This window comes from Azospirillum thermophilum (genome assembly GCF_003130795.1).
Lineage (GTDB): Bacteria > Pseudomonadota > Alphaproteobacteria > Azospirillales > Azospirillaceae > Azospirillum > Azospirillum thermophilum.
Window position 1 is genome coordinate 1 of sequence record NZ_CP029360.1, and the last position, 51975, is coordinate 51975.

The 51975-nt window shown below is 68.3% G+C and carries 69 protein-coding genes (1 of these 69 only partly in view); 24 read left to right on the forward strand and 45 right to left on the reverse strand.

Going from position 1 to position 51975, the window contains the following annotated elements:
* Positions 1-97: 97 nt before the first annotated feature.
* The 3 genes from DEW08_RS30250 to DEW08_RS33935 all read right to left on the reverse strand — a co-directional run bounded on the left by DEW08_RS30250 (position 98) and on the right by DEW08_RS33935 (position 3223).
* Positions 98-1807 carry a terminase large subunit gene (locus tag DEW08_RS30250; protein ID WP_109334476.1) on the reverse strand — a complete coding sequence of 570 codons (1710 nt, stop codon included), beginning with the start codon at positions 1805-1807 and terminating at the stop codon, positions 98-100.
* Positions 1807-2415: a terminase gene (locus DEW08_RS30255; RefSeq protein WP_109334478.1), complete on the reverse strand. Its 609-nt coding sequence runs from the start codon at positions 2413-2415 to the stop codon at positions 1807-1809. The genes DEW08_RS30250 and DEW08_RS30255 overlap by 1 nt, the downstream gene beginning before the upstream one ends.
* A 124-nt stretch (positions 2416-2539) precedes the next feature.
* Positions 2540-3223, reverse strand: coding sequence for an HNH endonuclease (locus DEW08_RS33935; RefSeq protein WP_109334480.1), 684 nt, complete (start codon positions 3221-3223; stop codon positions 2540-2542).
* Here DEW08_RS33935 and DEW08_RS30265 point away from each other — a divergent pair.
* Positions 3222-3446 carry a hypothetical protein gene (locus DEW08_RS30265; protein ID WP_109334482.1) on the forward strand — a complete coding sequence of 75 codons (225 nt, stop codon included), beginning with the start codon at positions 3222-3224 and terminating at the stop codon, positions 3444-3446. The two genes, DEW08_RS33935 and DEW08_RS30265, sit on opposite strands and share 2 nt — an antisense overlap.
* 116 nt (positions 3447-3562) lie before the next feature.
* Here the strand turns inward: DEW08_RS30265 and DEW08_RS31460 are convergent, their stop codons facing one another.
* On the reverse strand, positions 3563-3703 hold the full coding sequence (locus DEW08_RS31460) for a hypothetical protein (RefSeq protein WP_168220581.1): 141 nt from the start codon (positions 3701-3703) through the stop codon (positions 3563-3565).
* Between the two features lie 275 nt (positions 3704-3978).
* Between DEW08_RS31460 and DEW08_RS33030 the strand changes: the two genes are divergently transcribed.
* Entirely contained in the window at positions 3979-4221 is a 243-nt protein-coding gene (locus DEW08_RS33030) for a helix-turn-helix domain-containing protein (RefSeq protein ID WP_109334484.1), read from the forward strand.
* On the opposite strand, the gene DEW08_RS30275 is transcribed toward DEW08_RS33030, so the two are convergent.
* On the reverse strand, positions 4163-4537 hold the full coding sequence (locus tag DEW08_RS30275) for an HNH endonuclease (RefSeq protein WP_245987103.1): 375 nt from the start codon (positions 4535-4537) through the stop codon (positions 4163-4165). The genes DEW08_RS33030 and DEW08_RS30275 overlap by 59 nt on opposite strands.
* 168 nt (positions 4538-4705) lie before the next feature.
* Between DEW08_RS30275 and DEW08_RS30280 the strand changes: the two genes are divergently transcribed.
* Both DEW08_RS30280 and DEW08_RS30285 read left to right on the forward strand, forming a co-directional pair.
* Positions 4706-4975: a BrnT family toxin gene (locus tag DEW08_RS30280; protein ID WP_109334488.1), complete on the forward strand. Its 270-nt coding sequence runs from the start codon at positions 4706-4708 to the stop codon at positions 4973-4975.
* Between the two features lie 33 nt (positions 4976-5008).
* Positions 5009-5254 carry a helix-turn-helix domain-containing protein gene (locus DEW08_RS30285; RefSeq protein WP_109334490.1) on the forward strand — a complete coding sequence of 82 codons (246 nt, stop codon included), beginning with the start codon at positions 5009-5011 and terminating at the stop codon, positions 5252-5254.
* A gap of 16 nt (positions 5255-5270) precedes the next feature.
* Here DEW08_RS30285 and DEW08_RS31465 read toward each other — a convergent pair whose 3' ends face one another.
* Together DEW08_RS31465 and DEW08_RS30295 are read right to left on the reverse strand one after the other, a co-directional pair.
* A complete protein-coding gene (locus DEW08_RS31465) occupies positions 5271-5417 on the reverse strand; it encodes a hypothetical protein (RefSeq protein WP_168220582.1) in 147 nt (48 codons plus the stop codon).
* A 42-nt stretch (positions 5418-5459) separates the two neighbouring features.
* Entirely contained in the window at positions 5460-6110 is a 651-nt protein-coding gene (locus DEW08_RS30295) for a DUF3164 family protein (RefSeq protein ID WP_245987100.1), read from the reverse strand.
* A 121-nt stretch (positions 6111-6231) separates the two neighbouring features.
* Between DEW08_RS30295 and DEW08_RS30300 the strand changes: the two genes are divergently transcribed.
* Positions 6232-6537 carry an HNH endonuclease gene (locus DEW08_RS30300; protein ID WP_146214801.1) on the forward strand — a complete coding sequence of 102 codons (306 nt, stop codon included), beginning with the start codon at positions 6232-6234 and terminating at the stop codon, positions 6535-6537.
* Here the strand turns inward: DEW08_RS30300 and DEW08_RS30305 are convergent, their stop codons facing one another.
* The 7 genes from DEW08_RS30305 to DEW08_RS30330 form a co-directional block, all read right to left on the reverse strand.
* Entirely contained in the window at positions 6538-7095 is a 558-nt protein-coding gene (locus DEW08_RS30305) for a phosphoribosyltransferase (protein ID WP_109334496.1), read from the reverse strand.
* A gap of 81 nt (positions 7096-7176) precedes the next feature.
* Positions 7177-8133, reverse strand: a complete 957-nt coding sequence (locus tag DEW08_RS30310; RefSeq protein WP_109334498.1) for a tyrosine-type recombinase/integrase — start codon at positions 8131-8133, stop codon at positions 7177-7179.
* 28 nt (positions 8134-8161) lie between these two features.
* The gene (locus DEW08_RS30315) at positions 8162-8992 is read right to left on the reverse strand and encodes a DNA adenine methylase (protein WP_109334501.1); all 831 of its coding nucleotides are present in this window, start codon (positions 8990-8992) and stop codon (positions 8162-8164) included.
* A 233-nt stretch (positions 8993-9225) separates the two neighbouring features.
* On the reverse strand, positions 9226-10149 hold the full coding sequence (locus DEW08_RS30320; RefSeq protein WP_109334503.1) for a replication protein RepA: 924 nt from the start codon (positions 10147-10149) through the stop codon (positions 9226-9228).
* 305 nt (positions 10150-10454) lie between these two features.
* Positions 10455-11078 carry a nucleotide-binding protein gene (locus tag DEW08_RS30325; protein WP_168220583.1) on the reverse strand — a complete coding sequence of 208 codons (624 nt, stop codon included), beginning with the start codon at positions 11076-11078 and terminating at the stop codon, positions 10455-10457.
* On the reverse strand, positions 11075-11416 hold the full coding sequence (locus tag DEW08_RS31470) for a hypothetical protein (protein WP_168220584.1): 342 nt from the start codon (positions 11414-11416) through the stop codon (positions 11075-11077). The genes DEW08_RS30325 and DEW08_RS31470 overlap by 4 nt, the downstream gene beginning before the upstream one ends.
* A gap of 292 nt (positions 11417-11708) precedes the next feature.
* Positions 11709-12143 (reverse strand): hypothetical protein, encoded by a 435-nt coding sequence (locus DEW08_RS30330; protein ID WP_109334507.1) that lies wholly within the window; start codon positions 12141-12143, stop codon positions 11709-11711.
* A 290-nt stretch (positions 12144-12433) separates the two neighbouring features.
* On the opposite strand from DEW08_RS30330, the gene DEW08_RS31475 reads away from it, so the two are divergent.
* Entirely contained in the window at positions 12434-12601 is a 168-nt protein-coding gene (locus DEW08_RS31475; RefSeq protein ID WP_168220585.1) for a hypothetical protein, read from the forward strand.
* Positions 12602-12626: 25 nt separating this feature from the next.
* On the opposite strand, the gene DEW08_RS30335 is transcribed toward DEW08_RS31475, so the two are convergent.
* The 6 genes from DEW08_RS30335 to DEW08_RS30360 form a co-directional block, all read right to left on the reverse strand.
* Positions 12627-13346, reverse strand: a complete 720-nt coding sequence (locus DEW08_RS30335; RefSeq protein ID WP_109334509.1) for a DUF6362 family protein — start codon at positions 13344-13346, stop codon at positions 12627-12629.
* A 1-nt stretch (position 13347) separates the two neighbouring features.
* Positions 13348-13626: a hypothetical protein gene (locus DEW08_RS30340; RefSeq protein WP_109334511.1), complete on the reverse strand. Its 279-nt coding sequence runs from the start codon at positions 13624-13626 to the stop codon at positions 13348-13350.
* Positions 13627-13717: 91 nt separating this feature from the next.
* The gene (locus DEW08_RS30345) at positions 13718-14134 is read right to left on the reverse strand and encodes a host-nuclease inhibitor Gam family protein (RefSeq protein ID WP_109334513.1); all 417 of its coding nucleotides are present in this window, start codon (positions 14132-14134) and stop codon (positions 13718-13720) included.
* Between the two features lie 92 nt (positions 14135-14226).
* The gene (locus DEW08_RS30350) at positions 14227-15411 is read right to left on the reverse strand and encodes a hypothetical protein (RefSeq protein WP_109334515.1); all 1185 of its coding nucleotides are present in this window, start codon (positions 15409-15411) and stop codon (positions 14227-14229) included.
* Positions 15408-15641 (reverse strand): hypothetical protein, encoded by a 234-nt coding sequence (locus tag DEW08_RS30355; RefSeq protein ID WP_109334517.1) that lies wholly within the window; start codon positions 15639-15641, stop codon positions 15408-15410. Before DEW08_RS30355 ends, DEW08_RS30350 begins: the two co-directional genes overlap by 4 nt.
* Positions 15634-16467, reverse strand: coding sequence for a hypothetical protein (locus DEW08_RS30360; RefSeq protein ID WP_146214802.1), 834 nt, complete (start codon positions 16465-16467; stop codon positions 15634-15636). The genes DEW08_RS30355 and DEW08_RS30360 overlap by 8 nt, the downstream gene beginning before the upstream one ends.
* Positions 16468-16854: 387 nt before the next feature.
* Here DEW08_RS30360 and DEW08_RS30365 point away from each other — a divergent pair, with 387 nt between their 5' ends.
* Both DEW08_RS30365 and DEW08_RS30370 read left to right on the forward strand, forming a co-directional pair.
* On the forward strand, positions 16855-17421 hold the full coding sequence (locus tag DEW08_RS30365) for a hypothetical protein (protein WP_146214803.1): 567 nt from the start codon (positions 16855-16857) through the stop codon (positions 17419-17421).
* A 93-nt stretch (positions 17422-17514) separates the two neighbouring features.
* Positions 17515-17802 (forward strand): hypothetical protein, encoded by a 288-nt coding sequence (locus DEW08_RS30370; protein WP_146214804.1) that lies wholly within the window; start codon positions 17515-17517, stop codon positions 17800-17802.
* Between the two features lie 35 nt (positions 17803-17837).
* Here DEW08_RS30370 and DEW08_RS30375 read toward each other — a convergent pair whose 3' ends face one another.
* On the reverse strand, positions 17838-18221 hold the full coding sequence (locus DEW08_RS30375; protein ID WP_109334525.1) for a hypothetical protein: 384 nt from the start codon (positions 18219-18221) through the stop codon (positions 17838-17840).
* Positions 18222-18468: 247 nt separating this feature from the next.
* Positions 18469-18663, reverse strand: coding sequence for a hypothetical protein (locus DEW08_RS31480; protein ID WP_168220586.1), 195 nt, complete (start codon positions 18661-18663; stop codon positions 18469-18471).
* Between the two features lie 129 nt (positions 18664-18792).
* Here DEW08_RS31480 and DEW08_RS31485 point away from each other — a divergent pair, with 129 nt between their 5' ends.
* The 10 genes from DEW08_RS31485 (at position 18793) to DEW08_RS30900 (ending at position 25527) form a co-directional block, all read left to right on the forward strand.
* Positions 18793-19167: a helix-turn-helix domain-containing protein gene (locus tag DEW08_RS31485; RefSeq protein WP_281262087.1), complete on the forward strand. Its 375-nt coding sequence runs from the start codon at positions 18793-18795 to the stop codon at positions 19165-19167.
* A 13-nt stretch (positions 19168-19180) separates the two neighbouring features.
* On the forward strand, positions 19181-19567 hold the full coding sequence (locus DEW08_RS30385; protein WP_109334529.1) for a MarR family transcriptional regulator: 387 nt from the start codon (positions 19181-19183) through the stop codon (positions 19565-19567).
* Between the two features lie 102 nt (positions 19568-19669).
* Positions 19670-20011 carry a hypothetical protein gene (locus tag DEW08_RS30390; protein WP_109334531.1) on the forward strand — a complete coding sequence of 114 codons (342 nt, stop codon included), beginning with the start codon at positions 19670-19672 and terminating at the stop codon, positions 20009-20011.
* Between the two features lie 51 nt (positions 20012-20062).
* On the forward strand, positions 20063-20335 hold the full coding sequence (locus DEW08_RS30890; protein ID WP_146214805.1) for a hypothetical protein: 273 nt from the start codon (positions 20063-20065) through the stop codon (positions 20333-20335).
* Entirely contained in the window at positions 20328-22433 is a 2106-nt protein-coding gene (locus DEW08_RS30395; RefSeq protein ID WP_109334533.1) for a ParB/RepB/Spo0J family partition protein, read from the forward strand. The genes DEW08_RS30890 and DEW08_RS30395 overlap by 8 nt, the downstream gene beginning before the upstream one ends.
* A 101-nt stretch (positions 22434-22534) precedes the next feature.
* Positions 22535-22786, forward strand: a complete 252-nt coding sequence (locus DEW08_RS30400; protein WP_109334535.1) for a hypothetical protein — start codon at positions 22535-22537, stop codon at positions 22784-22786.
* Positions 22786-23178 (forward strand): hypothetical protein, encoded by a 393-nt coding sequence (locus tag DEW08_RS30895; protein ID WP_146214806.1) that lies wholly within the window; start codon positions 22786-22788, stop codon positions 23176-23178. The genes DEW08_RS30400 and DEW08_RS30895 overlap by 1 nt, the downstream gene beginning before the upstream one ends.
* Complete coding sequence (locus DEW08_RS30405) at positions 23175-24056, forward strand: tyrosine-type recombinase/integrase (protein ID WP_146214807.1); 882 nt, start codon at positions 23175-23177, stop codon at positions 24054-24056. The genes DEW08_RS30895 and DEW08_RS30405 overlap by 4 nt, the downstream gene beginning before the upstream one ends.
* Before the next feature lie 8 nt (positions 24057-24064).
* Positions 24065-24766 carry a hypothetical protein gene (locus DEW08_RS30410; protein WP_109334541.1) on the forward strand — a complete coding sequence of 234 codons (702 nt, stop codon included), beginning with the start codon at positions 24065-24067 and terminating at the stop codon, positions 24764-24766.
* Between the two features lie 98 nt (positions 24767-24864).
* Positions 24865-25527 (forward strand): hypothetical protein, encoded by a 663-nt coding sequence (locus tag DEW08_RS30900; protein ID WP_146214809.1) that lies wholly within the window; start codon positions 24865-24867, stop codon positions 25525-25527.
* 90 nt (positions 25528-25617) lie between these two features.
* Here the strand turns inward: DEW08_RS30900 and DEW08_RS30415 are convergent, their stop codons facing one another.
* On the reverse strand, positions 25618-25932 hold the full coding sequence (locus DEW08_RS30415) for a BrnA antitoxin family protein (protein ID WP_109334543.1): 315 nt from the start codon (positions 25930-25932) through the stop codon (positions 25618-25620).
* Positions 25874-26170, reverse strand: a complete 297-nt coding sequence (locus DEW08_RS30420) for a BrnT family toxin (RefSeq protein WP_109334545.1) — start codon at positions 26168-26170, stop codon at positions 25874-25876. Before DEW08_RS30420 ends, DEW08_RS30415 begins: the two co-directional genes overlap by 59 nt.
* 481 nt (positions 26171-26651) lie before the next feature.
* On the opposite strand from DEW08_RS30420, the gene DEW08_RS30425 reads away from it, so the two are divergent.
* From DEW08_RS30425 to DEW08_RS30445, 6 genes are all read left to right on the forward strand, one after another.
* Positions 26652-26861 carry a hypothetical protein gene (locus DEW08_RS30425; protein WP_109334547.1) on the forward strand — a complete coding sequence of 70 codons (210 nt, stop codon included), beginning with the start codon at positions 26652-26654 and terminating at the stop codon, positions 26859-26861.
* A 75-nt stretch (positions 26862-26936) separates the two neighbouring features.
* Positions 26937-27356 carry a type II toxin-antitoxin system HicB family antitoxin gene (locus tag DEW08_RS30430; RefSeq protein WP_109334549.1) on the forward strand — a complete coding sequence of 140 codons (420 nt, stop codon included), beginning with the start codon at positions 26937-26939 and terminating at the stop codon, positions 27354-27356.
* Between the two features lie 58 nt (positions 27357-27414).
* Positions 27415-27555, forward strand: a complete 141-nt coding sequence (locus DEW08_RS31490; protein WP_168220588.1) for a hypothetical protein — start codon at positions 27415-27417, stop codon at positions 27553-27555.
* A 2-nt stretch (positions 27556-27557) separates the two neighbouring features.
* Positions 27558-27851: a helix-turn-helix domain-containing protein gene (locus DEW08_RS30435; RefSeq protein ID WP_168220589.1), complete on the forward strand. Its 294-nt coding sequence runs from the start codon at positions 27558-27560 to the stop codon at positions 27849-27851.
* Between the two features lie 46 nt (positions 27852-27897).
* On the forward strand, positions 27898-28272 hold the full coding sequence (locus DEW08_RS30440) for a hypothetical protein (RefSeq protein WP_109334553.1): 375 nt from the start codon (positions 27898-27900) through the stop codon (positions 28270-28272).
* A 2-nt stretch (positions 28273-28274) separates the two neighbouring features.
* Positions 28275-28610, forward strand: coding sequence for a hypothetical protein (locus DEW08_RS30445; RefSeq protein ID WP_146214810.1), 336 nt, complete (start codon positions 28275-28277; stop codon positions 28608-28610).
* A 32-nt stretch (positions 28611-28642) separates the two neighbouring features.
* Here the strand turns inward: DEW08_RS30445 and DEW08_RS33640 are convergent, their stop codons facing one another.
* From DEW08_RS33640 to DEW08_RS30550, 21 genes are all read right to left on the reverse strand, one after another.
* Positions 28643-29572, reverse strand: coding sequence for a lysozyme (locus DEW08_RS33640; RefSeq protein ID WP_342760823.1), 930 nt, complete (start codon positions 29570-29572; stop codon positions 28643-28645).
* The gene (locus tag DEW08_RS30455) at positions 29533-29721 is read right to left on the reverse strand and encodes a hypothetical protein (RefSeq protein WP_109334559.1); all 189 of its coding nucleotides are present in this window, start codon (positions 29719-29721) and stop codon (positions 29533-29535) included. Before DEW08_RS30455 ends, DEW08_RS33640 begins: the two co-directional genes overlap by 40 nt.
* 66 nt (positions 29722-29787) lie before the next feature.
* Positions 29788-30138 carry a hypothetical protein gene (locus DEW08_RS30460; RefSeq protein ID WP_109334561.1) on the reverse strand — a complete coding sequence of 117 codons (351 nt, stop codon included), beginning with the start codon at positions 30136-30138 and terminating at the stop codon, positions 29788-29790.
* Positions 30125-30361 (reverse strand): phage tail assembly chaperone, encoded by a 237-nt coding sequence (locus DEW08_RS30465; RefSeq protein WP_109334563.1) that lies wholly within the window; start codon positions 30359-30361, stop codon positions 30125-30127. Before DEW08_RS30465 ends, DEW08_RS30460 begins: the two co-directional genes overlap by 14 nt.
* Complete coding sequence (locus DEW08_RS30470; protein WP_109334565.1) at positions 30351-30752, reverse strand: hypothetical protein; 402 nt, start codon at positions 30750-30752, stop codon at positions 30351-30353. Before DEW08_RS30470 ends, DEW08_RS30465 begins: the two co-directional genes overlap by 11 nt.
* Positions 30749-35218 (reverse strand): phage tail protein, encoded by a 4470-nt coding sequence (locus tag DEW08_RS31610; protein ID WP_181449500.1) that lies wholly within the window; start codon positions 35216-35218, stop codon positions 30749-30751. Before DEW08_RS31610 ends, DEW08_RS30470 begins: the two co-directional genes overlap by 4 nt.
* On the reverse strand, positions 35218-36000 hold the full coding sequence (locus DEW08_RS30480) for a hypothetical protein (RefSeq protein ID WP_109334567.1): 783 nt from the start codon (positions 35998-36000) through the stop codon (positions 35218-35220). Before DEW08_RS30480 ends, DEW08_RS31610 begins: the two co-directional genes overlap by 1 nt.
* 11 nt (positions 36001-36011) lie before the next feature.
* Positions 36012-37736 (reverse strand): hypothetical protein, encoded by a 1725-nt coding sequence (locus DEW08_RS30485; RefSeq protein ID WP_109334569.1) that lies wholly within the window; start codon positions 37734-37736, stop codon positions 36012-36014.
* Positions 37736-44503 carry a phage tail length tape measure family protein gene (locus tag DEW08_RS30490; RefSeq protein WP_109334571.1) on the reverse strand — a complete coding sequence of 2256 codons (6768 nt, stop codon included), beginning with the start codon at positions 44501-44503 and terminating at the stop codon, positions 37736-37738. The genes DEW08_RS30485 and DEW08_RS30490 overlap by 1 nt, the downstream gene beginning before the upstream one ends.
* Positions 44504-44510: 7 nt before the next feature.
* Positions 44511-45212 carry a hypothetical protein gene (locus DEW08_RS30495; protein WP_109334573.1) on the reverse strand — a complete coding sequence of 234 codons (702 nt, stop codon included), beginning with the start codon at positions 45210-45212 and terminating at the stop codon, positions 44511-44513.
* Between the two features lie 8 nt (positions 45213-45220).
* Positions 45221-45475: a hypothetical protein gene (locus DEW08_RS30500; protein ID WP_245987101.1), complete on the reverse strand. Its 255-nt coding sequence runs from the start codon at positions 45473-45475 to the stop codon at positions 45221-45223.
* 125 nt (positions 45476-45600) lie between these two features.
* Positions 45601-46092, reverse strand: a complete 492-nt coding sequence (locus DEW08_RS30505; RefSeq protein ID WP_245987102.1) for a hypothetical protein — start codon at positions 46090-46092, stop codon at positions 45601-45603.
* Positions 46093-46227: 135 nt separating this feature from the next.
* On the reverse strand, positions 46228-47709 hold the full coding sequence (locus DEW08_RS30510) for a phage tail tube protein (RefSeq protein WP_109334575.1): 1482 nt from the start codon (positions 47707-47709) through the stop codon (positions 46228-46230).
* 62 nt (positions 47710-47771) lie between these two features.
* Positions 47772-47951, reverse strand: a complete 180-nt coding sequence (locus DEW08_RS30515; RefSeq protein WP_109334577.1) for a hypothetical protein — start codon at positions 47949-47951, stop codon at positions 47772-47774.
* Positions 47952-47954: 3 nt separating this feature from the next.
* Positions 47955-48389 (reverse strand): hypothetical protein, encoded by a 435-nt coding sequence (locus DEW08_RS30520; RefSeq protein ID WP_109334579.1) that lies wholly within the window; start codon positions 48387-48389, stop codon positions 47955-47957.
* Position 48390: 1 nt separating this feature from the next.
* A complete protein-coding gene (locus DEW08_RS30525; protein WP_109334581.1) occupies positions 48391-48741 on the reverse strand; it encodes a hypothetical protein in 351 nt (116 codons plus the stop codon).
* Between the two features lie 4 nt (positions 48742-48745).
* Positions 48746-49390: a hypothetical protein gene (locus DEW08_RS30530; RefSeq protein ID WP_109334583.1), complete on the reverse strand. Its 645-nt coding sequence runs from the start codon at positions 49388-49390 to the stop codon at positions 48746-48748.
* Position 49391: 1 nt separating this feature from the next.
* Positions 49392-49604, reverse strand: coding sequence for a hypothetical protein (locus tag DEW08_RS30535; protein WP_109334585.1), 213 nt, complete (start codon positions 49602-49604; stop codon positions 49392-49394).
* A 49-nt stretch (positions 49605-49653) separates the two neighbouring features.
* The gene (locus DEW08_RS30540; protein WP_109334587.1) at positions 49654-50109 is read right to left on the reverse strand and encodes a hypothetical protein; all 456 of its coding nucleotides are present in this window, start codon (positions 50107-50109) and stop codon (positions 49654-49656) included.
* Positions 50110-50174: 65 nt separating this feature from the next.
* On the reverse strand, positions 50175-51431 hold the full coding sequence (locus tag DEW08_RS30545) for a phage major capsid protein (RefSeq protein WP_109334589.1): 1257 nt from the start codon (positions 51429-51431) through the stop codon (positions 50175-50177).
* Between the two features lie 72 nt (positions 51432-51503).
* Positions 51504-51975, reverse strand: the 3' end of a protein-coding gene (locus DEW08_RS30550; RefSeq protein ID WP_109334591.1) for an HK97 family phage prohead protease. 683 nt of this gene lie beyond the right edge of the window; the window shows 472 of its 1155 coding nt (coding positions 684-1155); its start codon lies off the right edge, out of view — the gene reads right to left on this strand; the stop codon is at positions 51504-51506.

The window sequence follows — 51975 nt, forward strand, 5'->3', positions numbered from 1 at the left end:
GGCGATCGAGGCGCCACCGGCGAGGCCGGCCAGGTCGAGCAGGATCACGCCCGCCGCGGCCGCGGCGCACTGTAGAAGCTTCAGCATGGTGGTGTCCTCAGAAACGGCGCAGGCCTCGGTCTTCGTAGACCGAGCGCGTGGCCCGCGGGTTGCGCTCCATCAGCACGGCGGCGTCGAGCAGGGCCATCAGCGGATCAATCTTGGCGACACCGGAGGCCTGCTTGGTGATCAGGAAGGCGTTGCGGGTCGGCTCGACCTTCGCGTTGGCCACCGCCCAGTTCAGCAGGCCCTGGCCGGCGTGAACGAACGAGCCGTCGATCAGCTTGCGCTCCACCGTCTTGATCGTCCCGGAGAGCTTGTAGCCCTGCGGGATGCCGTGAACGAGGCCGTTCTCCTCCGTCACCTCGATGTCGGCGAGCGCATCGACCAGCGCGCCAATGCCCAGCACGTCGAGACCGATGCCGCCGAACAGGCCCTCCTGCTTGATCTTTTCCACCAGGGCCACCACCCCGTCGATGTCCTGCGGGTAGTCGGTGATGACCGTCAGGTCCTGGTCCTTGACGAATCCCTCGTACCAGGTCGCGTTGGCCTTGCGTCGCGCGAGGGCCACCGGGTGCGCCCAGGCATGCGCCCAGGCAAGCCAGCGGCGGGTCACCTTTTCGCGGCCGATGGCGGCGAAGCCGAACAGATCGTCGGCGCCGCCGCCGTCGGCGCCGCAGGTGACCACATCGCAGCGCTCAAGCAGCAGGCGCAGCACCGACAGCCGGCGGTCGACGTTCTGGGACCGCAACCAGTAGTCTGCGCCGGCCCAGCGGTCCGACCGCAGCGCCAGGCCGATCTCGATGTTCAGGTGCTTGGCCAGGAAGCCCCGAACCGACTCCTCGCCATCCTCCTGCGCCTGCTGAAACCCGCGCAGCAGGAACTCTTCGTCCACCGAGGTCCCGAGGTTGGGATTGGTGACGTAGAAGTAGGCCGGATCCTTGTGCTTCTCCGCCTTCAGCATCTCGGCCGGGAACTCGTACAGCACCGGCAAGAACTTTGGGTCCTCGATGCGGCCATCGCGCACGCCGCGGGCATAGAGCAGCTTGCTGCGGAATACCCCGCGCGGCGGCTCGTCCGACTGGGTCGTCAGGTAGATGACGAACCCTTCCGGCCGGCTGGCCAGGCCGCCGGTGGCCTCGCGCAGCATGTTCTCCGCCCCGTCTCGCTTGCCGAAGATCCAGAGCTCGTCCACCAGGATGCCGACGGCCTTCTTTCCGCCGACCGTGTCGTTGTCCGCCGCGACCACCTTCAGCGTCGCATTGGTCAAGCGGTGCGTGACCGTGCGGGTATGCTCCTGCACCAGCAGCAGGTCGGACAGCTCCGGATCCTTGCGGATCATGTCGCGCACCGGATCGAAGCTGTTCTTCGCGATTTCGATGGTCGGCGCGAGGATGATGAACTCGGCCGACTCCCGCCAGTTGAGTACCAGCGCGGTCAGCATGATGCCGGCCGCAGTGGTCGACTTCCCGTTCTTTTTGCTGATCAGGAGGAAGAACTCGTTGATCAGCCGACGGCCGGAGACCGGGTCGTAGGCGCCGAAGATCGACGCGACGAAGTCCTTCACCCACGGCCGCGCCGCTTCCGCCATGGTCGGACTGCCCGGGGCGTCGACCACGCGCAGCGCGTCGAAGACGTCCAAGGCGGCACGGGCTTCGTCAGGGAACAGCGGGGCGAACGGGATCAGGCTCTCGCGCGCCAGGATGCGCCGCTCCCAGTCCGGGCAAGCGGTGGACCAGACCGGCTCGCCGTCGAATGGTGCCGCCATCAGCCGTTGTCCACCACCAGCTTGGGCGGCGGCCGCGGAGCGAAGCGGCCGCGGCCGGCCTCAACCGCGGCCTCCTGCCGCTGCTCTTTCTTGCCCTTCTTGCCGGCGCCGCCGACCTCACCCAGGACGGCGATCGTCTGGGCGATCGTCTTGAGCGTCATCGCCCGGGCCGGCAGGGAGACGGCCTTGAGCATCGCCGACCGGCGCCGCGGGGAGGCGTCATCCTTCGTGTCCTCGTAGATCGCGTCCTCGACGTCGCCGAGTTGCGACGTCGTGGCGTCGAGTTCGTGCAGCAGGCGCTGCGCCAGGTCGCGGCTCAGTGCGACCGGATCGGCCGCCAGCTCCGGGTTCAGTGCCGGCGGCGGAAGCCGAGGGGCGTCCCGTTCGGGCGGCAGGACCTCCTGCTCGGGTTCGGACGCCGGTGCCGGCTTGGTACGCGGCTGGTGCGCAGGTGCGCAGTCGGTGCGCACCCACTTCGCCGCGGCCGCCTGCTTGCGGACAGCCGCTTCGGAGACCCCGTGCTTGGCGGCGATCCGACGGATCGACAAGCTTCCGGCCCGGTAATCGGCCTCGATGGCCGCCCAGTCTATGTCCTTGCGCTTCGCCATGGCCGGTCACCGCGCCCCGAAAGTGCGCACCTCAAATCGCCCGGCAGAAAAATTTTCTGCGCGTGAGACCCCGTCCGGTGCATCCCCAAACACACCAAAAAGTTGCTAAACCTCCCCACCCATATCAGAATGGTACCTGATCTGGTCGGGTGAACGGTTCCAGCCTCGCATAGACCTTGGCCCCCTTGGCATTGTTGCAGGACCGGCAGCAGCAAGCCGTGTTCTCGTAGGTGTGCCCACCTCCGCCGGCTATAGGCACGACGTGGTCAAGCTCTGGCGCACCAGGATCGGTGGTCCCACGTAGGTGCTTCGGAGTCGATCTCCCGCATTGGTAACAGCGCCAGCCATCCCGTTCGAAGACGAGTAGCGGGTCCACCGTCTCGGCAGGTAGCCCACGAAGGCGTGCCCGGCGCACACCGTTACTGGTCCGCTTGTTCCAAGCCTTGTTGCACTCCAACGAGCAGAAGAAGCGACGTCTGTACCCATACGCCGGGGTGAAGTTGGTACGACACTCCCGGCAGGGACGAGGATCAGCCATTTGTAGGCGGTACCTGCTGCGCGTCATCTCCAGTCTGCAAGCCGCAGAGCAAGCCTTCCGGTGCCCGCCCCCAGCGATCAGGCTGCCGCACACCACGCAGGGCTTGGGCACGCGCAGGGCGGCACGTTGGGCCGCAAGACGCTGATGGTATGCCTGCTTGGCCGCTGCCCGGCTGGCGTAGCGTCGCTGGGACACCGCTGAGCAGGCCCTTGAGCAGAACCTACCCTCGTTCGACTCCCCCTTCTTGGCTTTCCCACTGGGGCAGGACATGACGAAGGTGACGCCGCACCGCTCGCATGTCCTCGTCCGCGCCGCCAGGGCCGCGGCCGACCTGACCCAGTGCGCCAGCACCTTGCCGCAGGTCACCCCGCAGCTCACCGTGCCGTTGTCCGGCGTCCGGAACACCGTGCCGCAGATGGCGCAGTCCCGTTCGTACCGGGCCACCACGGGCCGGGGCGGTGCCGCTTCGGAGCGACACCGCACGCTGCAATAGGTCCGAGGTCGCCCCCGCCGGCCGATCGGCCGAAGGAACGAGGTGCCGCAGACGGGGCATTCCACTGCTTCGGTCAGCCCGTCAGCCACGGGCGATGATCCGATCCAAGTCCCCGATCAGCCGCCACAAGGCCCGCAGCCGGTAGTCGCGGGGCTGGTCGGGGGCAGCGGAGCGCCCTCCAGCACCGCCGCCTCAACCACCGGACCGCCGTCCAGCGCCGCCACGCAGTAGCGCAGCTTGATGGCGACACCCTGCAACGTGTTGGCCGGCAGGGTTGCCAGCCGATGGTCAGCGTTGAGCAGGAGCCGGTCAACCGACCGACGCCGGCCAGCGGATACGCCACTGGGTAGGGCAGCCTGTGCGAGGACCACTGTACGGTAGCGATCCCAGGCTTCTATGAGGCGTGTGTCAGCCGGGTGACGAGACATCGGCCCACTCTCCTTGCCGTGCCAACATGCATACGTTATGTTTCAGACATAACGCGTGCCATTTCAGCAGTCAAGTCCCACACATCACTAGCGATGTTTGAAACATGATAACGGCAAAGCAGATCAAGGCAGCCCGTCTGTTTCTCGACTGGGAGCAGCGCGACTTGGCAGAGCGGTCGGGGGTCTCACTCCCGACCATCCAACGCATGGAGAAGCTTGGCGTTGAGCGCAGCCAAGCAGGAAACGTCGATAAGGTTGTCCGAGCCCTTGAGGAGGGCGGCGTCCAGTTCATCTACTCCAACGGTGGTGGACCGGGCGTCCGGTTGCGTCACCCACCGTCCACCTAAGCCCCCCGAACCGCCGACGGCGGGCCTCGGCCGTCTTGCGGCCGTGACACCCGCCGACCTTGCCGTCGGGATGCGGCGTGCCGTTGCCGCCCGCGGCGGCGCACAGCAGCTGCACGTTGGCCGGGTCGAGGTCGGCCCCGCCGTCCCGGCGCTCGTGGATGTGGTCGCCGATCAGCCGCACCGGGCTGCCGTCGTCCTCGCGCGTCTTCCCGCACCGCTCGCAGCGCCGGCCGCGCAGGCCGATCAGCCGGTCCACCAGCTGGCGCCAGGGCGACGACACCAGGAGCTGGTCGGGCACCTTGGGTGCGGGACGCACGGTGCGCACATCGAGGGTGCCCAGGCGGGGCTTCAGGAGCCCCAGGCGGCGACCGGTGTCATTTGCCATGGTGTTACGTCCCAAACAGTACCGAAATTCGGTAGTTACTTGTTGACCTCTGTACCGAAATCCGGTAGTTTCTCTTCATCGCCAACGAGGAACCGACCGATGCCCTTCGATCCCGCCAAGAACGCCCTGAACATCCGGGACGATGGCATCGATCTGTCCTTCGGCGACCGCGTCATGCAGGACGGCAACGCCCTGCACATGCTCGATGACCGGATGAACTACGGCGAGGAGCGCTGGAACGTCCTCGGCATGGTCAACGGCGTCGTCTACCACCTGACCTACACCGACCGGGAAGACGGCTTCCGCTACATCTCCCTGCGGAAGGCGACGAAGCGGGAAGCCGAGTTCTACTACCGGGAGGCGCGGTAAGCGCCTCTTCACCCCCGACCCAGGAGCCCCACCATGGCAGACGAAATGACCGACGAAGCCCTGTCCAAGATGCGCCCAATGCCGCTCGCCAAGCGAGCCCGTGCGGTGACCGGCCTGACGCAGGCCGCGTTCTGCGAGCGCTTCGGCATTCCGCTGACCTGCCAGCGGGATTGGGAGCAGGGCCGGGCGTCTCCTCCCGAAGCATCGGCGTCCTACCTGACGGCGATCCTGCATGACCATGCGGCGGTCGCTGCAGCGTTCAACGCTGCGGCGGAGTAATGCGCCCTGCCCGAGTTTACGAATAACGCGGGGCACCCGGCCGGTGCGCACCGTGCGCACCAGCGCACCGGAGCTCGCGCCAGGCGGCCACCAGGGCTCGGCAGACCACCAGCCAAGCGACGAACAGCCCGATCGTGATGAGGACCTGGACGAGTGCGAACATGGCGGCCTCCTGTTTACGAATAATGCGCTGCATGGCCAGAGATCAGGCGTTCGCGAGATCGAGCGTAATCGATCGCCACGGGGATTCCTGGCTGTCCCGGCGGTAGAACCGGACGTAGGTCTTGGTGCCAGCGATCCTGATGCTGTCGGCGATCGCTTCCATCGCCCGCGCCCAACGGGGATCGTCAATGGAGACACGGCGCAAGGCGAAGATGCTTTCGCGCGATACCTGACCTTCCTTGTCGACGCGAAAGGCGTGGTCGACAAGAACACGGATATTCGCATTGGCGTCCTGGGACCAATCGCCGATGCATTCATCGATCAACGACTTGGCGACTTGCAGTTCCGGCCCGAAAGTCAGGTGGTCCGCAACGGCGACTTGGACCTTCAGCTTTCCGTCATAGGACGTGAAGGTGATGTTCCCCTTCCGGCCGCCCCGCGACGCGCCATACTGATCGGACAGGATCGCCAGGAAGGCGCCGACGTCCTCGAACACGCTGCCCTTGAAGCTGCGCAGCATTCCGCTGATGGATTCCGCCCGGTCGATCAGGCGACGCACCAGGTCATCCTCGAGCAGGTCGGCCGCCTTCACCAGGCGCGCCGGGATCATGCGCCCCTTCGCGTCCTCGTAGTACGCAGGCTGATCGTTGGAATCAGCCATCTGCGGGGCCTTCTGGGCAGCGTCCTGGGCCATGGTGCGCACCATTCCGAGTTTATGATAATGCCGATTTTCGCAAACTTGACCGCCAGCCAACGCCGGCGCGTACGCAGTTCCACCGATTGATCGGGCTCGGTTGTTGGTGCATTCCGTCGACATGACCGACGCACCGACCGAAGGCAAAGGCGCTCGCAGGCGCCGGTCGATCGCCAAACACCAGCGCGGACGCTGCTTCCTGTGCGGCCGGAAGCTGGACTTCGACCTGCGCCAGCCGCACCCAATGGCGCCCAGTCTGCATCACTTCATCCCGATCGGCCGCGGGGGGCCGAGCAGAACGGCACTCAACCACGTCATCGCGCACACCAGGTGCAATCAAGCGCAAGGGCGCGAGATGCCGACACCCTGGCAGTGGATGAAGTACGTCCTGGTCATGTGGCGGCGCGGCCTGGTTCGCTGGCGCTGATCACGACCCCGGCAGCCACCAGCGGAACGAGCTGGATGGCCCTGGCGTCTGCCGGACCGGCGCCGGTCTGTCGCCGCGGTCGCCCGCGATCTCCCCGCCGATCCAGACCAAGCCAAGCGCGGCCACACCACGACCTCGCAGCGCGTTGAGCCCCTCCTCGATGTGCCACCCGCTGGTGGCCACATCGTCGACCAGCAGCATCGGCCCAGGCGGGTCCGCCTGCCATTCCAGCGGCGGCAACTTGGCGAACTCCTTCGGGTGGCTGACACCCGCCACGAACCGGTCGGCCCACACCTGCAGGAAGGGTAGCTCCAGCTGGGCAGCGACGCGCTGCGCGAGCTGCTTGGCAAAGCAGTCCGGCCGACGGCTATGGCCACAGGGCACAGTTGTCACAGTCCACCCGGGCAACGCCCCGCCCAGCGTCCGAGCGACCACCGACACGTCGGCGGCCGCGGCGTCGAGGACCTCTGGTGCGCAGCAGCCCTTGGCGGCCTTCAGCGTACCGATGTCCGCCTTCTTGGCGTCGGCCCGCCACGACCGGGTGACGAGGTACGCCACGTCGTTTCGGCTGCGGAACGCCGGTCGCCAGACCAATGAACCGATTGCAGCATCACCTGGCGCCGAGACCATGAGGACACCTCATTCGTCGTCGCCGGCGATCATCTCGGCCATCTGGCCGGCCAGATCCTCCCGGGCATCGTCGTACCGCTCGAGGACGCGCACGTCCTTGTGCCGGGAGAACTTCTGCGCCGCCCGGATGTTGCCGCCGCTGCGGTCCAGCACCGTCGTGATGGCGGTATGCCGGAGCCCGTGAGGTCGGGTACGCACCCCGACCTCGGCGCCCAGCGCGCGCACGATCTGATAGACGGCCGTGCCGGTCAGCCGGCCGGAGCCCTTGCCAGCGGGGTCGAGCGAGCGGAAGAGCGGCCCCGGCCCATCGCCGCGGCGCCGCACCCACTCCAGCACCACCGCCAGCGTCGGCGCCGGCACCGTCACCAGCTCCTTCTGCCGGCGGCCCTTGCCCAGCACGGCAAGCGTGCCGGCGCTGGGATCGAGGTCCTCGATGTCGAGCGCCACCACCTCGCCGCGCCGCAGGCCGAGGTCATGCAGCAGCCGGACGATCGCCGCGTCGCGCAACCCCTTCAGCCCGCCATGGCCGGCCGCGGCCGCGGCCATGGCCTTGACCGTCTCCCGCCCCGGGCCCCGCGTATCACGGTAGAGCTCCGCCCCGACGTTCGGCACTTCCAGCTTCCACCCCACCAGGCCCAGCGCGTTGCCGAGCTGCACGAGGCTGCGCAGCGCCGACAGGCGCCGGTTTACGGTCGCGGGCGCGAGCGAGCGCTCGAGCATGTGCGCACGATAGGCCAGGGCGATCCCATTGGCGTCACCCTGCGGTGTGGCCAGCAGGCGGCGGGCGGCCTCCTCGGCATCGGCGACGCCGACGAAGGCCGCGAAGTCGGCCAGGTCGCGCTGGTAGGCGGCTTGGGTCCGTGCCGACCGGCCGGCCAGGAAGGCGTCCAGGATGCGCTCCTGGACGCGGGTGAGAGGCAGGGCGGGCGCCGTCGGCTGGGCTACAACGAGGTCGGTGTCAGCCATGGCGCCCCCCTGCCGCCGATCGCCGGGATCAGCCGGCGGCCAGCAGCTCCAGACAGGCCGGGTGGTTGGTGATGACGAGCTCGCCGACCGTCTTGCCGGCACCACCGCCGACCGTATAGGTCGTCGGCACGGCCGCCATGGCGAAGCCCGAGAACAGCTCCCTCACTTCGGGCCTGTCGTTGATGCTCAGAACGAAGCGCCCCTGCAGTGCAGCGAGCAGATCAGCCAGCGTTGCAAAGTCAGCGCGATCGAACAACCCGCGGCCGTAGTCGGCCTCGCAGCCCCAGTATGGCGGATCGAGGTAGAACAGCGTGTCCGGCCGATCGTAGCGCCTGATGAACTCCGCGTAGGGCAGCCGTTCGATCACGACGCCGGCGAGCCGCTCATGCACCGCCTCGAGGACGGCACCCAGCTTGGTGACGTCGAAGCGGGCCCCACCTCCCGGATCGACGCCGAAGGTGCGGCCGGCGACCTTGCCGCCGTAGCTGGTGCGCTGCAGGTAGAGGAACCGGGCGGCCCGCTCCAGGTCGGTCAGCGTGTCCGGGTCGCTGTCCATCAGCCGGTGAAACTCGGCCCGGCTGGTCAGCTTGTACTTCAGCTCGCCCATGAAGGCTTCGTAGTGCCGCTGAAGGATGCGGAACAGCGTCGCGACGTCGGTCGACCAGTCGTTGATCACCTCGGCCGGCGGCGCCTGGTCGCGCCGCAGGAAGATGCCGCCCATGCCGACGAACGGCTCCGCATAGCAGCGGTGGGGGATCGATGACAGCAGCGGCACGAGCCGGCGCGCGAGATTGCGCTTGCCGCCGATGTAGCCGGCGACAGGCGAGACCGGGCGGACGGCCCGGGTAGTGACCTCCATTCAATCACCTGCTGAGTTGCGCGGCCACGACGGCCGCGACGGGCCATACGGTGGGCGATACCTCGTTCCGGCTGCGGTTCGCAGCCTGGAACGGCAACGCCCGCCGCGGCAGAGGCCGGGCGGGCGCTATAGGTGCATCGTCCTATCAATATTGGCAAATAATCCTAGAAGTGTAAAGCGCCATGTTGCCCGGCATGGGCAATGGCGCCCTGAACGCAGAGTGTGGGGTTAGGTCACGCCCCGAGGAGCTTTCCAACGGGTGGCCGACTGGGGTGGAGGATCAGGCCGGATCCATCATCGGCCAGTTCCACCCGAGCGTCCGGGTAGGCGGCAGTGGCGGCTTCCAGGGCCTCCAGGAAGGGGCGCCGGAAGAACCGGGCCTCCTTGAACCCACCGCCAAACTGGCTGTGGAGCGCCGTCCAGGTGACCGGCGTCGGACGGTCGAGCACGTGGAGCCGATAAGCGAGCCACACGTAGATGTCGAGCGACATGGAGCGATCGCGCAGGTGCCGCACTGCCGTTTCGAGCAACGGCACTGGATGCTCCTTCGCAGCGCGGAAGAACACCTCGTCCAACACCACCGTGTCGTCGAAAAGCCGGGGCTGGGGGCCAATGTCGATGGAATCGCCAAAGAGGAGGCCGCGGCGCACGATGCCGCCCTTTTCAAAGCCGTTGGCGCCCTTCTCAGTCTCCCAGAAGAACCGCATGCTGCAAGCGGCGATCCTCATCGACTGTTCGCGAAATGCTTTCGCGGTTTCGCCTCCGACGGTGACGCCCATGGCTTCGAGCCAAGCCCGCATGGATCGGCCCAGCGCGATCTCCCTGCTATCCGTCCGCACCGCCTGGGTGATCAGGTAGATCAGGATCATGCGGGCACGAGCGCCGTAGGGTACGCCGTACAGCCGCAGTTGATTGCCGACCTGCAGGCGGCCGGGCTCGACCACCAGCTTTACCCGATGCCCCTGCCGCTCCCACAGCTGGTCGTCTGGAATCTTGCGATGGGGCAGCGCGGTGAGGCACAGGCCCGAATAGGTATAGCCCAGATCACCGCGTTCATCGCCGAGCACGCCGGCCGCGATGTTGACGATGTCCTCGCTGGCAAGCGAAAGGGCCGCTTGCTTGCCGTTCTGGACGATGAGCTTGTGTATCTCAGCCATGGCTTGCCAGTTGATGATGTTCTGGGCGTGGCGTCAAGTGTGGGGTTAGGTCACGGAACTACTTGAGACTAGTTGTTATCTATTCTAGTTGCTTCGTGACCTTACCCCACGGGATAACCCGAGTCGCCGCCGAGTCGTCGTGACCCAACCCCACGCTTTCGTGTCCTAACCCCACGGGATAACTGCGGACCCTGTGTGTGTCCTAACCCCACACGCGCCGACTCGCACCATCGTCGACTAGTAACGACGTTGGAACGCTGAGATATTGCGGCGTTGCGATGTTTCAGCGTTCCAACGTTTTAACGTCATGCTGCAGGGGCACGGAAGCTGAACAGGTTCAGCCCCATGCGCTCGAGAATGCGCAGCGCGAACGCCTTGCACTGCCCATTGATACGAGCGTTCGCCCCCTCTTCGGACACCAGCGTGATCAGACCGTTGATCTCTGGAAGGGGTGACATCAACCTTGACCCAAGGTCCCCCATGGCCTTTGTTAGCTCCTTCTCGGCCGCGGCCTTTGCCCAGGTCTGGGTTGGCCAGCGGTTCGGCAGGCCGTAGGCGTGGGATAGCCGCTGCAGATCGGCTACCGCTACACGGAGATCCTCGGCCGAGTGCAGGAACGGGATCACCGTCAGATCGGCAACCTTGCTCAACACGGCGTCCACTTCGGGGCGGCCGCCGCCGCCGTCGATCACCAGTACGACGTCGTCGCGGTTCGCCAGCTGGTCGATCACGCGAGCGAGTTGCCGGACCTCCCGTCCGTCGACAGTCGCATAGCGGCGGGAGTCGGCCGGCAGCACGAGGCGGCGCGGGTCGGTCGTAACGTGGATCGAGCGGACACCGTGCATCCCCAGGCCATGGCACAGAGCGTGGCTTGTGGTGGTCTTGCCGGAACCACCCTTATCGCCGGCGAAAACGACGGTACGGCTCACAGCGGAACCTCTTGGATCAGGGAAGCTGGAAAGTCGGGATCCGCGATGGCCCGGTCGATCAGGATCCGAATGACATCCTGTGGCGTGATGTTCGCCCCCGGACCACGAGAAGCCATCAGTTCGAAGGCAGCCCGCTTCAACGCGGCGTCCTGCTCGGCAGATACCCGCACTGTCAGAGGAACGAAGGTCGTACCGACCTTGCTGCGCCTACCGACCCGGCTCGTTGAAGCAGGAACAGGCGCCGGCCCGCTGGGGGCGGCGATCGGGGCGGAGCGGTCGAGCGCGCCTTCGCCGAGTTCGGCGAGCAGCGCTGCGCCAGACATCTTCTTTCGGACCATGTCACCCAACCTTGAAACGCTGAAATGTTTCGAGATTGGGAAATCTGAACGCTGAAACGTTTTAATGTCAACATCAAAGCGCCGAAACGTCGAAGCGTATCAACATTAAAACGTTTCAATACCAAATTGACGGCCTTTGCGCGGCCAATCGCCGCGAATGCGTGGCGTAGGCGGCGATCAAGATGGGATGACGTTAAAACGTTGCAATGTTGATACGCTGCAACATTGCAACGTCTCGTGATGCGGCATCCCTTCATGATCAGCCACCACACCACCGCCTGCAATCGGGCCGTCAGGCGTCACGGAATGCGAGGAAGCACGCCAGGGCGATCAGCAGACCGGCGACACCCCACTGGCCGAGCCCGGTGGCATACCAGGGCAATTGGTCGAGCCAGTGGTCGGCGAGTGACGTCCCGACAAGCGATGTGGGGATATGGGCGGCCTGGTACCCCCTTTCGGTCAAGGCTGGCCAGAGAGCAACCCAGCTTCCCCCGGCGATGGCTGCCAGCCACGCACCGATCCGACGGGCGTCGTCAGGTATCCATGCGCCCAGCGCGAAGCGGGAGAATGCAGATACGACGATCATCGCCATCAAGGCCCTGATGATGATGTTCGCGGCTGTGGAGAACCCGATGCCTATGGAACCTGATACCCACTGAATAAAAGACATGACTGCGGCGAAAGCGATGAATGCTAGGATGAATACACCAGCGGTCGCATTGTTCATTCGTCCCCCCATGATCGTACGAGCATGCGGGCCCCGGGCCAACCGCGTTTCCGATGATACCGTTCTCCGGTATCGCTTCCGTAACCGGCGGGCACCCATGCCCTTCATGCGCCTACCATAAGGGTGACAGGACTGTCACTCTTTAGCGTGTCGGATGCATCGGTGCTGGTCACCCTTCCAGAGTGACACCTTTGTCACTCTTCATTCCCGCTGCGGCAAGGCGCAGGGTGCCAATGCCGGAGGGTGGAACGATCGGACACCACGCCCCTGCGGTGGAGCTGGAGGAACCAATGCCCGAGGAAGTCAACGACCGGAACTCGCCCGGAAAAGAGAAGATCATCGCCCCGCCGAAGGGAGAGGGTGGTGCCGGAGACCGCGCGACCCCGGCGCCGAAGGCTGACACGAAGCCGACGCCGACGCCGCCCGTGAACCCGGCCGACCCTAACCTCAGGAAATGAGCAGCGTGGAAGGGTGACAGGATCGTCACCCTTCCACCGCCTCCCCGTTCAGGATTGCCACCAGGTCTTCGACCGCGCGCCGCTCCAGGGTCGCCACATGCGTGTGTGACCGTCCGATCGTCCGGGCGATCCGGCGCAACGACAGCCCCATGGCCACCCCGACCACGGCCTTCCGCTGGTCGACGTCGTCGAGCAGGAACAGCCACTGCAGCACGATGTCGAGCCGGCCGAGCGCGGCCGGCGACGGAACCAGCCGGATCCGGGGTGCGTCCCAGCCGTAGGCGAGGGCGGCCTGCCGGACCACGTCGGGCATGGAGGACCTCCACCCCCCGGGATGGTCGCTGGGGCACGTCCGCAGCGTCTCCATGGCCTCTGCCAGCCATTCCCGCACCAGGTCAGCGGTCCACCCGCCGGAACCGCTCCACGGGCCTTCCAGCGCCGGATCGCCCGGCGCCGGCCGCCACGGCTCCACGGCCTCGGCGACGGTGGCCAGTTGCCAGCAGGTGGCGCTGCGGGCGCCGGCGCCGCCGTCGATCGGCATGGGATAGGTCACGTGGCGGCGCTCCGTCAGGATGTTGGGCTGCGGCAGGTGGGTGGTGTTGCTGATCCAGAAGGACGTCCTCAGCGACTCCGCCTGTGCCAGCATCGACCGCGCCGCGCGGTCGCGCAGCTGGGCCGCCGAGAGCTGCTTCGTAGCGCGCCGGGCGGCCCGGTTGCGGGCCTTCCTGTCCTTCCTGCTGGCCATGTCAGAGTGCCGGCAGCGGCAGGGCGCCGGTCACGACGGACAGGCCGGCGATCAGGGCCGGCAGCAGCTCGGGATTGACCAGGGCGGGGTCGTTGCGCTGCTCGATCAGCGCCTGCTGCGCGATCGCCATCACGTCGGCCGCGTCGATCACCTGGCCGCGCACGAGCTGCGCCTCGAGCAGTGCGAGGTGGCTGTCACAGTCCTCCGCGTCCAGACCCGCGTCCGATCGCAGGCGGGCGCGCAACTGCTGGATCGCGCGGAACGCATCCGCCGGCCGCATGGCCCTTATCGCCGCTCGTTCATACATCGTTACCCCGGAAGAAGAGTACGTCGCACCCGAAAGGTAATTTGCCGTCCTATGTGCTAAAAAATCATGATGGCGCGATCACGAACACCTCACGGGCGTCCGCAATTGTCTTGCAGATAATGTTTTTCGCTGTGGGTTTTGCGGACGGTGACTTTGAATGTGTAAATACTGCGCCATGATCATTAATCCGCCCGATCATCGGAACGGTTCGCCACTCCAGCCGGCCCGCCGGCAGGATGATCGTCGGGCCCAACCGCGCCCGTTCCGCCCGTGCCCATTGCTCCAGCTGGCTGGACAGCCGCTCTTTTCGCGCAGCCAGAGGCGCGGCACGGGTATCCGCAGCGGTGCGCAGCGCAGTGATGCCGCCGACCAGCTCGGTCGTGATCCGGGCGAGGCCTCGATTGATCTCGCCGATCTCCGCCAGGACGCGCGAGGCCTCGTCTGCGTCTCTGATCGCGGTGTCCGTCGGCGTGCTACCCATGGTGACCCCCAATCCGCGACGCTGGGGCGCCTCAAATTGGGAGTATTATCACAGCAGGCGGGGGTAATCCATCCGATTTGCGGACTATGATCCTAAGCGGCGACCCCCTGCTGCGCACGAAGGGCGTCCAGCGTCGTCTGGACGATGCCCGGGGTCATCGCGGCCACGACACGCGCCACCACGGCCGCCACCTGAGCCTCGCTGAGCGCGGGGGGCAGCGAGGTGGGCGCTGCAACCCTCCCAGCGCCCTGGAAGGCGTCCAGCGAGCGCTGGAGCGCCTGCTGGAGGTCCTGATCCGGTACGGCTTGCCCGCGGAGAAGCCCCTGGTACAGCGCCGGGTCGGTCGATTGCAGGGTCGATACCGCAAGCGCACCGTTCCCCCGGGAGCCGAGGAGCTGCGCAGCCCGGTCCAGCAGGGCGTCCAGCCGCTGCTCCGCCTTGCCGTCGGCGACCTGCCGCGCTGCGGCGACGGTCTCGCCGATCTGGCGACCGCCGGGAATCGGCAGCATGAGCGATTTCTGATCGGGTGGTGGACCGCCGCAGCGCGCCGGCCGTCTCGCGCGCGCGGGCGCTGGGTTGATTCCAGGGTTAATACAGGGTTCGGGTGACACGCCTGTCACCCTAAATCGATGCGATCTGTCACCCTTCTCGGCCTGATGTGTCACCCTTTCCTGCCCTGTCGCGGCGGGCACGGCGGCGTTATCCACAGGATGGCCGGCCGCCGCGGCGGAAAGGGCGACAGAACCGTCATCCTTTCCGGCCGCCTGCGCCGGATCTGCGGCCGGATGGGTGACGCTGGTGTCACCCTGCCCCTGGAGCGAGTCACCCTTATCGTTGGCGCCAAGGGTGACAGGACGATGAAGGGCGACAACGCTGTCATCCTCCTGCGGCTCGGCGCCATAGCCCAGGCGGGCGAGCAGGCCGTGGGCGCGCATATGCGCTTCCGTGCTGGCCAGCCAGCCCGGATCGAAGGCGAGCTGGGCGGTGTCCCCGGGGCCGCGGCCGCCGGCGTGGCAAGCCACCAGCACGCCGGCGCTGCGCAACGCCGCCCTGGCCCGTTGGATGTTGCGCTTGCACTCGCCCAGCGCCGCCGCCAGGGTGTCCACCCCGATCCAGGTGACGAGGGTTTCGGAGGTCGACCAGACCTGCCGGTTGACCTGCTCCAGCATCACCAGCCCGATGCGCCGGTCGCGGTCCGTCAGCCCTGGTGCGAGCAACAGGGCGAGACGGAACCGGCCGACGGCCGCGCGAAAGCCCTTGCGCGCGTCCGCTGTCATGGCGCCCCCGGTGCTGCCCGCCGATTGGCGGCCTGGATGGCGCGCAGGTCGCGCTCCATGGCGATGCACGCGCACTCGCCGTCCGCCGGCGTCATCCGTTGCGGATCGAGGCCGAGCACCCGGCGCAGCCAGCGGTCGGGGTAGGCCCAGGCCTTGGACGCGGGGGCGATCCGGCAGGCGCCTCGTAAGCGCAGCCACATGGCATCCGCGCGGTCGTAGGCATCAAGCATCGTCGCCCCCTTTCCTCTGGTCCTTCCGCGGTTCTCGCCGCAGCTCGCCAATCACCTGTTGGCCGATCAACGTGCCGATCGCCGAGGCGACGGCGTTCAAGGCGTCCTGGCCCTGGCGCAGCATCGAATCCCGCAGCGCCAGACGGTGGGCCGCCAGCATGTCCATCTCCGTGCGGGTGAGCGGGCCGGACAGCAGCGGGAACGCCCGGATGTCCGCATAGGTCGCCTGGGTCGGGGCGCGGGCGGCCGCCCGGTCGCGCAGGCCGGGATCGGCCTGCCATTCGGCCCGCGCGGCGCAGCCGGTGCAGAAGAAGGGTTCCGGCTCCGGGCGTGGCAGGGCGGCGGCGCCGGGCGCGTTGGGCGACCGGGCGGTCTTCAGGTCGCCGGCGGCCGCCAGCAGCCGCAGCCGCTCGCGCTGCGCCGGCGTCATCCGCCGCAGGTGGCCGACGACGTCGGCCTCGATCTCCGACAGGCCGGGAGCGCGGCCGGCCGCCGCCGCGTCGAACACCTCGACCACCGCGATGGTGATGTCGGTCGCCCGGTCCGTTTCCGACTTGGTCGTGATGTAGATGGCCTGGCGCTTGTTCAGCCAGAGGATCTTCCCCTTCCGACCGCCGCGTTTTCCGGTTTCTACCACGGTGGTAGAAACCGCCCCGAAACGCTCAAGCGCTGGAAGGTGGCGCGCGATCAACTGCGCCAGTTTCCAGGGTACGGAGTAGCCGAGGATTTCAGCCAGCCGCAGGTGGCTGATTCGCGGCTCATGGTTGACTGTGGTGTTGATGTCCGCTGGCGAAAACGCGGACAGATCTCTGGTGTCTTGGGTCATGAAAGAAGCCCCCTGAACGGCATTACAGGACGCCGCAAGGAAAGGCTTCGACGACCCACCCTGGCGGCGGGAGGTTCGAACCTGTTCAGGGCAGGCGCGGTTATTCGGCCGAAGCCTTATTACCCGCCCTCCCGCCATAGGGAGACCGTTCCGGACAGAATCCGGGCACGAAAAAAGCCGCATCGCGAAATGCGCGGGCGGCCAGCCGCCTGAACGGAGTTTCGACGCTCCACCGCAAAGGATGGCGAAACCCCTGGGACTGGTCAAGCAGCTGCCCGGAAAAATATCAGAACCAGCACATTTTGCATACGGCGCTATGCAATTAGAGCGCGAGCGGGATCGACTCCCGCTCGCGCCTTGCCTACCATGGTCGAGGCCAGTCAACCCATGGAGGCAAACCAGATGTTTGGAAAGAGACCGGATCCGGCGGTCGCGGAACTCGAACGACAGGTTCTCGATCTCCGCGAGGAGCTTGCCGATCTCCGGGTGCGCGTGAAGGTGCTGATCGAGCACAAGCCTGCGCCCAGTCGCGCGATCCCTGCGGCGCAGCGCCAACCAATGCCAGAGGTGTTTCCCCCGCCGGCGCCGGGCACGCTGGAAGGGCTGACCGCGGAGCTTGAGCGTTTGGACAATCGCATAACGGCCGTCCACACTGACCTGATGAACCGCCAGACCGAGGTTCTCACCGAGATGGCGAAGGCAATGAACATCGTCAATTTGGTTAGCGAAACCACCAGCAAGCGAACCGACAGCATGGTGCAGTTGGCTTACGAATCCGTCACGCTGTCCCACTTCCTTCTGTTCTTGGGGTCCTACCTGGAGGTCAACGGAATCGTGCCGCGAGGTGGATTGCGGAAGGTTTTCGAAATGGTTTCTGGAAACATGTCCCCGGAGCAGAGGACGCACGGCGAACGTATCATCGGGAACCTGCAGAACTGGTGCAACCCCCACTGAGCGGACCACTGGACGATCGGCGCACAGGAAACAGTGCCGGTCCGACCCCACATAATGTACGCTCGAGATGCATTTACGCCGGAGGGAAAGTTCATGAACGCCCCATCCCCGCGCCAGCCCGGCCGAGCCGATGAGGCGTTGGACATTCTCCGACGGCTTGAGCCGGCGCTGACGGTTCTGCAGGGCGACCTGAACGACGTCCGGGCCGACCTGAAGGAAGTTCGTGCCGAGCAGCGACGCCAGGGCGAGCGGCTCGCGGCCCTGGAAGGCCGGGTTTCCCAGCTTCCGACGCTGATTCAGATCATCGGAACCGTGCTGGCGGTGAACGCCGGCATCGTTGCCGTCGCCTTCGGCCTGGTGAATGTGATCCGAGCGCAGTAGGGCCGGTGGGCCTGCGTACTCTTGTGCCCCCGTCATCATGCCGGCTCTCCCGCCCGCACTGAACACGGAATGGTGGCCACCAGGCTGGCCACCAACGCGCTCATCCTGGTGCTGATCGCCGGCGCGGCCGCCCCCTCTTCACCGAAGCCGCTCGGAGTCCGGGCGGCGCTGAGCTGGGTCCGCAGCGACCGCACCTCGTCCTCGAGCTGCTGCAGCCGGGCATCCTCGGCTGCGAAGGCCTCGGCGAAGACGGCGCGCAGGAAGTCGCTGCCGAACTGGGCCACCATCTCCTCGAACAGCCACATGCGGGGGGCGTAGCCCTGCAGCAGCCTGTAAGCCAGCGGGACCGAGATCCCGAAGGCGGCGGCGACATTCTTGGCCCGCGGCCCGCGGAACCGGGCACGCAGGAACAGCCGCACCCGGGGCCCGACTCCATGAACGGTATCAGTTTCGACGCTATGCATGGCCGCCCGCCCCGCTTAGCGTAGCGGCCTCGCATTTCGCGATGCTGTGCCGGATGCACTGCATTATGCATACCCCGGTGTGTTCCCATTGGGGTCTGCCCGTAGCAGGCAGGGGACGCTTGCTATGGCATGTAGCGTGCAGGTCCGGTCGGACAGCATGGAGAAGGCGGTGATGGGTAGCAGGCAGCGGATTGGCCATGGATCACGGCTCCCGGCGCTTCGGTTTGCCACGGGGACGTACGGGCAGGCCGTAGGCGCGGAAGAGCTTCAGGATCGACGTGCGGCCGCGCCCGACCTCTTTGGCGAGCAGGTCCAGCGGTTCGCCAACGATGTAGCGGTCGTGGAGCTCCTGCAGCTGCATCACCCGGTCGCCGGGAGCGATGATGTGGACTTGCACGATCTGTCTGACCCGCCTGTTCAACCCGCGACTGTCATTAATAGTCCTGGCACGGCAATTAAGCAACATAGGACTAAACACCGTACAAGGGCAAATACCTGCTTGGACGGAGCCGCCATAATCGCGGCCATGGCAATCCGCTCGAACACCCCGGGCAGGCCGTACCTCTTGGTCGGTCAGCGAATAGAGGCATTGCGCCTGTATGCCGGCTTGACCGTGACTGAAATGGCCGAGGTGATGGGCACCTCGCAGTCCCGCTACACCACGATCCAGTACGGCCGGGCCCTGCCCGATGCCGAAAAGTTGGAGCCGCTGTGCGTGCGGTGGGGCCTGTCGCTGGACTGGATATACCGCGGCGACCGCCGCCTGATGCCGGTAGGCATCATGGACGAGCTGGACGTGAAGCTGCAGACGCTGGTGGACGAGGAGGGGCGGCCGCACCAGCGCCGACCAGGCCGGCCGGCCGGAACCAGCAGGAAGCGCGCACCGAGGGAGGAAGACTGACCAGATCGGCAGCATGACTGCCGATCTGCCCGGTCCTGCGGGCTGGTCGGGACCATACGACCCGGAACAGTACCTGCAGGCAGTATCTGAGATCGAGGCCTTCGACACGTGGGCCGACGCCGTCGGAATGCGCGACCCGGCGATCAGAGCCCTGTGGCTGGCGATTGCCCGTGCCGATCTGGCAGGGGAGCCCCTGACCACTGCGGACCTCTACCAGCGCACCGGCGTGTCCCGTTACGTCGTCTCGCGCATGGTGCGGCGTTGGGCGTCGCAGAAACTCTTGGTCGCCGAGCGAAACCCATTGAACCAGCGACATACTATAGTATGCTTGACCAAGGATGGCCGCCGGTACCTGATGAAGGCGCTGGAAGCAGTGATCGAGCGGAATATTTCGGTTTAGAAATCCGATTATGGTTAGCGATTTGCTACCATCTGCTCAACTTTTACACCACCATACGATGGCGTGTTGCCGCGGCGCACAGTAGGCGCCTATTTTGCTCTCATGCTTGGTTCCCTTTCCCGGCTGTGGCGCCGTCGGCTCGACGTCGTCCGCCGCATCGAGCGCGCGGCGTCGGTGCCGTCGGCGCTCGCCGATGAATTCGCTGACCTGAACGCGGTGATCGCCAAAGCACCTGCCGAGACTGACGATGACCGGGAAGTCAAGCTGGCCCTGCTCCGCGAGCTGGCGGAGGAGGCTCCTGACCGCGAGCTGATGCTCGATCTCATCGATTCCCTGGCGGAGGGGTTGCGTGCCGGGCGAGTCGTTGATGAGGCGCTACCGTTCTGCGTGCGCGGCGGCCGCGCGAAAAAGACGCAGGGACGGTATTTTCCGCTGGAAAAATAGACACGAAACGGCAATTAATTGGGGCAGAACTACCCCGATGGGATTGCCGCCATGGTTCCAGACGCGCACACCAGGGCCGTGCAGCAGCTTTGCCGTGCTACACGTCGCCCGCGGGAGTATGCACCGCCACCTCTGACTGAATCGGACCTGCTGGCGGCCCTGCGCCACATGGTGGACATCGGCCGTGCCTGTCTGGACGAGCTGCCCGGCTTGGCCGCGGCGCCGGCCGTGATCCTGCGCAAGTGCCGCAACCGCGGCTGGGTGTGGGGTAGCCGGGTGACCATTGCCGGCCACCGCGCCCTCCAGGAGGCCGATCATGCCTGACACCACGTTGCTGATCAGCCCGTTGGCTGCCAGCCTGTTCGAACGGATGCGCGCGGCAGGAATGGGGATCCCGGATCTGGCGAAGGCTGCAGGCATACCGAAGGCATCCCTGGAGCGCCTGTTTGTCGGCATGGCAACCGACCTGCCGGCAGCCGAGCTCGGGGCGGTCGCGGCCTTCTTCGGGGTGGAGCCGGAAGCGCTGACCCAGGCGGTGCAGACCGGTACCGGGCTGCCTGCGAAATCGTTTCGGGGCGAGCGGGTGCTGCTCCCGCTGCGCGTCCTGCGGCGGTCGTCGCGCAACCCGCGCAAGCACTTCGATCCGGAGACCTTGCGGCAGTTGGCGGACTCGATCCGGTCCTTCGGGATTCTGCAGAACCTGGTCGTGCGGCACGATCCCCAGCCGGGCCAGCCCGAATTCGTGATCGTCGCCGGCGAGCGGCGGTTCCGCGCGGCCAGCCTGCTGGCGGAGGCCGGAGACCTGGACCCCGATCAGCCGATCATCCCGGTGGCGGTGGTCGACGCCGACGACGCCCGTCACACGGCGATGGCCATCCTGGAGAACCTGCAGCGCGAGGCCGTCCACCCCCTGGACGAGGCGCAGGGCTTCGCCGACCTGATCGCCCTTGACCCTGACCGCTGGCGGCCGAGCACGATCGCGCAGGAGATCGGGTGCAGCGCGCGCCATGTGCAGCTGCGCGTCGGCATGTTGCAGAAGCTGTGCGACCAGGCGCAGCGTGCCATGCGTGCCGGCCTGCTGACCGTCTCCCAGGCCTATGTGCTGGGGACGGCCAGCCACGCGAGGCAGGCCGAGGTCCTCCGCCACATCGACCGTTACCAGACGCTGCAGCAGCTGCGTGACGCCGTCACCGACGGCCTGGTGCCCGTCACCCGCGCGAAGTTCGACCTCGACGGCTTCGCCGGCCGGATCATTACGCTGGACAACGGCGCCCGCTACTTCGCCGACCGGGAGGAGTTTCTGGCGGCCCAGCGCGCGGCCGGCAAGTCCCTGGCGGACGCGATGGCCGAGGCCTGGGCCTGGGCCGAGTTCCTGGAGGATGGCTGGTTTCCAGCAAACCGCTTCGAGCCGGAGCGCAGCGACGAGGCCGGCGCCGGCGTGCTGGTGCTGATGCACCCGATTACCGGTGTGATCACGATCCATGACGAGCTGCTGCCACGGCAGGAGCAAGCACGGCCTGCCCCTGCCCCTGCCCCTGCCCCGGAGCCGGAGACCTGGACCCCGTCGGTCGCGCCGCAGGACCAGACGACGGCAACCCAGGCCCCGGACGCGACGCAACGCCGGCGGGACGAGGAACAGGTGGCGCAGCTCCGCCAGTCGCTGGCCGACCGCATCGCCAAGGACAGCCGCACCGCCCTGGCGCTGCTGCTGGCGGATGCCTTGCGCAGCGAGGAGGATGCAGGGGTTCTCGAGCGCGGTCCCAGCGACGACCCTGGCCTGCCCGCGTCGCTGTGCCGATCTGGCGGACCGCTGGCCACTCTTGGCGGCGACGTCATGCCGATCGGCCGCGGTCGCGTGGCGGCCCGTGATGAGGAGGCCACGGGGCTGATCTTGAGCCGGCTGATGAGCATGCCGATGCTGCAGCTGCTCGAGGCTTTCGCCGCCTGGGTCGCCGACCATCTTGCGACTCCCGCCGGCGACCTGTCGCCGGCGCTCAGGGAACTCGCGCGGGGCTATGGAATCGCCACGCCAGGGCAGCCGCAACAGTCCGCTGATCAGGATGCACAGGACCTGGTCGACCGCGCCCGGCAGCCGGACCCGGCGCCCGATGCTGATCTGCCGCTGCTGATCACCTACAGCGGCGGTAACCAGATCGACGGGCGGTTGATGGAGAGATTCGCCGTGGCCGTCGCCCCCTTCATCGACGGACAACGGTCGGTCAAGGTCACGTTGCCTGACAGCAAGATCGGGCTGCAGCTGAGCCGGTGCGGCGATGACGAGAGCCGGTACGAGATATCGAGCTACATCGACCAGTCCGGCTGCCACTGGAGCCACAGCTGCATGAGCAAGACGAGGGTTGTCGCGTTCCTGCGCGAATGGCTCCGGAAGGAAGAAGCCGAGCGCAGGCTGACCATCCATTGATCTGCGGTGTCCGGGTCGTGACGGACACCACAGCGGCGGCCGCCGCCTTCCCCCCACGTACCCGGGCGGCGGCCGCCAACCCACCTGCAGGAGAGCCTCCGATGCCACAGGCGAAGATGACCGCCACCGAGATCACCGTCGCCGCAGCGAAGCGGCGGCTCGAGCCCTACTTCCTGGAGTGCCTGGGGGAGATCGCGCGCCGGGCCGGTCTGTCGAGCGGTGATGCACTGCTGGCGACGCTGGCGGCTGATCAGGTGCCGGCGACAGTGCGGAAAGTCCGCGAGTTCGTGATCTGCTATTACCGCGCCATGGCGCGCGGTGAAGTCGCCTTGGACGGCCCCACGGTCCATTGATGGCCACCAAGCCCGAGTTGCCCCAACTGTTCGATGAGGTGGAGCTGGCGCGCCGGATCGGCGTTCCGGCCGAGCTGCTGTGCATGGAGCGCCAGGCCGGCCGGCTGTCCTACTACGCGATCGGCGGCGGTTACTGGTATACCGCCGAGATCGTTCAGGCTTGGCTCGCAAGGGTGAGGGAATGCCCAGAAAAAATTCCGGCCCCCACCTCGTCTGGCTCAAGAAGCGCAAGAAATACTACATCTCCTACACCGAAAAAGGACGTAGCCGCCTCGTCTCCACGGGTGCGGGAGATCGCGGCCGGGCTCAAGCAGCGCTCGCGGAATTCCTCGCGACCAGATCAACCGCAGCGGACCCCGCTGCTGGTCGTCTCCGGGGGCCCGCAGAATTGACGGTCGAGCAGGCCCTGGTCTGGTACGCCCTCGAACATGGGCCCGACGTGCGCGCCACGAAGGCGATCGGCGTGGCGATCGAGCACCTGTCCGCGTGGTGGGGCACCCGCACCGTTGCCGACGTCACCAGGGCCACCGTGTCGGCGTACCGCCGGCACCGGGAGAGCACCGGCCGCGGCCGCGGCTTGACCAGGGAGCAGCCGGCGGCTGGCGTCGCGCCGGCGACGGTCGACCGGGAACTGGTGGTGCTGCGTGCCGCCCTGCGCTGGGCCCATGCCGTCGGCCGCCTGACGATGGTCCCGAAGATAGAGGCCGGCACGGAACGCCCGCCGCGCGACCGCTGGCTGACCGTCTCGGAGGCTGCGCAGCTGCTGTGGACGGCCCGGCGATCGCCGCCGCACATCCTGCTCTTCACCGCGCTCGCGCTCTACACAGGGGCCCGCCACTCGGCGATCGTCGAACTGACGTGGGATCGGGTGGACCTGCAGGCCGGGATGATCCGCTACCTGCCGACCGGCCGCAGCCAGACGGCGAAGCAGCGGCCGACCGTTCCGATCCCGCGGCCGTTGCTGATCCTGCTGCGGAAAGCCCGCAAGACGGCGGCCAACCCCTTCGTGATCACCTGGCGCGGCCGGCCGGTGGAGAGCTGCCGCACCGGGTTCCGCACGGTGGCTGCCCGCGCAGGTCTCGCCGGCGTGACGCCCCACGTGCTGCGCCATACCGCCGGCACATGGATGGCCCAGCGCGGCGTCGATACTTGGCAGATCAGCGGCTTCCTGGGCCACACCGAGGCCCGGACCACCGCCCTCTACAAGCACCACAGCCCAGAGTACCTGGACCAGGCCCGGGCGGCCATGGAGGGCCGCCGGCGCCGCTGAAGCTCTGCATGGAGTTGACGCGCATGGCAAGAGACCTCGACCTCGACCGGAAGATCAGGCGGGCCGCCGCCAAGGGCATGCCCATCGAGGAGATCTGCGCCCGCTACCAGCTGGCGCTGCAGCGCGTCGTGCGGGTTCTGCCGATGGTTCCGGCGCCGCCCGCGGCGGCCGTTGTTGAGCCTGTCGCCGCACCGGTACCGGAGCCCCCTGCTGTGACACCGGTAGTCGCGCCGGAACCGATTCAAGACGTCGACCTTGCGCCGCTGCCCCCGGACGACACCCGGCTGCTTGATTACCTGCGCCGTGTTGCACAGGGCAACCTGCCCTGCCCGTCCCTGACGACCCTGGGCGACCTGGTTGGGAGAGGCGACAACTGGGCAGCCGCCGCCCTGCAGCGGTTGGAGGCCAGCCGCCACATCGTCGTGGAGCGACGCGCCGGCGGACGGCGCCGGATCAAGGTCGACGGGCTATGGAGCGACTGGAGTGCAAGCAACTGGCGCCGCACGAGAATGGCGCCACCCGCCAGCGAAACGCTGATCGACCAGGCGCGCCGTCACCTCATGAGCCGGGACCACGTGGTGGTCGGTGCTGGTGAGGGACTCTACAAGATCAACGGCCGCATTCGATCCGCAGATGAGCTGGTCGCCATGGCCAACCGGTCGCTCGCGGCGATAGGAAAGCAGCCGCTTTCGACTGCAGGGCCATCCTGAACCACACATAGGGTCGTCCCGATAGCGGATAGCTAAGCTGGAAGGCAAAGGGTATGGGTTGCACTCATACCCGCATACCGGAAAGTTAGGGGGCGACCATGGGGAAGGTACAACCAAACTACCAGCAGAAGCTCTTTGACGATGCCGAACTGGAGCTGCCGCAGCATGACGCAATCGTGCGGTGGGTGGATCGGCTGATCCGGGAACGGCCGTGTGCACTACTGGACATGGTCGGACTTGGTTACACAGTGGATGAGGATGGGGGGCCACGGGGTTGGCAGTACCTAGAGCCGTACATTGACCATCACCAATGCGGTCAGCTTACGTACGAGACCTACAGGGAAACCCTGGAATGGGCGACCGGCCACCAGCCACCAGAACCCACGCCACCATCAATTAGGATCGGTAAACCGATCTGGGAAGAAATCGTCCAGAACAGAGGCGGCCACGACGTGGGTGCTGTCGACTTGGTAACGTACATCTTCAGGCGGTCGATTGGTCTGAGAGTTGAGCTTCTCTGGAACCAAACCAGACAGTCCACTTGGGAGGAAGGATCTGAGCAGAGAATTCGAGTAGCATTCGAGGCAAAGACCAGGATTCCTGCCGTAGGAAAGCTGCTGCGCCAGATCCAGCTCTACCGCAAGCACTGGCCGGGGACGGTGTTCGTGGTGGTAGCGCCAGCGAGCGAGTTCCGCGGTGAAACACGACAGATCCTTGAACAGCAGGGCGTGATCCCGTTGATCTATCAGTCGAACCAATAGAGGATTGGCGCCATTGCGGCGGGCATAAAGACAGGGGTGCGAACGGGCGTCCGGGGAGCAGCCGTGACGCCGGTTCACTAAGGGGGAATATTAGGCGCGCTTGGCCTTTTCGTGCTCCATGTATGCCCGGAGCACGTTGTTAATCTTGGTCTGGTAGCGGTCGCTGTTGCCGCGAAACCACTCCAACACGTCCCGATCCAGTCGAATGCTAACCGCCTGTTTATTAACAGGTTCGACAACGCGCGCAGTTTTAAACCACGTGTCGTCGGCTAGAGGAGCGGCATCGGGGTCGCTTTTCACGGCGACCTCGATGTCGGCATCCGTCTGGGCGTCGAACTTCGACCAGTCAGCTGGCTGAGTCCGGGGCGTGGCCAAGGAGCGCCGAATGATACGCTCGTTGTTCACGTTTGTTCGCCTTCCTTGCTGAGATGATGCGACAGACATTGCCGCGCCAAGTGTGGACCACCGCCAGGAGGCGACCATCCACGTGACCGAAAGTCACAAACCGAGTTTCCGTACCATAATCGCGGAGATCAGGCCGCACTATGGTAGGACCTTCAAATACATACATCGCGTCATCAAAACGAACGCCGTGCTTTAGATAGTTGCGTTCGTTCTTTTCATCATCCCACTCGAATTCCATGTTGTTTCTCTTAACGGTTTGATAGGAAAGCTATTTCTAGCTTGGCAGTGAGACATGACAGACACCCTACGTCTGGTTGAAAAAGCTCCCGCTGTGCCAGTTAAGGCCATTCGGCGGGAGCACTTTCTGTATATACACTCGCGTATACAAATGTCAATCGCGGCTTGGCAGGCCTATTCTGGAACTGCTGCGAACGGTCCCTTTTAGAGGGACCGTTGCCATAGCCAAACCCCTTGATTGTCTTCACAATTTTCTTGGATGTCCGCGTTACCGTCGGCGCTTCCCGGTAGGCGCTGACGGTGGCTTCCAGCTGCGCCCGCTGACCCGGCCCGGCCCGCGACCGCCAGCCGCAGCCCCCGCCGGCGATGCCACCACGTCCTCGTCACCTCACCGACAGAATAGGGCAGATCTGCCACTTTTCTTGTTGACGGCATGGGGCAGATCTGCCATATTCCTCACATCAGCAACGAGCGAGGGAGACATGCCAACGAAACCACGGGTCCTCGCCGCCGCCATCAAGCGGGTCGGCGGAGTGATCAAGAACAAGTCCAGCGGTCACAAGATCGCAGTCCACCAGGGGCGTAAGGCCGACATCCCATTTCATGGCGGCGGTTACGAACTCTCCGACAGGCTGGTGGACAAGATCCTGACGAGTTTGAGCCTTTCACGGAAGGACGTTGGCCTGGAGTGATCCAGGCCAACGGCCCCACAGCAGATAGTCGAGACCATCGCCGGAATTTGCCGGCACCGCCAAGGAGGGCGACCCATGATCTATCCCATCGTGTTCGACGAGGAGGGCGGCACCGTCATCGCCTCCGTCCCCGATCTGCCGGGCACCCACGACGAAGGCGCGACGCGCGAGGAGGCGGCCGAGCGGGTGCGGCAGGCCGCCCTCGCCATGATCCAATCCCTGATCGACGATCGCGAGGCGGTGCCCGATCCGTCGCCGGCCGACGGCCGGCCGGTGATCGTCCTGCCGTCGCAGGCCTGGACCAAGGTGCTGCTCCACCGCGCGCTGCGCGACCGCGGCTGGCGCAAGGCCGACCTCGCCCGCGCCATCGGCGCCGACCAGAAAGCGGTGAACCGCCTGTTCAGCTTGTTCCACGCCTCCCGCTGGGACCAGGTGGACGAGGCCTTCCGCGCGCTGGGCAAGACCTTCATGCCCGATGTCCGCGACGCCGCCTGAACAGCCGTGACGCGGGCGCCCACTGGACGAGCAGTGCGCGGCACGCCTCGCGCAGACCATGCACCGCCGTCGTCACCCGTGGGCCAACGCGCCGGAGGAGGCCGCCGGGCTCGCCCGGGCCGGCCGCCGGCGGGTCCTGGCCCTGTGGGAGGAGACGGCCGGCTGCTTCGCGCCGGCAGCAATGGATTACGGGGGATGAGAATGACCAGCACTGTGCTACCGCCGCATCACCCGCTGGAGATCGGCCGGCGGCTTCACGCGACCCGGCTTGGGCTGAACCTGAAGTCGACGGAAATCGCGGAGGCGATCGGCATCACAACTCAGGCCTGGTCGCAGTATGAGGCGGGCTCGCGACGCGCCTCGCTGGACGTCGGCTTGGCGCTTTCCAATCGGTTTCGGATTCCGCTGGACTGGATTTACCGGGGGGAGCTGGCGTCGGTGCCGTACAGCTTGGCGCAAGAGATCATGCGCCATATGGCCGGCGATCAGGCTTGAGGCGGCTCTCTTTCCAGACGGAAACTGTTCCGCTATTGTTCCTGTCATGTGGTGGGGACCGGACATCAGCGGCCTGACGCCGCTCTACGCCGACACGGCGATCGAGACGCTGCGGCGCTGCGGGATCACGCGCCTGCGCGCCTTCTGCGTGGCGCCGGGCTGCACCCATTGGGAGTGGCTGAGGGTCGAGGAGCTGCTGCGGCGCCTCCACCCGGGCACCATGTTGGTGCAGTTGGCCCGCCGCTGCGTCTGCCGAATTTGCGGCGCCCACGGCTGCCACGTCGAGATTGCCGACCCGCCGCGCGCCGGCACCGACGGCTATCGGGAATGGCTGGAGACCGAGGTCCGGAAGGCCGAGGCCCTCCTCGCCTGGGCCTATAGCGACGAAAACCGGTTCCGGCTTGGCCGGCCGGTGCCGTAGCCATGCCGCGACCAACACGGACCTTCGGGTACTGGTCCTTGGAGCACTGGTGGCGGGCCGGCTGCCGCGCCGTCGAGATCCACTGCACCGCCCCGGGCTGCGGGCACGCGGCCGAGGTGCCGCTGGCCGACCTGCTACGCCAGGTCGGGCACCAGGCAAGTTTCGTCGCCATCGCCCGGGCGGCCAGGTGTCGGCGGTGCCGGCGGCGCGGCTGCCACGCCCAGCCCGGAGAGCTGCCGGGCGAAGGCGACCCGGGGTACGAGGATTGGCTGGCGCAGGAGGTCGAGCGCTGCGAAACTTTCCTGCGCCGAGCCGGCCGGCTATCCCCCGAGGGGTAAGGGCCGCCGGCAGTCGCGGCGGCCCTGCCCTCTCACAGCGACGTCGCGCGGCGTTCCCGGACGAGCGCCATGATAGTGGCGACCAGCGCGACCGCTAGCACGCCAGCCGCGACCAGCGGCCCCTTGGCCAGCAGCCCCTGCCAGACGTCGACGACGCCGGCGACCTGCTGCTGCGCGACCTGCACCTGGTCGGCCACCTGTTGTGCCTGCTGCGCCACCTGGAGCGCCGGCGTCACCAGCTCGCTGACCAGCGTCAGTGCGCCACCGACGGCGAGACCACCGGCGGCGACCCGGCCCGGCGCGGACTGCGCGACCGGCGGCGGCCCGACCGGCTCGACCGCCTGCGCAATCGGCGCCTCGGCCGTGGCCGCGGCCAGCGACACCCCCTCGAACAGCGCCCGCTCGGCCTGGCGCCGCTTGACCAGGCCGGGCAGGACCCGACCACCCCCCTTGATCCACTTGCCGAATTCGGCGGCGGCCCCGTCGAAATCGCCGCGGTTCAGCTTGACGCGCATGGTGGAGGGCTTGCCGTTGCGCAGCTGCACGAAGCCGTCCTTGCCGGGGTCCTTTCCGGAGGCCGCGCGGCCGGCGCCGACGTTGAACACGAAGCTGACCAGCGCCCCATACTGGCCGGGCGTGAGGGGCACGGTGACCGCCCGGTCGACGATCGCCGCCGCCTCGGCCAAGTCGGTCTGCAGCAGCTCCTCGGCGCGCGCCGGCGTGATGCGGTCGCCGAGCTGGACGCCGCCGGTGTGGCCGTAGCCGATGGTCGGGACGCCGGCGGGGCAGAGGTAGGCGGTCAGCTTCAGCGACTCCGACTCCTTGATGAGCGGCAGGATGAGCGGCAGCGACGCCGCGAACAGCGGGTTCATGGTCATTCCTTCAGGTTGGGCCGGCGGCGCCGGCCGAGGGGTGCGGTCGATCACCACCAGCGACTGGTGCCGGTGGCGCGCGAACGCCATTCGCGCCAAGCGATCGCCAGGCGGATCAGGACGAGGGCGAAGCCGCCGGCCGCGGTGGCGAAGGTCAGCCAGCCCTGCAGGTAGACCACCCAGAGAGGCATCGTGGCGGCCGCCGTGCCGGCGGTGAGGTCGGTGACGGAGCGGATCACAGAAGTCCTCCGGGCATGAAAAAAGGCCGCCTGATGGCGGCCTAAGGATTGGAGTGTTGTCGCGGATCAAGAGACGGGATCAGGGGCCTGATCGGGAGGCGTGTAGGGCGCCGCCGGCTGGGGCGGGGTCTGGGGCTGTGGGAAGCTGATGCTGTCATCCAGAAGCAGCCGGGCCACCGCCGGGGGAAGCTCGATCGACAGCAGCAGTGCCGCCTTGGCGTCGCTATACAGCAGGCCGATGGCCGCCGCCGCGAACGCGGCATAGCGGTCGCGCTGGGAATGGCCGATAGCCGCCATGGCGAGGCAGGCATAGAGCCAGTCGGGATCCGGCTTTCCCTCGACATCGAGGTGCCTCCCGAAGTGGAAATCGCGCTCGATGAGACGGATCAGCGCGCTGCAAAGATCAGGCGTCTGCATGTTTCACCTTCTGAGGTGCAGCCGGCCAGACGACGGCGGCCGGATTGGGGAAATCACGATTGATGGCCCGCAGGGCCGCCCGGTAGGCCCGGTAGGCCTCGCGGCACTCGGCGGTGTATGGCGAGTCCGCGACCATCACATGATCGCAGTCGGCGAGGCGGCTGCGGGCCTCCGCCTGCACCTCATCCCATGTCGCGTCACGACCGGTGAACTTAACGCGCATGGATCAGTATCTCCCGCGTCAGGTAGGGCCAGGATTCCACATGGATCGCGTAGCGGCCGGGGAAGATGGTCGAGAACTCCAGGGTGGGCTCGTCCATCTGGTATTGCAGGGCGCCGATCCGCACGATGGCGCCGGCCGGGATGCCGCGGATTGTTGCGGTGTCCAGCCCATCGGCCTGGATGCTGGTCTTGTCGGCCTCCAGGCCGTCCAGGATGGGGCGGGGGCGCGGCTCCCCGGTCGACGGGTCCACATACTCGCGGGCGGCGTCCAGCATGACGTCCCACAAGATGGCGTAGCCGGGGAAGGACAGTTCCGCGGTCGCCTCCGGGCCGCTGCAGGCCTGCCGGACGCGCCCGGTCGCGCGATCCCAGGCGGTATAGGAGCGCATCATCGCTTGACCTCGATTGCGGTTGTGGAAACGTACGCGACTTGGCAGCCAAACGGGCTCATTCCGTTGTCCGCGCGCCGCGCCCATAGCTGGTAGGAGAAGCGCCCAGCCCCTTGGGTGTTATCCACGATGGAGAAGCACCAGGGCTTGGAAATGCCGGAGATCAGCGACCCGCCGCCAACGTCGGTGTCGGAGATCTGGCCGCCGAGCGGCGGGGTGAGGTCCACCCACCCCCATTGCTGGGAGTTGAAGTCGTAGTAGGCCCGCATCAAGCGGAACTCCAGCATCGGCACGCCGACGCGACCGCTCGGGTAGGTGACGCCATAGAGGATGTTCATGCAGCTTGCGATGAACAAGATAGGTTGCCCAACCGAGTCAATAATCGGCGTGTTGCCGACCGGCACCCACGCCGATGTCATCGTGTAGGTATTGCCGTCGTAGCCCGTCGTCGGGACCGTGACCGCGTTCCCTTCGATGGTGATGGTCTTCACCGTGGCCGTGCCAAGCTGGGCCGAGTCTGTGATCAGCGTGCCGGTCGACAGCTTCTCCGCCGTGACGGACCCGGCCGCGAGGTTCCCAGCCTGCACCGCGTTGGCCGCGATGGTGCCGGCGGTCACAGCGTTGGCGGCGATCTTTCCTGCCACCACCGACCCGGCCGCCAGCTTGTCGGTGGTGATGCCGCCGTCCTCGATCAGCGTCGTCCCGCTCATCGGCACCACCTCGATGCCGCCGATTTCCAGCGTGCCGGCGGTGGTCTCGTGCAGCAGGCGGAATTGCCAGCGTGTCCCCCATTGCCCATCCACGTTGTCGACCACCGCCTCGAAGGTCACAAGCTGGTCCTTCGGGAGGTTCGAGCCGGTGAACTGGTAGGGGACGCCGTAGCCGGCCCAGGTCCCGGCGTTGGGGGCGCCCAGCAGGTTCCAGGCGACCGCCGGCTGGTGGAGCAGGAAGGAGGCCTTGCCCTGCCAGTCGGAGTGGATGTAGACCGACCAGCGCACCCGGTACTTCGATCCCGGCCGCACCGGGAAGAACTTGGTGAAGTAGTCCTTCGGCCCGCCGGTGGCGGCCAGATAGACGTATCCCTCGGTCCTCCACCACGTCTGCGGCGCGTAGTTGATCCCGTCACCCGGCGCCGGAACCCCCTGCGTCGAGTTGAACCACACCAGAGGGTCCCGGCAGGCGGGGTCCGGCGCCACGTTGTTGGCCGTGCCGACCAGGATGGACGAGGCCCGCACCGTCTCGGCCGCGATCAGGTTGCCGGTGATGCTGCCGGCGGCGAGCCGGTCGGCGTTGATGCTGCCGGCCGTCATGTGGCGGGTGGTGACCGAGCCGTCGACCAGCAGCGCGCCGTCCGTCTTCCGCGTCAGCTTGACCGCCGACAAGATGACAAACCCGCTGGCAACGTTCAGCGCGTCGGCGCCGAAGCGGAGCAGGACGGTCGAGCAGGTGGGGGGCGTCACGAAGGAGAGGCGGTTCCGCCCGGTCAGCAGTGTGCCGGTCGCCCCCTGCACCACCCCATCGGAGCGGGTGTAGGATGCCGCCCCCAGACCCGCGCCGGATGGGCTGTACTGCAGAACGTCGGCCCAAGGCCGCATGGTGTCGGCCGCCGCGGCGATTTCCAGCACGTATTCGGTCCCAGGGTCGACCGGAATGGACCGCTGCAGATAGCTCAAGCGCTGGCCCTGCATGGAGGCGTAGTTGACATGAAAGGCCCGCGGAACGCCCATGCCGGCGACAATCGGGTGCGTGCCGTCGAGCGGCAGGTAACCCGGCCCCTGGGCGCTCCAGTAGGCGTCATCCTGGATGAAGGGGTCCGCGACAAGGTTGTTGGGCACCACCGCCAGCTTCGAGGCGGTGATGGAGCCAGCGGCGAGATGGGTTGCCTGGATCTGGCCGGCGGCCACCTTGTTTGCCGTCACGGCGTTGGCCGCCAGCTTGTCCGTGGTCACAGCGCCGGCCGCGATGGCGCCAGCCTGCACCGCTTCGGCCGCGATGTTGCCCGCCACGACCGCGTTGGCGGCCAGCTTGCCGGCCACCACGGCGCCCGCCGCCATGGTGTCGGCCGTCACGGCGCCCGCCGCCAGTTCGCGGGTGTTGATGGCGGCGGCGGCGACCTTGCCGGCCACCACGCTGTCCGCTGCCAGCTTGTCGGTCGTGACGGAGCCCTGGACCAGCAGGGAGGCGCCGGTGGCCCGCCGAAGCGTCAGGCGCCCCCAGAAGGTGGGGGAGGCGCTGCCGTTGTGCTCGACCACGCACATGAAGAACATGCGCAGCGCCGTGGCCGGGACCGGGACTATCCCCTCGACAAAGGTCCATTGCGATTTCACGTCGGTGTAGCCGCCGAGCGCAAAGCCGAACCCATTCCCGCCGTTGGAGTCGGCGAAGGACAGCATCAGGCCGGCACGCTCCGGGGCGGTATTGAAAATCCACCCGGAGACGTAATAGGCCTCGCCGGCCGTGACGGGGAAGCTACGCCCCCAGGTCAGCGGGATGCGCGCGTGCCCTTGGACGCGCCACCGGCCGCCGGTCAGCGGATCGTTGGCGTTGTCCGGGGCTTCGCTTATCCAGGCGTCTTGGACCACCCATCCGTCGAGCGATCCCCCCTGAAAGTCGGGGTTGAGCAGCAGGTTGCTCGGGTCGGCGAGCACCAGGTTGCTGGCCGTCACGGACCCGGCGGCGATGGTGCCGGCCGTCACGGCCCCGGCCGCCAGCTTGCCGGCGGTGACGGATCCGGCCTGCAGTTCGCGGGCCGTCACCGCATTGGCCGCGATGGTGCCCGCCGTCACGGCGTCGGCCGCCAGTTTTCCAGCCACGACGGAGCCGGCCGCCAGCTTCTCAGCGGTCACGGCTCCGGCGGCGATCTTTCCCGCCACCACGGCCCCCGCAGCCAGCTTGTCCGTTGTCACGGCTGCGGCGAAGATCTTCTCGGCCGTCACCGCGCCATCGGTGATCTGGGTTCCGACGATCTGGCCGGCCAGCTTGGCCGCCTGCAGGCTGGCGATCTGGTCGGACGAGAGCTGGCCCGTCACCTTACCGGCCGGGAGGCTGGCAATCTGGTCCGGCGAGAGCTGGCCCGTCACGACGGCGGCGTTGACCGCGGCGATCTGGGCGGCCTGTAGCTGCCCCTGGACGTCGGCCGCTGGAACGCCGGTCACCCATTGGCCGCCGGTGTAGCGGTATGCCTTGCCGGCGACGAAGGCCTGCCGACCCTCGAAGTTCGCGGTGGCCGGCAGGGCGCCCAGGATCTCGACCGGAGTGATGCCGGCGGCGAATTTCGCCAGGGTGACGGCGCTGTTCGATAGCTGGTCGCTGCCGATCTGGCCCGTCAGGTTTCCGGCGGAGGCGATGTCAGCCCACCTCGCCCCGTCCCAGGTGTAGAGACGTCCCTGGTAGCGCAGCGTCGTCACGCCGCCGCTGGGGGCCCCGCTGGGCAGGGTGGCGACGTCCTGGATCGGCCGCAGGTCGGACGGGAAAGCCGACAGGTCGAGCGCTCCCGGCGTCACCTGCACGCCGGCCGAGAAGGCGCCCCGGTTGCCGGAGACATCGACCGAGCGCGCGAACAGCCACCGGGAAACCCCGCTGGCGAAGCCGGACAGCACGACAGCCGATCCCTTGGCGTCCTGCATGTAGACCGCAGCCGCGGCGTTGTTGGTCGCGGCCTGCCACCACTCCACCCTGTCCAGGTCAGGGGCGGTATCGTTGATCCAGGAGAGGAATATCGTCTGGAAGCCGACCTGGGCCTGGATCCCGGTCGGCGGATTGGGGGCGGAGGTGTCGCCGGCCGCTGCGATGGCGGATTCGTCCGACCACGCCGACACGCCAGCCGCCGTCCTGGCCCGCACCGACACGCCGTAGGTGTATCCGGGAACCACGGGGAGGCGATAGCCCAGGCCGCCGCCGGCCGAATAGGTGGTGCCGGTGGAGGCGTTTCCGGGCCAGCCGCTCGTCTGGCCAGAGCGCACCAGCACCTCGTAGGTGACGCCCGGAGCGGCGACGGCCGACCAGCTGACCAGCAGCGTGACGATCAGCGTCGCGTCCTGCGTTACATCGCGCTGTGTCGCCAATGCAAGGCCAGTCGGCGCGGGCACGGCGACACTGCCTGCGCCATAGCTGCCGTCTGGCTGCACTACCACCGGCCGGCCGGCGGCGTCGCTGGTCGGCGGCAACAGGGCATAGCGGCCGAGCAGGGTCGGGTAGACCCGCTGCTGCCCGGCGGGCCACACCACCCGAGCGCCGCCGTTGGACGAGTCATAGACCGCCAGCACCTGCAGGCGGTCGGCCGCCACCAGGCGGACCCGCAGCAGCTCCGACGTCAGGCCGTCGTCACGGGCGACGATCGTCTCGTCGCCGATCCCCATCCTGCTGGCGAACGTCCAGTAGGACGGCTCGGCGCCCTGCAGGATGATGTCGCCCTGATCACCGACCGTCGTGCTGATCTCGCTGACCCGATCCGGATAGACGAACGTCATCAGAAGCGCCTTTCCTTGATTTGGAAGGACTTGCTGAAGATCCCGAGGCGGGGCTCGTTGACGCCGCCGGTGTCCACCGGCTTGCCCCACACCGTGTAGTGCGCCAGGTTCGGCGCATGCGGCCGGGTCACCAGGAGGACGTCACCGGTCTTGCCCACCAAGCGCTCGACCTCGAGCGCCACCGTGTCGCGCTCCTCGCGGGTCAGCTCGCCGAAGTCGGCCGACATGATGCGTCGGCGCACCCCGGCCCGGGCATACATCTGCCCGCCGGCACCGTCGCGCTCCTCGGCAGTGTCCTCCCACCGGGTGCTCCAGTTCGGCCGGAGGTTATGGGCGAAGCGGTGGAGCGGCATGATCACCAGCCGGCCGGCGCGTGAAACCTGGAGCGCCGGGTCGGTCAGCCGCACCTCCCAGTACCTCGCCGTCACCGTGGCGGGCAGCAGGTGGATGGCGTACCCGTGCGCGGGGTCGACGTAGGCGGTGCCCTGGTAGCTGTAGACCACGCCGGCGGAGAGATCCGGCGATGTCGCCGATGCCGACAGCTGCATGGTGGCCCCCGGCCCGGCGTTGACGATCAGCAACACCACGGCGTCGACGGCCAGGTGGGCGCCGAGGTCGGCGCGCAGCGCCAGCTCCGGCCCATCCTGCTGATGGACGCGGGCCACATGCTTGCCCTGCAAGCGGTCCACCCCGAGCGTCGCCGGTCCGGGATGGAGGGCGGTCAGCTGTGCGCCGTCGGCCAGGTTGATCCAGCCGACCCGCGCCGTCTTCTCGTTGTCCATATTAGACCTCGTCAGACCTCGATCACGAGCTCGGTCCACTCGCCTTCCGATACCTCGGCCACCACCCCGACCTGGCCGGCCTCGAGACCGTAGTCGTCCCACTGAATCACCACTTCGTCGCCGAGGTCGAAGTAGAAGGGAGGGGTGTCGGGCACGCAGCTGAAATGCGCCCGGTTGCCCAACCAGTGCGAGAGCTGCGCCTGCAGCACGGTTTCGCAGTCGACCTTGTGCGCGAGGCAGGTCTCAACGATCGCTGGATCCTGGGCGCGGAGGTGCAACAGGTCGCGGGTGGTCAGATCCTTGGCCTCGGCGGTCTCCTGGGCCCGGCCGAGCCAACGGCGCCGCTCGGGCCCTCCAACCGGATCGACTGCGCCGGGGGTATCGTCGCCTTTCAGCTGGCTCGATTGCTGCGGCGTCCAATTCCGATCGTAGCCGCCCCTGATCCGCCAGGGCGGCGGGTAGACGCCAGACGGCAGCTCTTTCGGCCGCAGGTCGATCAGCGTGCCGTCGGCTTTCGACAGCAGGCAGCGCGGCTGGCCGGTTGCCACCTTCCAGGCGCCGACCTGTAGCTGGCCGCGCCAGCTGAAGGAGCCCCAGCCGCCCGGCGCGAGCAGCCGCTGGATCAGCTCCAGGATGGTCGGCTCCTCCGAGTGCGACACATAGAGCTGCACCTCGCCCGGCCGGTCGGCGGCGAACCGGGCGAAGTGCACGGCCGACTTCCGCGCTGCCGGCAGACCGCCGCGGCGGAACGCCAGGTCCTCGATCACCTGGGCGGCGGTATTGAGGTAGACGCCGTCGAGTATGAGGCCGTCGAAGTCGCAGGTCACGTCGCCGACCGGCTCGGCGGAGAGGCTGAAGGTGGACGCGGTCAGGTCGACGGTGGGCACATCGGCCGGCAGAAGCGGCACGCCGGCGACCCGGACGGCCCGCAGGGCGCGCGATCTGCCGTCGTTCCACTGGTAGGTCGGCGGGTTGTTTCCGACACGAGTGGGCGTGACGTTGTTGCAGGCGCCATACCCGATCGGCTTTCGCCGGTTGGCGATGTCAGGCAGCGCCGTGTCCGGATAGGTCGCGGATTGCGCCGGCTTATCAAGCAGGTAGTCCCAATCCCTCAGTCTGACGCGCACGGTGTCATCGTCACCGGGCACCACATCCCTGGCAGTGCACTCGAACACGACCTCGGTCGAGCCGTCGGGCAGTGGCTGCCGCAGCTCCACCGGCCGGCCGTCGACCGCGACCCGGCGCAGCAGGCCGCTCCATTCCCCCTCCCGATTGTCGATCTCCAGGTCGCCGAGGCTGGCAGTCGCCCAGCCGCCGACCGTGCCGCCGTTGAGCAGCGAGCGCGAGAAGGTAGGCGTGCGCAAGCCGTCAACGAACTCCTGATGGTCGCGGTCGACGTAGGTCTGGGTGCCGAAGCGCAGCATGACGTCCCCAATGTCGAGGGTGATGCGGTCGCGGCGCGCCCCAAAGGGAGCCGCCGCGAAGGGAGAGGTGCCGAACATGACGTAGCCCTGGGCAGTGGCGAGAACGATGCGCCCAGCGGAGCGCGCCGGTGCCGGTGCCACCGCGGCCGGGACCGGCGGCTGCCAGACCGGGCGGCGACTGAAGCCTTTCAGGACGACGAGCGACGCGAGCTCCGGACGCGCCGGCGGCCGCGGCAGGCTGTCCAGGTCGATCGCCGTCGGCGCCGGCGCCGGCAGTGGCCGATCGTCGATCTGCACCAGGTAGAGCCGCATCACGCGGCCCGTCCGGCGTTCGGCAGCGTGCCGGCGTCCCCGGCCTTCTTGAGCAGGGTCCGCAGCGCCGCGAGCGCCTTTTCCTGCCGCGCCCCGGTCGCCTTCAGCGCTTGGAGAAGCGCCTGCTGATCCTCGGACTTGAGCACGATGGCTCGCACCACCTGCTGCAGGGCCTCGACCACCGCCTGGTTGTCGGTGACTACCGTGGTGGTGGTGGTGTTGCCGCCGGCGACCCGCCGCATCAGGTCGACGCTGGCCCGGCTGGTCATGACCAGCGAGCCGGTCGGCAGCCGGATCAGCTCCGGACCGGCGTCGTTGACCATGGTGAGGCCGGACGCCGGGCCGCCGACGGCATGCGGCAGTCGGTTGATCGCGTCGACGATCGTCGAGTAGCCGTCGGCCGCCTTCATCGCCGGCAGGCCCGCTACCTCGCCCATGATCTTGCGCCAGAAATCGGTGGCGCCGGAGGACCCATACAGGGCGGTGTAGGCGGTCAGCAGCCGGTCGGCCGAGTTGGCGATGCGCCCGAGCGCGTCGTTGTCGTTGGCGGCCGCCTTGGCCAGATCGCTCTGGTACGAGGCGAGCGCGTTGGTGTAAGCGACCCCAGTGCTGACACCGGCCGAGCTGGTGCCCAGCTTGGCGCTGAGCCAGTCGTAGAGCGACTTGGACGATTGCGTCAGCGCCGCCGTCGCTTCGGCCGCCGATCTGGCCTGGGCCGCCTGCCGCTCGAGGGCGTGGGTATACTGCAGGGCCTGGCGCAGCACAGGGTCGGTGACCGCCGCCAGCTCCTGTGCCTGCGCGATCTCCAGTTGTCGCAAGTCGTAGGCTTGCTGCGACACCTGACCGAGAGCGACCTGAGCCGCCATGTTGCGCGTGGCGTAGTCCTGCAGCACCTTCTGTTGGACTTGCCAGGCTCTTACCTCTGCCCAGGTCGCGGCGACGTCCTCGCCCAGCGCCCGGAGCGCCGCACCTCCCTCAAGCAGCTTGGTGACGGCGGCCGCATCGTCGCCGACCGCTACCATGATCGACCCGAGCTGCTTGGCGAGCAGGTCGAGCGTCGGCCCGACCGGCTGCCCGGCTGCTTGCATAGCCATCGCCGCCTGCCGCCAGCCCTCGAACGCGCTCAACGTCGTGTCGACGAAGGACAGCCCAGACAGCTGGCGCCGCGCCGCGTCGAACATGCGGGTCGCGGCGCGCGAGAAGGACTCGGCCAGGCCGTCCGTCGTCACCCCCAGTTCGGCAGCCCGGGCCTGGGTCTGCACAAACTGCACCGACATCGCCATCAGCTGCTGGCCGAATTGATCCGGTGCGGCCTTGGCGATGCCGTCGAAGGCCTTCGTGAAGTCCTGAGACGCGAACTGGATGTTCGCGACAAGCTGCTCGACCGGCAGGCCGATGGACGCCTGCAGGGCACGCTGGATGTTCTGGGCGATGATCGGATTGCCGTCCTGCGCCCACTTGGTCGTGCCGTCGGAGAGGATGGCCTGCAACGTCTCGGACACCAGGGCAGCGGCCAGGGCGGTCGGGTCGCTGTACTGCGTCCGGTTCCCCTCGCCGCGGTTGATGTACCAGGACCGGTCCTTCTCGAAATATTGTACCTCGGGCAGGACACGGCTCTGGGTGTTGGTCGCGCCGACCGCGTTCAGGGTCGCGTTGAGGGTCTGGGCTATGGAGGTCACGACCTGCGATACCGCGTCGGTGCTGCCACCGTTGTCGGCGACCGCCCCGCGCGACTCGAAGGTGTTCCCGTATCCGGCACCCAGCGACGCAGCGCTGTTCGGGCCGACGGACTTCTTCTGGGTGCCGATCAGCCCCATGATGCCACCCACTACGGCGCCGATGCCAAGCCCGATCGGGCCGCCGAGCGCCCCGAGCCCCATGTAGCTGGCGAGGCCTGCCGCCCCGGCGCCCAGCGCAGCACCCGACAAACCGCCGACCGCTTTCGAGTTAGCGGCGGACCCGATCATGCCACCCAGAAACCCGCCGAACGCACCGGCACCGGCCGCGCCGAGATAGGCGGACAGGCCGCCGGTCACCCCGGTAGCGGCCGTCCCGGCACCAGGCTGGTAGGCCGCGGCAAGCTCGGCGGCGGTGAGGTGCGGATTGGCAGCCTGAAGCATGGCGAGCTCGGAGGCCTGCACTGCCGCCGACGGCGTGGCATAGGTCAGAGATCCGACCCCGAGGGATTCCGCCCCCCACATGTCGATGGTACCCATCAGACCCTGGCCGCCGACAGCCTTGTCGAGGGCCCAGCCGCCGGCCTTCTGCAAGCCGAAGCTGGTCAGCTGCCCCATTGCGCCGCCGCCGCCGGCGACTGCGCCGCTGCCGGGCGAGCCGGAGGAGAACAGCGAGGAGACCCAGGCCCACAGGCCGGAGGCCGCCCGGCCGATCACACCGGCATAGCCGGTCGCCGCGGTGGCCAGCACGCCGGCGCCGTTGGCGGCCATGGCCTGGGCCTCGGCCGCGCTGATGGCGTTCTCCTCCAACTGGGTCATCGGCTTGACCACGCGGTCGGCCGCCGCGCCGGCCTCTTCGGTTGCGGTTCCGACGCCGAGCGCCGCATCGACCGCTGCGCGCTGCGCCTCGGTAAGCGCCTGCTGGGTACTGACCGCCTGCTGCTGCTGGGCGATCGCGTCGAGCTGCAGCTGCAGCCCCTTCTCGTCGATCGCCGCGACCTTCTGGGCGACCCCACCGGCCCGCTCGTAGGCCACGGCGCTGCTCTTGACCGCCGCGACATAGGCGGCTCCGCTGGTGGTGACATGGCCCGAGTAGGTGGAGAGCGCCCGATCGAGGTCGCCGCCGGCTCGCACCAGGTGTTCTTTAAGGATGCGGGCGCCGACGTCGATGTTCTGAGCCGGGTCGTAGGCATCGGTCATGCCGTAGGCGCGGACATTGGCTGGCATGATCTGCATCAGCCCGGCGGCGCCGCTCGTCCGGTTGCGCGCCGCCGGGTTCCAGCTCGATTCCTGCTGGATGATGCCCTTGATGACATTCGCGTCGAGGCCGTATTTCTGCGCGGCCGCCTGGATGATGCCCTCGAGGTCGCCGGCGTCCTTCACAGCCACCGGAATGGCGGTGCCCAGGTTTCCGGTCATCGCCTCGATGTCGAGCGCCGCTGACCGGCCGGCGACCTGCACCCACATCGGGTTGGTCTCGCTCGCCCCGAGCCCGCGGTTGACCTGCCCGATCAGCCTGTCGATCAGCCCGTTGTCGTTGGCGGCGCGCGGCGTGTTGTCGTTGGCCTGCTGCGGCACAGGACCGGCCATGATCTGCGTCAGCAGGCCGGAGACGGCCGTCTCGGCAGGCTTGGTGATCGCCTGGCGCACCACGATGCGCTTGAGGTCCTGCCCCAGCGAGGCAATCGCGTCGGATGCCTTGCGCGCACCCACCAGCACATCCTCGAAGGCGGTGCCGATCGGCTGGGCGATATTCGCCGCATTCTGCGCCGCCTCCTGCAGCAGCGCGTTGACGCGGGCCAGTTCGCCGGCCTGGCGGATGTAGGCCTGCGTGCCGGCATCCGCGAGGTTCGCCCCCTTGTCCCGCAGGTCATTGGCGGCCTGGAGCATGGCGATCTGCTGCGCCCGGGCGGCGTTGGATTGGCCGAGCAGGGCAAATTCGGCGTTGGCCAGCTCCACCGAACGCCGCTGCTCGGTCGCCATTTGCGCGAACTGGGCGTTGCGTTGGGCGATATCCCGGGCCGCGACGCCGCGGGCCAGGCCGGCGATCTCATCGCCGTCACGCCGGGGGTCGAGGCCGCGCCGGCGGGCCTCGGCCAGCACCTCGTTGGCCAGCGTCGCCTCCCGCGCGGCCACGGCGCCCTGCGCCCAGGCGGCGGCGAGCCGTTCGGCGTCCTGCGTCTGCTCCTTCAGGTGCGCCGCGAACTGCGCTGCCTGCAGGGCGCGCTGGGCGTCGTCCAGCTTGCGCAGGCGGTCGACGATCTGGTCATAGGGCTCGACCGTACCGCGGGCCACCTCGGCCAGGGCCTTCTGGTGGATCGCCGCTTCCCTCACCGCGGCGGAGGAAACCCCATAGGCCCGGGCCAGCAGCTCGTTTCCGCGCACCTCGGCGGCAGCGGCGCGGATGGTGTCGGCAACCGCTACGGTCAACTGCAGGAGCGCCTCTTTGCGGCGCACATCGCGGATGTCGTCAGCCGCAGCCCCGCGCAGCCGGCGGTCGCGGATCTCCTCCTCGGCCCGTAGGTCGGCCTGGGCGAGAGCGCGCTGGACCGCGTTGCCGCGCATAGCCTCCGACAGCCGCTCATAGGCTGCGGCCTGCTCCTCGACATACTTCGCCGCCGCCGGGTCGGGCGGACCGCTGCGCGCGTTGGAGGTCCCTGCGGTCCTGGGGGCGCCCGTGCTGGTCTTCGGCGCCGCGGCGGCCTCCTCCTTCTCGAGCTTGGACAGCTGCTGCAGCAGCTCGATACGGCGCAGGATGATCCGTTCATGCGCCGCCTGGACCCCCTCCGTCTTCTCGGGCAGGCGGGCATACTGCGCCTCGAGTTCGCCAAGTTCCTTGCGGAGGCCGGCGATCTGCTCAACCCGGGTAGGGGCGATTCCGCCGGAGGTCTTCTCCAGCAGCCATGCCAGCCCTTCGAGGCCGCGGATGACGATCGGCTGGCTGGCCAGGGCGTCCAGCAGCCGGTTGTAGGCCGCAGTCACCCGCTCGAGGGCAGCCCCAAGCGGGCTGAGGCTCAGCTCATGCAGGCCGTCGAACTGGCGATGCAGCGCCCCAACGGCGACCGACAGCATGCCGGCCTGGTCGCCGTGCCGCGCCATGGTCTCGATCTGCTTGCGCTCGCTGGTCGTCAGGAAATTGAACTGATCGTCCAGCTTCCGGATACCCTGGTAGCCCTCGGTGAGGGCGTCGGTCAGCGTCTTGACCGCGCCGGCGACGTCGCCGGTGCTGGCCGCCATATCCCTGGAGATCGACACCACATCGCCGACCAGGGCCGCAGGCAGGCCGCGGGCGCCGGCGAGGGTACGGACCGACGCATAGGCTGCATCGCTGCTGACCCCTTGCTGGCGCATTTGGGCCTCGATCCCACGGAGCTGCGTCGCCGTCACCCCTGAGGCATTGCCCATTGCCTGGATGTCGACCGTCAGCTGCCGGGTATGGGCGCTGACCTGCACTGCCCGGCCGACGATCAGCGCCATGGCGGCGAGGAGCGCCGTGATCCCGGCGATCGCCAGCGTCACCGGCGACATCAGCAGGGTGATAGCGGCGCGCAACCCACCCACCGCCATCACGGCCTGCGGGCCCTGCTGGGCGATCGCCATGATCGGGGACTGGCCGCTGGCCAGCTGCACCCCGAGGTCCTGGATCTGATAGCTGAGGTTGGTGACCTGGTGTGCGGCCAGCTTCACCGAGCCGGCCGCCGCGGTGGCGGCACCGGACTGCTCGGCGAGCGCCTTGGTCAGCGCGGCATGGCGTTCCGGGCTGATGCGCTGCTCGGCGAGCGCCTTATCGAGCAGGGCCTGGTCGGCGGCCGCCTGTCGGGCTGCCGCCCCCGTCTTGTCGAGCCGGTCCTCGAGGTCCTGCAGGGCCGAGGCCTGCTGGCGCGCCGCGATCGCCGCCGGCGACATGGCCTCGGCAACCCGACGCTCATCCGCCGCCAGCTCCTCGGCCGACTTCCCGGCTGCCGCGGCGCCGGCGCGCAGCGTGGCCAGGGCCGCCTCATAGCGCTGCTGGGCGGCGATGCCGGGATCGATCTGCGCCATCACCCGACCATAGGAAGTGGCGAGCTGCTCCTGCTCCTTCTTCAGCGCCGCCGTCTTGGCGACCGCGGGATCGTGCTGGGCGGTGTAGGCGGCGAGGATGCGGGCGCCTTCCGCCTCCTCGATGCCGGCGCGACGGATGGTGTCGCGCAGCTCGGCGAGCCCGGCCTCGTACTTGCGCTGGGCGACGTCGACCAGCCCGAGGGATTCCCGGTAGCGGTCGAGCGCTTGGTCCGCTGCGGCAAAGGCCGCCGTGATGTCGTCGAGGCGGCGGGCGGAGGCTTCGGCGTCCCCGGTCATCAGCGTCAGCCGGGTGGCGCCGGAGGCACCGCTGCCGGTCGTCTGGTACTTCAGCGCGCCGATCGGGATGACGGTGCTGGCCTGCCGCGAGACGCCGGTGTTGTCGTTGATCGTCTTCTGGACCGCGCTCACGCCCCGCAGCGCGGTCTCCAGCCCGCGGGCGCCGGCGATCCACTCGGCGAAGGAGGCCCGGCCGGCCTGGAAGTCGGCGTTGAGCAGCTGCAGGGCTCGGGCGGTGCCGTTGACTGCCGACGTCGCTTCGGCGGCTGTCTCATAGACCTTGGCCATGGCGCCCGCCCATGACCCGGCAGCGGCCGTCGCCGCGGCGGCACCGCGGGCCATGGCGTCCGTCGCCGCGATCTTCGCGCGGACGGCGGCCATATCCCTCTCGTGCTGGGCGATCACCTTCTCGAGGGCGATCTGCTCACGCGCCTGCAGAACGAGCCGTTCCTCGGCTTTCTGCGCAGCGGACAGCTCGGACGCTTCAAGATCGTCCTTCGCCCGCTGATACTGGCGGGTCACCGCGGTCAGTCTGGCGGTCAGCCTCTCGGCATCGCCAAATTGCCGGAGGATCTGCTCGCCGGTCCTGCCCTGCCGACGCACCTGAGTTTCGAGCACCTCGATGTGGCCACCGGCATTTTCGGCCGCCGCGCCCATCTTGTTAAGCGCGGACGTGGTCGCATCGATGGCATCGGTGGCGCGGTCGTCATACCCGACGACCAGCGTCTCGACCTGCTGCTGTTCTGCTGCCATGGCGACCTCAGCGGCGGCTGGTGATGATCAGGGCGGGGGATTCCACCGGCTTGCCCAGCCGGCGGCGGGACCGGCCCTTGTTGGTGACCTGCTCGGCGCGCAGCAGGTACTGTCCGGGGAACCGCATGGTGTAGACCCGCTTCACGGTGACGAAGTCGCCGTAGCGGGCGGCGATCGCCTTGGCCGCGGCGTCGAACAGCCCGGGCGGGACGCTGAACGTCAGAGACTGATGGCCGACGAGCTGCACGTCGACCTTGCGGCTGTACGGCTGGGTGTTGCCGATGACGATCTCGGCGCCGGGCGGCACCGCCCCCGGCTCGAAAACAGAGGCCGGGATGAACCGGCCGTTCACCCCGACATAGAAACCGTCCCGGTAATGCGCCGTCTTGCCGGTCTTCGGGTTGATCGGCGCCGCCGACCGCGGCGGCGAGCGCGCGATCAGGAACTCGAGGGCAAAGGCGGTGACGGCGCCGAGGCTGGAGAAACGGTAGACGATCTGCCCGCCGCCGGCGGGTGCCACCGTGTCCTCAGGAGCCCCTTCCCTGCCGTCGACCCACCAGCGGTAGGACGGCGATGCCCGTCCGGCGGCGATCAGCGCGTCACGCTCGCGCCGCGCCACCTCCGCCAGCCGGCGGGACTGGGCCGCCGGCGACAAGGTGCGGTCAATGAACAGCGACAGCTGGCGCTGGAAGGCGCGGACATTGCCCATGGGCGACCTCACTCCACGTCGCCGGCCTTGGCGGCCCGGTCGACCTGCTCGGCGTGCCAGACGAGGAACACCTCATCCATGGCGCGCAGCAGTTTCAGCAGGCTGTCGGGATCGAGCCGGTGCTGCGCCGCATAGGCCATCGCCGCGGCCCAGGGAATCCGGCAGGGCGTGGCCGGTCCGAGGCCGCCGCCGCGCCACTGCCGGTCGTCGGTGAGGTCGTGCCACGCGCGCCACGCCCATTGGCACCAGGGTTCGACCTCCACCGCCTCCTCGCCGCCGGCACGGTGGGCGGCGATCGCCGCCGCCGCGTCCGGGTCCTCCTCCGCGAGCTCGTCCAGCAGCTCATCGGTGGCGGCCCGGCCGGCGAGCCAGTCCCGCAGCGCCGCCGTCAGTTTCCCTGGGCGGCCTGCAGATCCTCGGCCTTGGCTTCCGCCGCCATCGTGGCGGCGGTGAAGGCGAGGTCGAGCAGCCGGGACCCGCGCGGCTCCAGGATCAGGTCGCAGAACTCGGCGAAGGTCAGCGCGCGGCCGCCGATGATGCACTGGTCGACGTCGACCAGGCTGTGCTGGATGAGGCAGCGGGCATTGATCGCGCGCTTGGTCGAAACCGGCAGCCGGTTGGCATCGCCGCCGAACCCCTTCGCCGCGCTGCGCTGCTGGCGGGTCTGGGCATCATAGTAGGCGTCCGGCAGACCGCGGGTGCGGATGCGCAGGGCGCGGTCGGGATCCGGCGTGATCCAGACGCCGTCGCGCGCCACGGACTCGTCGACCAGCAGGTCGGCGAGATCATCGATCGGCTGCGCCGCCGGGGCCGACTGCGCGGCCGGCGTGGAGACCGGATTGGCCTCGTGGATCTCCTGCGAAACGATTTCGGTGTGCATCTTGGTCTCTCTCGCTTGGTCGTTGGTCGGAGACGCGATGGGTGGGCGGGCGCCGACCAACGCCCGCCCCGGCTCGCGCGAACCGTCATGCCGCCCGATGGGCAGCCTCTGTCCCGTTGGCCGCCGGGATTCCGGTCACTGGTAGTATTCGATGCGGTTGAGAAGCAGCTGCGCCCCGGTCAGACTGTCCTTCGAGGCGCTGAACCGCGGCGCCAGCGTGACGTCCTGATTCTTGCCGCCGACGGCCGGGTCGCCCTCCTTCGCGGTGAGGCGCGGCGCCTCCCAGATCATCGCCCGGCCGCCCTTCTCGAGGCGGCAGTTGACGCCGACCTGCTGGCCGGTCTCGATCAGCTGCAGCAGCGAGCTCGAGCCGAAGAAGGTGTCCAGCTCCACCGCGACGTCGCACGAGCCGTCGGCGATCTCGACCGGGCCCGGAGAAAATGCGTCGCCGTCGGACAGCGCGTCGCGGGCCCGCAGGTTGTTGTTGATGGTGAACTTGATGGACCGCGCCCAGTCGGGCCGGCCCAGGGCGGAGCCGCCGACCCCGATGCGCCCGCAGTTGGCCGAAAAGGCCATCACCGGGTATGCCGCCATGTCGGGCGCCTCGTCCGGCGTGTCATCCAGCGACACCGTGCCCGAGCCGCCGCCCATCCCCATGAAGGATACCGAGCCGGTCGCCGGCTTCTTGGCCGCCCCGCCGAACTCCAGCGTGTTCACACGCATGCCGGCCTGGACGATGTAGGTCGGCGTGGTCTGCCCCATGTAGCCCCGCTCCAGCGAGACGCTGCGGATCGCAACGCCGTTGCGGATGGTATCGCCGAACCACAGGCGGATCGTCTTGCCGGCGCCGGCGTCGACCGCCCAGCCGGCGGCCGGCCGGTTGTCGAGCGTCAGGGCATGGGCGGCGATGCCGATGATGCGCGCCCAGACGTTGCAGCCATCCGTGTCGAAGCGGTAGCCGGCGGCGGTGCCGCCGATCTTGACCCACTGCCCGACCGACAGGCCCAGCGTGGTGAAGTCGAGCGCGGTGGATGCGAGCCCGGTCAGGGTCGCCGTGATGTCGCCCGCCGCCCCCTCGGCGCCGACCACCTTCATCCTGGCGGCGGCCCCGGGGGCGGCGTCGTCGACCAGTCCGGAGGCGGCGAAGGCCGGTACGGTGGCGGATCCCGTGGTGACCTTGCGCACCCCGTTGTTGGCGGCGCTGAACCCGGAGAACAGCACCAGGTGCCCGGCGGCGAAAGCGGTACCGGCGGCGACCGCAACCACCTGGGTGGCGGCCGTGACGCTGGCAATCGCCGACGCCGGCGTGCCGTCGTTCTCGCGGGAGGGCGTGTTGACCCAGTCGTTGCAGAAGGCCGAGGCAATCTCGGCGTCGAGCAGCGAGCCGGGGACCGGGTAGTGCCATTCGATGGCCAGCTGCCCGCCGTTGGTCTGGCCGACCGCCATCGGGTCGGCGTTCATGCGGTCGTCGCGCAGCTCGGCGGAGTCCTCGTAATCGGTCTTGGAGGTCAGCCCGATCGAGGTGACGCGCTGCTTGCGCATGCGCGGGTTGGCGGGAGTGGTGCCGGGCACCGATTCCGCGACGCCGGTGAGACGGACGCGGTTCGAACTGGTCATGGACGGCTCCTTTCAGCCATGAAAAAAGCCGCCCGGAGGCGGCTTGCTGTCAGACGGGGGGCTCAGCCGGCGGCCGCGGCCTTCTCGGCCTTCCTGGCGGGCTGCTGCGGGGCGATGTGGCCGAGCGCCACCCAGCGCTCGAAGGGCAGCGGCCCATCGATGTCCGCCGGCGTGACGGGCTGGCCGACGGCAAAGCGCCGGGTCGGGGTGCAGAACTCCTTGGCGACCTTGTACTCGTTCATCTCTCAACCTCTCTTCCACTCGATGATGACCTGCATGCTCCACCAGTTCCCGGCATCGTCGGTGGAGCCGATGGCAGGGAAGGTGACGTCGCCGAACTCGATCGAGCCCGTATCGCCGCGGCACATCTCGGCGAAGGCCCGCAGCACTTGGCGGCACAGCCGGCTGCCGGTGCCGACCGGCACCATGGCCAGGACGAGCAGCTCGCCGGTCTCCACCCAGCGCTCGGCACGCGGGTCGCCGGTGCCGATCGACTGCTGGTCCCACAGGCGGCCGTCGACCAGCACCTTCAGCCAGTGCTGCGGCCGGTCCTGGTCGTCATAGGGCGGGGGCGGCGTGAACGGCTCGTTGTCCCAGCTGATCGGGCAGGTCTCAGCCTGATCGGGCCACTGCGCCGCGACGAAGGCGCGCAGCAGGTCGAATGCGATGTCGGTGGCCATGTCAGCCTCTTGCCTGGATCCAGAACAGCCCGGCACGCGGGCCCGGGTCCTGGATGGTCAGGGACCGGCCGGTGCCGCGCTGCCAGCCGCCGGCGCCGTCGAACTCGGGGTCGAGCACTACGGTGTCACCGTGCAGCACCGGCAGCGGCCAGCCGGCAGCGGCGAGGTCGGCCGCCAGGACGATGACCTGGTGGTCGCCCTGCACGATGTTGCCAGCCAGCTCATGCACGCCGAAGGCGCGCGACAGCCCCTTCACCACCACGGTGATGAAGGGGGTCGGGCCGCCGACCTGGCGGCGCAGCACCACCGGCCGGCCGCGACGATGGATCAGTTTGGAAACGTTGCGCGACATGGGTTTACCCGATTACCGGGCAGACCAGGTTTTCCGAGCGCAGGCCGGCCATGATGTCGGCCGGGATGCCGGAGCCGCCCGGGCCGGTGCCGCCGATCCAGTATTCCTCGCGGGTCGAGCCCTCGATCGACAGCGCCTTCAGCGCCAGGTCGCGGCCGGCAGCCTCATGGCGCAGCCGGACCAGCCGGATCACCGCGCTGCGCAGCGCCGCCGGCACATCGGCCATCACCCAGCCGGCCGTCCCGGCAATGGTAACCGCCCCACCCCAGCTCTGCCGGTCGACGCGAGCGAGCAGCAGGGCGTCGGAATCCAGCGTATAGGCCGCGGGATCGAGCGGCACCCCGTCGACCGCCACGACCAGCGTGGCAGGGTCGAGCCCGGGCCGCCAGGGCAGGATCAGCTGGCGGACGGCGGCAGCCTCCGCCGCGGTGTAGGCGATGGTGACCGCCTCCTCGAGGAAGGTCCGCCGCCGCCGCTGGTCGGCGGCGACGCGGCAGGCGCCGCAGACCAGGTCGCTGTCATCGCGGATCCAGCCGGCGAGGACCTCGTCGGAGAGATCCGCCGGCGTCACGCCCAGCTCCGCCCGCACGCGGGCGGCGTCCACCAGGGAGCGGTCGCCGACCGGCGCCGCGACGGTCAGCGTCGGCATGTCAGGCCGCCGGCTCCGACTGGGCCTTGCCCTTGCCCTTCGGGTCGGGCTTGGCCGCCTCCTCGCCGGCCGGCGGCTCGGCCGTGGGATCCTCGGCCTCGAGCGCCTCGGCCACCTGGCGGTCGATCAGCGACCGGGCGCGAGCAGGGTCGAACTTGGCGACGTCGCCCGTCAGATAGGGCGGTGCGGGCTTGGTGAAACGGACAGCGGTCATGGAACTCTCCTCGGGTCAGGCGGCGCCGGCTGACCGGCGCCGCGCGGGATCAGGTGGGGGACGGCAGGCTGTCGAAGCCGCCGAAGGACCAGGCGGCCACCAGCTGGGCGGTGTCGGTGTCGGCCGCCGACAGATCGGGCTGGAAGACCACCCGGACGTAGCGGCGGGCGCCGGTCAGGCAGACCTTGCCGGTGACCTGGCCGGAACCGGTGGCGGTGGCCACCACGCCGGCCGGGCCGAAGCTGGCGAAGTCGGCCCAGGCGGCGCCGTCGGCGGAGTCCTGGACCTTGTAGGCGCCGATCGACAGCGTCTTGCCGGCGCCGAGCGTCGCGGTGAAGAGCAGGCTGACCAGGGCGGAGGCCGGCAGGCCAAGCGCGGCCCGGTCGATCGAGAGGCCGTTGACCACGGCGTTGTCGCCGGCGGCGCCGGCAACGATGGAGGTGACGGCCGAGCCGGCACGGGCGGTGATGACCGACCCGATGTCGGTCTGCAGGATGCGCAGCATGGGGAGATGCTCCCAGGTGTCAGGGGGATAGGCCGGCCGCCGTCGCGGCCGGCATCACGAACCGGTCAGCGCCACTTGACCGAGACGATGACGGCCACGGCACCGTCGTGCCGCATGTGGAAGTCGTGTTCCGCGATGCCGCGGAAGAGGGTCTCGTCCCGCTCGAAGGCGTTGCGCTGCGTACCTCCCTCGTCCGTGTAGGTGCTCTCGGTCGACATGGCGAGGGACAGGGTGAGAGCGTCGAAGATCATCGCCTGCGACATGTCGCCGAACAGGATTTCGGTTTCGTCGCCGCCGGCCCCGAGGTTCTGCGGAATGCGCGTCGTCGTCTTGAAGGGGTAGCCGCGCAGGGTGCCACGCGCGGTCATTTCCTCCTTGTAGACGTAGAAGCCGTTGCTGTTCTTGAGGTTCAGCAGGAACTCCTTGATGCGCGGGTTGAAGAACCAAACCGGCTGCAGCATCGGGATATCGCCCAGCTCCAGCGCCAGGATGGCGGCCGACAGCTCCTGGTCGATGCTCTCCAGGTCGAATGCCGCCTTCGAGGGGATCCGGTTCTGCGGCAGCGCGATCGTGCGCATGCCCTTCGGCCATTCGCCGGTGCCGTCGCCGCGCAGGAAGGCGAGGTCCTCGGTGCCGGCGAGACCGAGCACCACGTCGTCCTGCACCATCGCATCGGTGGCGGACGAGGTGTAACGCAGCCAGTCGTTGGACACCGGCGTCAGCACCGTCAGCTTCTTGAAGCTCGCCACGATGTTGCCGGTCCCGAGCTGCTGCGTCCCGGCCTTGGCGCCCTCGCCGCCATAGGTGCCGGTGACGCCGCTGGTCTGCTTCGGCATCCGCATGGTGCCCCGCGGCATCGGGATGACCCGGGGCCCCGAGGCGCGCACCACGGTGCGCGGCCGCAGCAGCTCGATCACCTCGTTGGCGACGTCCTCCGCCAGCGTCGCACCGCCGGAGGCCGCCACGGCGGTGTTGAGCGACTTGGTGACCGGGTGGGACTCGCCCATGTGCTTTTCGGCCCACTGCTGGGCCAGCATGTGGTTGCCGCCGGCGTGGTAGAGCGCCTTCACGAGGCCGCCGAGCTTGGCGACCTTGGTGGCCGGCTGCGCCGGAGCGGTCGGCATCACCGGGGTGTTGGGCTGGCCCACGGTGGGCTCGGCGGTATCGGCGGCCAGCTGCTGGGCCTTGAGGGCCCGCTCGATCTGGGCCTTGAGCGCGACGACTTCGGCCTCCTTCTTTTCGAAGGCCGCCGCGTCGGCGGTCAGGGTCCCCAGCTCGTCGACCGCCTTGGCGTACTGCTGGCGGAGAAGCGTGATGTTCATGATGACTCCTTGAAATGAAAAAGGCCGCCCTTCCGGACGGCCCACGGCCCTTCGCCAGCGGCGACAGAGGGTTCAGCAGATGGCCAGGCGCAGCGCCTTCACGCGCCGGTCCCGCGCGGCCTTTTCCGGGGCGCTCGCCTCGTCCGGCTTGCCGGCGGCCCCTTCGATCAGGTCGACGGCGGCCTTGATGTCGGACTCGTTCGCGGCCGACAGGACCCGGCCGGCCTTGATGATGGCGGCGCAGCTCTTCGCCCGCGCCACGGCCGCCGCCTTGGTGACCGGGGCGGCCAGCAGGGCCGAGCAGTCGGCGCCGCACGAGCCGCAGAACTTGGTGACGCAGGGCGTGCCGCAGCTGGGGCAGCTGCGCGGCTCGGCATCCTCGCCGGCGACCCTGGCCAGCAGCTCGGCGACCTCCTCGGTGGTCATCGCCACCAGCGCCTCGCCCATGGCATTCATGGCGGCGGCCAGCATGCCGGGCACCGGCGAGGCGTCCTCCTCGAGGGCGGCCTCCCAGGCGACGTCGGACTGCAAGAAGCCGAACTGG

What these genes read in the sequence shown, in the direction of transcription:
- DEW08_RS30250 (WP_109334476.1), bottom strand. Translation starts at nt 1,807, where the DNA reads ATGGCGGCACCATTCGACGGCGAGCCGGTCTGGTCCACCGCTTGCCCG.
- DEW08_RS30255 (WP_109334478.1), bottom strand. Translation starts at nt 2,415, where the DNA reads ATGGCGAAGCGCAAGGACATAGACTGGGCGGCCATCGAGGCCGATTAC.
- DEW08_RS30265 (WP_109334482.1), top strand. Translation starts at nt 3,222, where the DNA reads ATGACGAAGGTGACGCCGCACCGCTCGCATGTCCTCGTCCGCGCCGCC.
- DEW08_RS33935 (WP_109334480.1), bottom strand. Translation starts at nt 3,223, where the DNA reads ATGTCCTGCCCCAGTGGGAAAGCCAAGAAGGGGGAGTCGAACGAGGGT.
- DEW08_RS33030 (WP_109334484.1), top strand. Translation starts at nt 3,979, where the DNA reads ATGATAACGGCAAAGCAGATCAAGGCAGCCCGTCTGTTTCTCGACTGG.
- DEW08_RS30280 (WP_109334488.1), top strand. Translation starts at nt 4,706, where the DNA reads ATGCCCTTCGATCCCGCCAAGAACGCCCTGAACATCCGGGACGATGGC.
- DEW08_RS30285 (WP_109334490.1), top strand. Translation starts at nt 5,009, where the DNA reads ATGGCAGACGAAATGACCGACGAAGCCCTGTCCAAGATGCGCCCAATG.
- DEW08_RS31465 (WP_168220582.1), bottom strand. Translation starts at nt 5,417, where the DNA reads ATGTTCGCACTCGTCCAGGTCCTCATCACGATCGGGCTGTTCGTCGCT.
- DEW08_RS30295 (WP_245987100.1), bottom strand. Translation starts at nt 6,110, where the DNA reads ATGGCCCAGGACGCTGCCCAGAAGGCCCCGCAGATGGCTGATTCCAAC.
- DEW08_RS30300 (WP_146214801.1), top strand. Translation starts at nt 6,232, where the DNA reads ATGACCGACGCACCGACCGAAGGCAAAGGCGCTCGCAGGCGCCGGTCG.
- DEW08_RS30310 (WP_109334498.1), bottom strand. Translation starts at nt 8,133, where the DNA reads ATGGCTGACACCGACCTCGTTGTAGCCCAGCCGACGGCGCCCGCCCTG.
- DEW08_RS30315 (WP_109334501.1), bottom strand. Translation starts at nt 8,992, where the DNA reads ATGGAGGTCACTACCCGGGCCGTCCGCCCGGTCTCGCCTGTCGCCGGC.
- DEW08_RS30320 (WP_109334503.1), bottom strand. Translation starts at nt 10,149, where the DNA reads ATGGCTGAGATACACAAGCTCATCGTCCAGAACGGCAAGCAAGCGGCC.
- DEW08_RS31470 (WP_168220584.1), bottom strand. Translation starts at nt 11,416, where the DNA reads ATGGTCCGAAAGAAGATGTCTGGCGCAGCGCTGCTCGCCGAACTCGGC.
- DEW08_RS30330 (WP_109334507.1), bottom strand. Translation starts at nt 12,143, where the DNA reads ATGAACAATGCGACCGCTGGTGTATTCATCCTAGCATTCATCGCTTTC.
- DEW08_RS31475 (WP_168220585.1), top strand. Translation starts at nt 12,434, where the DNA reads ATGCCCGAGGAAGTCAACGACCGGAACTCGCCCGGAAAAGAGAAGATC.
- DEW08_RS30335 (WP_109334509.1), bottom strand. Translation starts at nt 13,346, where the DNA reads ATGGCCAGCAGGAAGGACAGGAAGGCCCGCAACCGGGCCGCCCGGCGC.
- DEW08_RS30340 (WP_109334511.1), bottom strand. Translation starts at nt 13,626, where the DNA reads ATGCGGCCGGCGGATGCGTTCCGCGCGATCCAGCAGTTGCGCGCCCGC.
- DEW08_RS30345 (WP_109334513.1), bottom strand. Translation starts at nt 14,134, where the DNA reads ATGGGTAGCACGCCGACGGACACCGCGATCAGAGACGCAGACGAGGCC.
- DEW08_RS30350 (WP_109334515.1), bottom strand. Translation starts at nt 15,411, where the DNA reads ATGACAGCGGACGCGCGCAAGGGCTTTCGCGCGGCCGTCGGCCGGTTC.
- DEW08_RS30355 (WP_109334517.1), bottom strand. Translation starts at nt 15,641, where the DNA reads ATGCTTGATGCCTACGACCGCGCGGATGCCATGTGGCTGCGCTTACGA.
- DEW08_RS30360 (WP_146214802.1), bottom strand. Translation starts at nt 16,467, where the DNA reads ATGACCCAAGACACCAGAGATCTGTCCGCGTTTTCGCCAGCGGACATC.
- DEW08_RS30365 (WP_146214803.1), top strand. Translation starts at nt 16,855, where the DNA reads ATGGAGGCAAACCAGATGTTTGGAAAGAGACCGGATCCGGCGGTCGCG.
- DEW08_RS30370 (WP_146214804.1), top strand. Translation starts at nt 17,515, where the DNA reads ATGAACGCCCCATCCCCGCGCCAGCCCGGCCGAGCCGATGAGGCGTTG.
- DEW08_RS31485 (WP_281262087.1), top strand. Translation starts at nt 18,793, where the DNA reads ATGGCAATCCGCTCGAACACCCCGGGCAGGCCGTACCTCTTGGTCGGT.
- DEW08_RS30385 (WP_109334529.1), top strand. Translation starts at nt 19,181, where the DNA reads ATGACTGCCGATCTGCCCGGTCCTGCGGGCTGGTCGGGACCATACGAC.
- DEW08_RS30390 (WP_109334531.1), top strand. Translation starts at nt 19,670, where the DNA reads ATGCTTGGTTCCCTTTCCCGGCTGTGGCGCCGTCGGCTCGACGTCGTC.
- DEW08_RS30890 (WP_146214805.1), top strand. Translation starts at nt 20,063, where the DNA reads ATGGTTCCAGACGCGCACACCAGGGCCGTGCAGCAGCTTTGCCGTGCT.
- DEW08_RS30395 (WP_109334533.1), top strand. Translation starts at nt 20,328, where the DNA reads ATGCCTGACACCACGTTGCTGATCAGCCCGTTGGCTGCCAGCCTGTTC.
- DEW08_RS30400 (WP_109334535.1), top strand. Translation starts at nt 22,535, where the DNA reads ATGCCACAGGCGAAGATGACCGCCACCGAGATCACCGTCGCCGCAGCG.
- DEW08_RS30895 (WP_146214806.1), top strand. Translation starts at nt 22,786, where the DNA reads ATGGCCACCAAGCCCGAGTTGCCCCAACTGTTCGATGAGGTGGAGCTG.
- DEW08_RS30410 (WP_109334541.1), top strand. Translation starts at nt 24,065, where the DNA reads ATGGAGTTGACGCGCATGGCAAGAGACCTCGACCTCGACCGGAAGATC.
- DEW08_RS30900 (WP_146214809.1), top strand. Translation starts at nt 24,865, where the DNA reads ATGGGGAAGGTACAACCAAACTACCAGCAGAAGCTCTTTGACGATGCC.
- DEW08_RS30420 (WP_109334545.1), bottom strand. Translation starts at nt 26,170, where the DNA reads ATGGAATTCGAGTGGGATGATGAAAAGAACGAACGCAACTATCTAAAG.
- DEW08_RS30425 (WP_109334547.1), top strand. Translation starts at nt 26,652, where the DNA reads ATGCCAACGAAACCACGGGTCCTCGCCGCCGCCATCAAGCGGGTCGGC.
- DEW08_RS30430 (WP_109334549.1), top strand. Translation starts at nt 26,937, where the DNA reads ATGATCTATCCCATCGTGTTCGACGAGGAGGGCGGCACCGTCATCGCC.
- DEW08_RS31490 (WP_168220588.1), top strand. Translation starts at nt 27,415, where the DNA reads ATGCACCGCCGTCGTCACCCGTGGGCCAACGCGCCGGAGGAGGCCGCC.
- DEW08_RS30435 (WP_168220589.1), top strand. Translation starts at nt 27,558, where the DNA reads ATGACCAGCACTGTGCTACCGCCGCATCACCCGCTGGAGATCGGCCGG.
- DEW08_RS30440 (WP_109334553.1), top strand. Translation starts at nt 27,898, where the DNA reads ATGTGGTGGGGACCGGACATCAGCGGCCTGACGCCGCTCTACGCCGAC.
- DEW08_RS30445 (WP_146214810.1), top strand. Translation starts at nt 28,275, where the DNA reads ATGCCGCGACCAACACGGACCTTCGGGTACTGGTCCTTGGAGCACTGG.
- DEW08_RS33640 (WP_342760823.1), bottom strand. Translation starts at nt 29,572, where the DNA reads ATGGCGTTCGCGCGCCACCGGCACCAGTCGCTGGTGGTGATCGACCGC.
- DEW08_RS30460 (WP_109334561.1), bottom strand. Translation starts at nt 30,138, where the DNA reads ATGCAGACGCCTGATCTTTGCAGCGCGCTGATCCGTCTCATCGAGCGC.
- DEW08_RS30465 (WP_109334563.1), bottom strand. Translation starts at nt 30,361, where the DNA reads ATGCGCGTTAAGTTCACCGGTCGTGACGCGACATGGGATGAGGTGCAG.
- DEW08_RS30470 (WP_109334565.1), bottom strand. Translation starts at nt 30,752, where the DNA reads ATGATGCGCTCCTATACCGCCTGGGATCGCGCGACCGGGCGCGTCCGG.
- DEW08_RS31610 (WP_181449500.1), bottom strand. Translation starts at nt 35,218, where the DNA reads ATGACGTTCGTCTATCCGGATCGGGTCAGCGAGATCAGCACGACGGTC.
- DEW08_RS30480 (WP_109334567.1), bottom strand. Translation starts at nt 36,000, where the DNA reads ATGGACAACGAGAAGACGGCGCGGGTCGGCTGGATCAACCTGGCCGAC.
- DEW08_RS30485 (WP_109334569.1), bottom strand. Translation starts at nt 37,736, where the DNA reads ATGCGGCTCTACCTGGTGCAGATCGACGATCGGCCACTGCCGGCGCCG.
- DEW08_RS30490 (WP_109334571.1), bottom strand. Translation starts at nt 44,503, where the DNA reads ATGGCAGCAGAACAGCAGCAGGTCGAGACGCTGGTCGTCGGGTATGAC.
- DEW08_RS30495 (WP_109334573.1), bottom strand. Translation starts at nt 45,212, where the DNA reads ATGGGCAATGTCCGCGCCTTCCAGCGCCAGCTGTCGCTGTTCATTGAC.
- DEW08_RS30505 (WP_245987102.1), bottom strand. Translation starts at nt 46,092, where the DNA reads ATGCACACCGAAATCGTTTCGCAGGAGATCCACGAGGCCAATCCGGTC.
- DEW08_RS30510 (WP_109334575.1), bottom strand. Translation starts at nt 47,709, where the DNA reads ATGACCAGTTCGAACCGCGTCCGTCTCACCGGCGTCGCGGAATCGGTG.
- DEW08_RS30515 (WP_109334577.1), bottom strand. Translation starts at nt 47,951, where the DNA reads ATGAACGAGTACAAGGTCGCCAAGGAGTTCTGCACCCCGACCCGGCGC.
- DEW08_RS30520 (WP_109334579.1), bottom strand. Translation starts at nt 48,389, where the DNA reads ATGGCCACCGACATCGCATTCGACCTGCTGCGCGCCTTCGTCGCGGCG.
- DEW08_RS30525 (WP_109334581.1), bottom strand. Translation starts at nt 48,741, where the DNA reads ATGTCGCGCAACGTTTCCAAACTGATCCATCGTCGCGGCCGGCCGGTG.
- DEW08_RS30530 (WP_109334583.1), bottom strand. Translation starts at nt 49,390, where the DNA reads ATGCCGACGCTGACCGTCGCGGCGCCGGTCGGCGACCGCTCCCTGGTG.
- DEW08_RS30535 (WP_109334585.1), bottom strand. Translation starts at nt 49,604, where the DNA reads ATGACCGCTGTCCGTTTCACCAAGCCCGCACCGCCCTATCTGACGGGC.
- DEW08_RS30540 (WP_109334587.1), bottom strand. Translation starts at nt 50,109, where the DNA reads ATGCTGCGCATCCTGCAGACCGACATCGGGTCGGTCATCACCGCCCGT.
- DEW08_RS30545 (WP_109334589.1), bottom strand. Translation starts at nt 51,431, where the DNA reads ATGAACATCACGCTTCTCCGCCAGCAGTACGCCAAGGCGGTCGACGAG.